Annotated in this window: 52 protein-coding genes (2 of these 52 running past the window's edge); 44 read left to right on the top strand and 8 right to left on the bottom strand. The window is 40.0% G+C overall.

All coding sequences use genetic code 11. The features are described from left to right. The 8 genes from AC1TO4_RS08895 to AC1TO4_RS08860 form a co-directional block, all read left to right on the top strand. Positions 1–765, top strand: partial view of a DHH family phosphoesterase gene (locus tag AC1TO4_RS08895; RefSeq protein WP_482105028.1) — the 3' portion only. 171 nt of this gene lie to the left of the window's left edge; 765 of the gene's 936 nt are visible here — the last part of the coding sequence; the start codon falls outside the window, past its left edge; its stop codon occupies positions 763–765. A gap of 22 nt (positions 766–787) precedes the next feature. Then, on the top strand, positions 788–3,865 hold the full coding sequence (gene dnaE / locus AC1TO4_RS08890; protein ID WP_482105027.1) for a DNA polymerase III subunit alpha: 3,078 nt from the start codon (positions 788–790) through the stop codon (positions 3,863–3,865). 121 nt (positions 3,866–3,986) lie between these two features. After that, on the top strand, positions 3,987–4,643 hold the full coding sequence (locus AC1TO4_RS08885; protein ID WP_482105026.1) for a FadR/GntR family transcriptional regulator: 657 nt from the start codon (positions 3,987–3,989) through the stop codon (positions 4,641–4,643). Then, positions 4,643–5,509 (top strand): acetyl-CoA carboxylase, carboxyltransferase subunit beta, encoded by an 867-nt coding sequence (gene accD, locus AC1TO4_RS08880; RefSeq protein WP_482105025.1) that lies wholly within the window; start codon positions 4,643–4,645, stop codon positions 5,507–5,509. The genes AC1TO4_RS08885 and accD overlap by 1 nt, the downstream gene beginning before the upstream one ends. 1 nt (position 5,510) lies before the next feature. After that, positions 5,511–6,464, top strand: coding sequence for an acetyl-CoA carboxylase carboxyl transferase subunit alpha (accA, locus tag AC1TO4_RS08875; RefSeq protein WP_482105024.1), 954 nt, complete (start codon positions 5,511–5,513; stop codon positions 6,462–6,464). Between the two features lie 63 nt (positions 6,465–6,527). Further along, entirely contained in the window at positions 6,528–7,496 is a 969-nt protein-coding gene (pfkA, locus tag AC1TO4_RS08870; RefSeq protein ID WP_482105023.1) for a 6-phosphofructokinase, read from the top strand. A 36-nt stretch (positions 7,497–7,532) separates the two neighbouring features. Continuing rightward, the gene (gene pyk, locus AC1TO4_RS08865; RefSeq protein ID WP_482105022.1) at positions 7,533–9,293 is read left to right on the top strand and encodes a pyruvate kinase; all 1,761 of its coding nucleotides are present in this window, start codon (positions 7,533–7,535) and stop codon (positions 9,291–9,293) included. Positions 9,294–9,354: 61 nt separating this feature from the next. Further along, positions 9,355–9,738 carry an FxsA family protein gene (locus tag AC1TO4_RS08860; protein ID WP_482105021.1) on the top strand — a complete coding sequence of 128 codons (384 nt, stop codon included), beginning with the start codon at positions 9,355–9,357 and terminating at the stop codon, positions 9,736–9,738. Here the strand turns inward: AC1TO4_RS08860 and AC1TO4_RS08855 are convergent. After that, complete coding sequence (locus tag AC1TO4_RS08855; protein ID WP_482105020.1) at positions 9,728–10,702, bottom strand: AI-2E family transporter; 975 nt, start codon at positions 10,700–10,702, stop codon at positions 9,728–9,730. The two genes, AC1TO4_RS08860 and AC1TO4_RS08855, sit on opposite strands and share 11 nt — an antisense overlap. Before the next feature lie 188 nt (positions 10,703–10,890). Here AC1TO4_RS08855 and citZ point away from each other — a divergent pair, with 188 nt between their 5' ends. From citZ to dnaI, 15 genes are all read left to right on the top strand, one after another. Continuing rightward, positions 10,891–12,006 carry a citrate synthase gene (gene citZ, locus AC1TO4_RS08850; protein ID WP_482105019.1) on the top strand — a complete coding sequence of 372 codons (1,116 nt, stop codon included), beginning with the start codon at positions 10,891–10,893 and terminating at the stop codon, positions 12,004–12,006. A 78-nt stretch (positions 12,007–12,084) separates the two neighbouring features. Then, complete coding sequence (icd, locus tag AC1TO4_RS08845) at positions 12,085–13,356, top strand: NADP-dependent isocitrate dehydrogenase (protein ID WP_482105018.1); 1,272 nt, start codon at positions 12,085–12,087, stop codon at positions 13,354–13,356. Positions 13,357–13,464: 108 nt separating this feature from the next. After that, positions 13,465–14,403 carry a malate dehydrogenase gene (gene mdh, locus AC1TO4_RS08840; protein WP_482105017.1) on the top strand — a complete coding sequence of 313 codons (939 nt, stop codon included), beginning with the start codon at positions 13,465–13,467 and terminating at the stop codon, positions 14,401–14,403. Between the two features lie 93 nt (positions 14,404–14,496). Next, a complete protein-coding gene (locus AC1TO4_RS08835; protein WP_482099767.1) occupies positions 14,497–14,973 on the top strand; it encodes a MaoC/PaaZ C-terminal domain-containing protein in 477 nt (158 codons plus the stop codon). A gap of 17 nt (positions 14,974–14,990) precedes the next feature. Then, the gene (locus AC1TO4_RS08830) at positions 14,991–15,701 is read left to right on the top strand and encodes a response regulator transcription factor (protein WP_482099766.1); all 711 of its coding nucleotides are present in this window, start codon (positions 14,991–14,993) and stop codon (positions 15,699–15,701) included. Then, positions 15,701–17,116 carry a two-component system histidine kinase PnpS gene (gene pnpS, locus AC1TO4_RS08825; RefSeq protein ID WP_482105166.1) on the top strand — a complete coding sequence of 472 codons (1,416 nt, stop codon included), beginning with the start codon at positions 15,701–15,703 and terminating at the stop codon, positions 17,114–17,116. Before AC1TO4_RS08830 ends, pnpS begins: the two co-directional genes overlap by 1 nt. A 134-nt stretch (positions 17,117–17,250) precedes the next feature. After that, positions 17,251–18,219 (top strand): FtsH protease activity modulator HflK, encoded by a 969-nt coding sequence (gene hflK / locus AC1TO4_RS08820; protein ID WP_482105016.1) that lies wholly within the window; start codon positions 17,251–17,253, stop codon positions 18,217–18,219. Further along, positions 18,219–19,238 (top strand): protease modulator HflC, encoded by a 1,020-nt coding sequence (gene hflC / locus AC1TO4_RS08815; protein ID WP_482105015.1) that lies wholly within the window; start codon positions 18,219–18,221, stop codon positions 19,236–19,238. Before hflK ends, hflC begins: the two co-directional genes overlap by 1 nt. Positions 19,239–19,387: 149 nt before the next feature. Continuing rightward, a complete protein-coding gene (polA, locus tag AC1TO4_RS08810) occupies positions 19,388–22,012 on the top strand; it encodes a DNA polymerase I (RefSeq protein ID WP_482105014.1) in 2,625 nt (874 codons plus the stop codon). Between the two features lie 9 nt (positions 22,013–22,021). Further along, positions 22,022–22,894, top strand: coding sequence for a bifunctional DNA-formamidopyrimidine glycosylase/DNA-(apurinic or apyrimidinic site) lyase (gene mutM, locus AC1TO4_RS08805; protein WP_482105013.1), 873 nt, complete (start codon positions 22,022–22,024; stop codon positions 22,892–22,894). Positions 22,895–22,916: 22 nt separating this feature from the next. Beyond that, positions 22,917–23,513, top strand: coding sequence for a dephospho-CoA kinase (gene coaE / locus AC1TO4_RS08800; protein WP_482105012.1), 597 nt, complete (start codon positions 22,917–22,919; stop codon positions 23,511–23,513). A 123-nt stretch (positions 23,514–23,636) separates the two neighbouring features. After that, positions 23,637–24,659 carry a glyceraldehyde-3-phosphate dehydrogenase gene (locus AC1TO4_RS08795; RefSeq protein ID WP_482105011.1) on the top strand — a complete coding sequence of 341 codons (1,023 nt, stop codon included), beginning with the start codon at positions 23,637–23,639 and terminating at the stop codon, positions 24,657–24,659. A 153-nt stretch (positions 24,660–24,812) separates the two neighbouring features. After that, a complete protein-coding gene (gene nrdR / locus AC1TO4_RS08790) occupies positions 24,813–25,274 on the top strand; it encodes a transcriptional regulator NrdR (protein WP_482099759.1) in 462 nt (153 codons plus the stop codon). 32 nt (positions 25,275–25,306) lie between these two features. Beyond that, entirely contained in the window at positions 25,307–26,686 is a 1,380-nt protein-coding gene (locus tag AC1TO4_RS08785; RefSeq protein ID WP_482099758.1) for a replication initiation and membrane attachment family protein, read from the top strand. Position 26,687: 1 nt separating this feature from the next. Further along, a complete protein-coding gene (gene dnaI / locus AC1TO4_RS08780; RefSeq protein WP_482105010.1) occupies positions 26,688–27,632 on the top strand; it encodes a primosomal protein DnaI in 945 nt (314 codons plus the stop codon). 43 nt (positions 27,633–27,675) lie between these two features. Here the strand turns inward: dnaI and AC1TO4_RS08775 are convergent, their stop codons facing one another. Beyond that, on the bottom strand, positions 27,676–27,867 hold the full coding sequence (locus AC1TO4_RS08775; RefSeq protein ID WP_482099756.1) for a hypothetical protein: 192 nt from the start codon (positions 27,865–27,867) through the stop codon (positions 27,676–27,678). A 110-nt stretch (positions 27,868–27,977) separates the two neighbouring features. Then, the gene (locus AC1TO4_RS08770) at positions 27,978–28,949 is read right to left on the bottom strand and encodes a polysaccharide deacetylase family protein (RefSeq protein WP_482099755.1); all 972 of its coding nucleotides are present in this window, start codon (positions 28,947–28,949) and stop codon (positions 27,978–27,980) included. 711 nt (positions 28,950–29,660) lie between these two features. Here AC1TO4_RS08770 and thrS point away from each other — a divergent pair. From thrS to AC1TO4_RS08745, 5 genes are all read left to right on the top strand, one after another. After that, the gene (thrS, locus tag AC1TO4_RS08765) at positions 29,661–31,595 is read left to right on the top strand and encodes a threonine--tRNA ligase (RefSeq protein WP_482105009.1); all 1,935 of its coding nucleotides are present in this window, start codon (positions 29,661–29,663) and stop codon (positions 31,593–31,595) included. Positions 31,596–31,883: 288 nt separating this feature from the next. Continuing rightward, entirely contained in the window at positions 31,884–32,402 is a 519-nt protein-coding gene (gene infC, locus AC1TO4_RS08760) for a translation initiation factor IF-3 (RefSeq protein ID WP_482100106.1), read from the top strand. A 27-nt stretch (positions 32,403–32,429) separates the two neighbouring features. Beyond that, positions 32,430–32,630, top strand: coding sequence for a 50S ribosomal protein L35 (rpmI, locus tag AC1TO4_RS08755; protein WP_482099753.1), 201 nt, complete (start codon positions 32,430–32,432; stop codon positions 32,628–32,630). 41 nt (positions 32,631–32,671) lie between these two features. Continuing rightward, on the top strand, positions 32,672–33,031 hold the full coding sequence (gene rplT / locus AC1TO4_RS08750; protein WP_482099752.1) for a 50S ribosomal protein L20: 360 nt from the start codon (positions 32,672–32,674) through the stop codon (positions 33,029–33,031). A gap of 153 nt (positions 33,032–33,184) precedes the next feature. Continuing rightward, positions 33,185–33,475, top strand: coding sequence for a DUF1294 domain-containing protein (locus tag AC1TO4_RS08745; RefSeq protein WP_482105008.1), 291 nt, complete (start codon positions 33,185–33,187; stop codon positions 33,473–33,475). Positions 33,476–33,502: 27 nt separating this feature from the next. Here AC1TO4_RS08745 and AC1TO4_RS08740 read toward each other — a convergent pair whose 3' ends face one another. Continuing rightward, entirely contained in the window at positions 33,503–33,886 is a 384-nt protein-coding gene (locus AC1TO4_RS08740) for a sigma-w pathway protein ysdB (protein WP_482105007.1), read from the bottom strand. A 93-nt stretch (positions 33,887–33,979) separates the two neighbouring features. Between AC1TO4_RS08740 and AC1TO4_RS08735 the strand changes: the two genes are divergently transcribed. The 5 genes from AC1TO4_RS08735 (at position 33,980) to AC1TO4_RS08715 (ending at position 38,840) form a co-directional block, all read left to right on the top strand. Further along, positions 33,980–34,465 carry a dUTP diphosphatase gene (locus AC1TO4_RS08735; protein ID WP_482099749.1) on the top strand — a complete coding sequence of 162 codons (486 nt, stop codon included), beginning with the start codon at positions 33,980–33,982 and terminating at the stop codon, positions 34,463–34,465. A gap of 106 nt (positions 34,466–34,571) precedes the next feature. After that, on the top strand, positions 34,572–35,075 hold the full coding sequence (locus tag AC1TO4_RS08730; protein ID WP_482099748.1) for a helix-turn-helix domain-containing protein: 504 nt from the start codon (positions 34,572–34,574) through the stop codon (positions 35,073–35,075). Further along, the gene (locus tag AC1TO4_RS08725; protein WP_482105006.1) at positions 35,075–35,947 is read left to right on the top strand and encodes a metallophosphoesterase; all 873 of its coding nucleotides are present in this window, start codon (positions 35,075–35,077) and stop codon (positions 35,945–35,947) included. Before AC1TO4_RS08730 ends, AC1TO4_RS08725 begins: the two co-directional genes overlap by 1 nt. A 124-nt stretch (positions 35,948–36,071) precedes the next feature. Beyond that, a complete protein-coding gene (locus tag AC1TO4_RS08720; RefSeq protein WP_482105005.1) occupies positions 36,072–37,055 on the top strand; it encodes a zinc-binding dehydrogenase in 984 nt (327 codons plus the stop codon). Between the two features lie 105 nt (positions 37,056–37,160). Then, positions 37,161–38,840 carry a formate--tetrahydrofolate ligase gene (locus AC1TO4_RS08715; protein WP_482105004.1) on the top strand — a complete coding sequence of 560 codons (1,680 nt, stop codon included), beginning with the start codon at positions 37,161–37,163 and terminating at the stop codon, positions 38,838–38,840. A gap of 69 nt (positions 38,841–38,909) precedes the next feature. Here the strand turns inward: AC1TO4_RS08715 and AC1TO4_RS08710 are convergent, their stop codons facing one another. Continuing rightward, positions 38,910–40,568, bottom strand: coding sequence for a M3 family oligoendopeptidase (locus AC1TO4_RS08710; RefSeq protein WP_482105165.1), 1,659 nt, complete (start codon positions 40,566–40,568; stop codon positions 38,910–38,912). Between the two features lie 214 nt (positions 40,569–40,782). Between AC1TO4_RS08710 and AC1TO4_RS08705 the strand changes: the two genes are divergently transcribed. The 6 genes from AC1TO4_RS08705 to AC1TO4_RS08680 all read left to right on the top strand — a co-directional run bounded on the left by AC1TO4_RS08705 (position 40,783) and on the right by AC1TO4_RS08680 (position 46,966). Continuing rightward, positions 40,783–43,419, top strand: coding sequence for a cation-translocating P-type ATPase (locus AC1TO4_RS08705; protein ID WP_482105003.1), 2,637 nt, complete (start codon positions 40,783–40,785; stop codon positions 43,417–43,419). 97 nt (positions 43,420–43,516) lie between these two features. Further along, complete coding sequence (locus AC1TO4_RS08700) at positions 43,517–43,798, top strand: DUF6509 family protein (protein WP_482099742.1); 282 nt, start codon at positions 43,517–43,519, stop codon at positions 43,796–43,798. 260 nt (positions 43,799–44,058) lie between these two features. Continuing rightward, the gene (locus AC1TO4_RS08695; RefSeq protein WP_482105002.1) at positions 44,059–45,042 is read left to right on the top strand and encodes an NAD(P)/FAD-dependent oxidoreductase; all 984 of its coding nucleotides are present in this window, start codon (positions 44,059–44,061) and stop codon (positions 45,040–45,042) included. 186 nt (positions 45,043–45,228) lie between these two features. Beyond that, positions 45,229–45,777, top strand: coding sequence for a cysteine hydrolase family protein (locus tag AC1TO4_RS08690; protein WP_482105001.1), 549 nt, complete (start codon positions 45,229–45,231; stop codon positions 45,775–45,777). A 64-nt stretch (positions 45,778–45,841) separates the two neighbouring features. Next, on the top strand, positions 45,842–46,459 hold the full coding sequence (nadD, locus tag AC1TO4_RS08685; protein ID WP_482105000.1) for a nicotinate (nicotinamide) nucleotide adenylyltransferase: 618 nt from the start codon (positions 45,842–45,844) through the stop codon (positions 46,457–46,459). Positions 46,460–46,540: 81 nt separating this feature from the next. After that, entirely contained in the window at positions 46,541–46,966 is a 426-nt protein-coding gene (locus AC1TO4_RS08680; RefSeq protein WP_482104999.1) for an SRPBCC family protein, read from the top strand. A gap of 186 nt (positions 46,967–47,152) precedes the next feature. On the opposite strand, the gene AC1TO4_RS08675 is transcribed toward AC1TO4_RS08680, so the two are convergent. From AC1TO4_RS08675 to AC1TO4_RS08665, 3 genes are all read right to left on the bottom strand, one after another. Beyond that, entirely contained in the window at positions 47,153–48,259 is a 1,107-nt protein-coding gene (locus AC1TO4_RS08675) for a DUF1648 domain-containing protein (protein WP_482104998.1), read from the bottom strand. A gap of 2 nt (positions 48,260–48,261) precedes the next feature. Next, positions 48,262–48,645, bottom strand: coding sequence for a GntR family transcriptional regulator (locus AC1TO4_RS08670; protein ID WP_482104997.1), 384 nt, complete (start codon positions 48,643–48,645; stop codon positions 48,262–48,264). 119 nt (positions 48,646–48,764) lie between these two features. Then, complete coding sequence (locus AC1TO4_RS08665; protein WP_482104996.1) at positions 48,765–49,694, bottom strand: polysaccharide deacetylase family protein; 930 nt, start codon at positions 49,692–49,694, stop codon at positions 48,765–48,767. A gap of 1,269 nt (positions 49,695–50,963) precedes the next feature. On the opposite strand from AC1TO4_RS08665, the gene trhO reads away from it, so the two are divergent. The 5 genes from trhO to AC1TO4_RS08640 form a co-directional block, all read left to right on the top strand. Continuing rightward, positions 50,964–51,938: an oxygen-dependent tRNA uridine(34) hydroxylase TrhO gene (trhO, locus tag AC1TO4_RS08660; protein ID WP_482104995.1), complete on the top strand. Its 975-nt coding sequence runs from the start codon at positions 50,964–50,966 to the stop codon at positions 51,936–51,938. 263 nt (positions 51,939–52,201) lie between these two features. Further along, positions 52,202–53,056: a DUF368 domain-containing protein gene (locus tag AC1TO4_RS08655; RefSeq protein ID WP_482104994.1), complete on the top strand. Its 855-nt coding sequence runs from the start codon at positions 52,202–52,204 to the stop codon at positions 53,054–53,056. 97 nt (positions 53,057–53,153) lie between these two features. After that, entirely contained in the window at positions 53,154–55,049 is a 1,896-nt protein-coding gene (locus AC1TO4_RS08650; protein WP_482099733.1) for a PrkA family serine protein kinase, read from the top strand. 93 nt (positions 55,050–55,142) lie between these two features. Further along, a complete protein-coding gene (gene yhbH / locus AC1TO4_RS08645; protein WP_482105164.1) occupies positions 55,143–56,309 on the top strand; it encodes a sporulation protein YhbH in 1,167 nt (388 codons plus the stop codon). Next, a protein-coding gene (locus AC1TO4_RS08640) for a SpoVR family protein (RefSeq protein ID WP_482104993.1) crosses the window boundary here: on the top strand, positions 56,306–57,671 show its 5' portion. Its footprint extends 38 nt past the window's final position; the window shows 1,366 of its 1,404 coding nt (coding positions 1–1,366); it begins with the start codon at positions 56,306–56,308; its stop codon lies beyond the right edge, outside the window. Before yhbH ends, AC1TO4_RS08640 begins: the two co-directional genes overlap by 4 nt.

Below are 57,671 nucleotides of genomic sequence, written 5' to 3'. Positions count from 1 at the left end.
ACATATTTGACTTTGCAGGATCATGTCGAACAATCGTTTTATGAAGGGGCTCTAGTGATTATCACCGATACAGGAAATATAGAGCGAATTGACGGCGAGTTCTATACTGAAGGTGCTTTACTCATGAAGATTGATCATCATCCTGATGCGGATCCTTATGGTGATGTAAAATGGGTTAATACTGATTCAAGTTCAACATCGGAAATGATTTACTCCTTATACGAAGTAGGAAAAGAACATTATGGTTGGAAAATGACCACTGATGCCGCCCGACTTTTATTTGCAGGAATTGTAGGAGATACAGGACGTTTCCTATTCCCCAGCACGACTGTAAATACATTTGAAGTAGTAAGTGATTTGATCAAATTTGATTTTGATAGAACTGAACTGTTTGCAGGAATGTATGAGATGAAGCGGGAATTACTACATCTTAAAGGATATATTTATCAAAACTTCACAATTGACGAAAATGGTGCAGCTTTTGTGAAACTGGATAAGGCACTACTCGAAAGATTTGGGGTATCAGTTTCGGATACTTCCCAATTGGTAGGTGCACTAGGGGATGTACAGGGAATTAAAGCCTGGATTATCTTTATTGAGGAAGCCGATCAGATTCGGGTTAGGTTTCGTTCAAAAGGACCGGTTATTAATTCGTTGGCTGCACAATATGGAGGCGGTGGTCATCCACTCGCAGCTGGCGCATCTGTCTATTCTTGGGAAAAAACAGATGAAGTCATTGGAAAGTTAAAAGAACTTTGCATGTAGGAAAACGAGCGGAGGAATTACATTGACACTTGTCTATCCGCAAGTAGTGACGGGTGCAGATCTTCTGCGCGGAATCATAAAAATTGAGGATTTAGCCCCACTTCTGAAAAGGAGAGGGGCTACATCTGTTGCGATTGTCAATTCTAAATTATATGGCATCCGTCCTTTTTATAAAATGATGATTAAATTTGGAATCCGCCCAGTAATTGGTTTGTCTGTGTACTTGGAAACTGGAGAAAAGGAAGCCGTCCTTCTTTACGTTTATGCAAAAGATGATGAAGGATATCGAAACCTTCTGAAGATGAGCAGTGCGGTTTCTGTGAGAGAGTCTGAAACACTACCCATTCAATGGCTGAAGGCTTATAGCTCGGGATGTATAATCTTTTGTCCGATGACAGATGATTCATGGAACACTTCTCGTACCGAAGATGATTTTACTCGCATGATAAAGGGGTGTGACACATCTTCGGTTATTATAGGCATCGATAGATCAGGAGGCATAAAACATCCTGATGAAGCTGCAATTGAAATGATTGCAGCTTCAACAAACATACCTATTGCCGCTGTCTATGAAAGTAGGTATATCCATAAAGAAGATGCTTTTGCGTATGAAGTCGCCGAAGCAATCCGTACGGGTTATAAACTTAATGACCCAGCAAGGCCTCATAATCTTACAAAGACAGCATATCTCCCTGAAGAAAGCGAACTTGTTGATTGGTTTTCAGACAGACTTCAATGGCTTTCAAATATGTCAGATATCCTTTTATCGTGCGACGCAACATTACCGCCAACTCAATCGCTGATGCCGGTATTTCCAGTTCCGCTGGAGGAGACTTCAACATCCCTCTTAGCTAAAAACAGTGCTGCAGGTTTAAAACGGCGGCTCGGTGAGGTGGAAGAAGTGTATGATTTGCGCCTACGGTATGAAATGGGAATTATTAGTGAAATGGGATTCGCAGACTACTTCCTAATTGTCGAGGACTTTATGCGTTATGCCAAAGAACAAGGAATACTTACGGGTCCCGGACGGGGCTCTTCGGCAGGGTCGCTTGTTGCTTATGCCCTTGATATAACTGATGTAGATCCTATAAAATATGGACTAATTTTTGAACGGTTTCTTAATCCGGGTCGAGTGACGATGCCGGATATCGATATCGATTTTGCAGACAACCGTCGTTCTGAAGTGATTGACTATGTTGCAAAGAAATATGGGAAAATGCATGTCGCACAAATTATTACATTTGGTACGCTTTCCACTAGATCAGTTGTCCGTAATGTGGCTCGAGTTTTCGATTTTTCAAATGAAGAGATGGCTTATTTATCAAAAGAAATTCCTAATAGACACAGAATTACAATCGAGCAGGCAGTTGCAGAATCAAAAGCGCTTCGTGATTGGATTGCAATTGATCCAGTACGAAATGACTGGTTAGAAGCTGCAATTAAGCTAGAGGGGCTACCGCGCAATGCATCAACACATGCAGCGGGACTTATTTTATCACCAGTCCCGCTAGTTGATGTAGTACCACTTCAAAGCGGTTCGGATGACATCTACCTGACCCAGTGGCCAATGGGAGACGTTGAAGAACAGGGATTATTGAAAATGGATTTTCTAGGGTTGCGTAATTTAACTCTACTGGACCGCATTAGGTCAATGATCTCTTACGATAAAGGAATCAGAATCGATTTTGAAGATATTGCACTTAATGATGAAAAAACATTTGAGCTATTTAGAACTGGGGATATGACGGGGATATTTCAATTTGAATCAGATGGAATGAGAGATGCCCTCCGATTAATCCGTCCAAATAAGTTTGAAGATATTTTTGCTATCACTGCTTTGTATCGACCGGGACCGATGGAGAATATCCCTCTTTATAGCCGACGCAAAAATGATAACGAACAAATTACCTATATTCACCCACAGCTCGAAGCGGTGTTAAAAGAAACATACGGTGTTATCGTTTATCAAGAACAAATCATGGAGATTGCAGTTCGCTTTGCTGGATTCACTATGGGAGAAGCCGACCTGTTAAGACGTGCGGTCAGCAAGAAGAATCGGGAGAACTTAGAGAAAGAACGAATTCATTTCACACAAAAAGCCGTCAGTAACGGTTATCCTGAAAATTCAGCTGTTGCAATCTATGACCTCATTGTGAAGTTTGCGGATTACGGCTTTCCAAAAAGCCATGCAGTCGCATATTCACTTATTTCTTACAGACTAGCTTATTTGAAAGCGAATGAACCAGCTTATTTTTACGCAGCGCTTCTTTCCTCAACAACTGGAAACAACGAGAAGTCAATTGAACTGATGCGTGAATCTGAAGCGAGGGATGTTAAAGTTCTTCCTCCTTCTATTAACCGCAGTAAGTATATGTACACTGTTGAAAACGGTTCAATAAGAATTGGTCTTGGAGCTATCAAAGGCGTAACACCCACTTTTTATAATGCAGTTAAGCGAGCTAGGAAGTCTGGCGGTAATTGGAAAACGCTGTTTGAAATGGCAGCATCTCTCGGGGGGGAGGTATTCACTGAGAAATCGATTAAACCGCTTGTTAAGGCTGGGGCACTGGATGTATTTGGTGAAACGCGTGCAGTCCTGTTAACGTCGATTGATGCAGCAATATCCCATGCGTTATTCATCCGTCCTGATGATGGCGACGATTTTCTCAGCGAAGTGATGCGATCAGTCGCAAGTCCGAAATACTCTCCTGGTGGCACAATGCCAAGGATGATGTTGCTAGAATACGAAAGAGAAGTCCTGGGTTTTTATCTATCAGAACATCCTGCAGCTGAGGTTAAGAAAGCAGCTGGGGGTAATTATAATACCATCATCTCAATCGATTCTTTAGCGGATAGAACATATGTGAAAATTGCTGGCCTTATAACTGAAATCAAACGAATACGAACGAAAAAAGGGGAATCGATGGCATTTGTCACGATTCAAGATGAAACGGGCTCAATTTCTTGTACGCTTTTTCCACAAAAATACGCGCTCTCGAATCCGCTTCTTATCGAGATGGCAATCATTCATATTGAGGGGACTGTCGAACGTCGAAATGGGAAACCGCAGATAATTATTCAACAAACAAAGGATTTATGAAAAATGCTGTAGGTTTTTCCTTAATTGGATTTCACTTTACGTTCGGCAGCGTTTTCTGTATGCTAAAGACAGAAGTGGTCTGACCACTTTTCATTATGTATATTTTCGAAGGGGTCCGTGAATGCAAAATACAAAACCGACTTCAAAAATGTTTCTTGATATTGTAGAAGAACTTAAATCGATAATTCGAGAAGAAGGTATTGAAACAGGTGGAAAGTTACCCTCAGAACGTGAGCTTGCGGAGCGCTTGCAAGCGGGCAGGTCTACGATTCGTGAAGCGCTGCGAAGTCTAGAGTTACTAGGGATTATTGAAACCAGGCGCGGTGAAGGGACCTTTCTTGTGGATTACAAAAAGCATAAGCTCGTTGAGGTTCTTGCTGCATTCGTCATGCAACAGACAGACTCAGTGAATGATGTTCAGGAAACAAGAAGAATCCATGAAAAAGCGGCGATTATGGCTGTGTGTAATGATGCTACGTTAAGGGTTTTGCCAGTATGGGGTAGTTTATTGAAGAAAGTTGATAAAGACGGGGAAATCTTACGGGAAGATCTTATCCGGGAGATGATTGTCGCAACCGGTAACAGATTATCTTTGAAAATTTGGTTTCTACTAAAACAATACAGCAAAGTACCATTCGAGAGCATGACCGAAACGACTGAAAACGATATTATAAAAAAAATGCTTCACAATTTGTGTGAAGGAAATACTACTATAACACTGGAAGCTTATTCGGAATGGATTGAATTAGTTGAAAGTGAAAGAGGGGAAAGCCAGTAATGATTCGAGATCTATTTAGTAAGAATAGAAATAAACATAAAAATACAACTACAATTCCTTCCGTCGACGCTAAAAACGACGTTCCTGAAGGGATAATGACTAAATGTCCGGAATGTAAACATATTGTTTTAACAAAAGATTTAATTAAGACATTGAAAGTCTGTCCAAAATGCGATCATCACTTTAAAATGACTGCAACTGAACGAGTTGCTTGTCTTTTCGATGACGAGACGTTTGAATCGATTGATAATCACTTGAAGACGGAAAACCCGCTTAGTTTTCCCGCTTATACTGAAAAAGTTGAGTCGGATTCTAAGAAAACAGGGTTAAACGAAGCTGTACTCACTGGAACAGGAAAGATTGATGGACTAGAAGTAGCTGTTGCAATAATGGATTCCCATTTCCGAATGGGCTCAATGGGATCAGTTGTCGGGGAAAAGATTACTCGCGCAATTGAAAAAGCAACAGCACATGGCATACCGGTAATCATATTTTCAGCTAGTGGTGGTGCACGCATGCAAGAAGGAGTGTTATCACTCATGCAAATGGCTAAAACGAGTGTCGCGCTTAATCGGCATGCGAGCGAAGGGTTACTTTATGTATCTGTGATGACATACCCAACGACGGGTGGTGTGTCGGCAAGTTTTGCCTCGGTAGGTGATATTAATATAGCAGAACCAAAAGCACTAATCGGATTCGCGGGTAGACGTGTCATTGAACAAACTGTCAGAGAAAAATTACCGGAGGATTTTCAGACTGCAGAATTTTTGCTGGATCATGGCCAATTGGATGCTGTCGTACACCGCGCTGAAATGAAAGAAACACTTTCTAAAATTTTGCGACTTCATGTAAGGGGGATGAACTGAAATGGGTAAAACGTTGAAATTTGAAGAACCAATCGTCAAGCTACGTGAAAAAATCATCGAGCTTGAAGAGTATACAACGACCAACTCAGTTGATCTTTCTGATGAAATCGAGACGTTAAAAATGCGATTGAAAAAGTTGGAAAGAGAAATTTATGAAAATATGGAACCTTGGGATCGGGTTCAAGTGGCAAGACATCCCGAACGTCCGACAACAATGGATTATATAAATATGCTCTTTAAAGATTTCATGCAATTGCACGGTGATAGAGCTTACGGTGACGATGCTGCTATTGTAGGTGGAATTGCTTCATTCGAATCGAGACCCATTACAGTAATTGGCCATCAACGCGGAAAAGATACAAAAGAGAACGTCAAGCGGAATTTTGGAATGCCGCATCCTGAAGGGTACCGAAAAGCTCTGCGCCTAATGAAACAGGCGGAGAAATTCGGAAGACCAATTGTGTGTTTCATCGATACAAAGGGGGCTTTCCCTGGCAAGGCGGCTGAAGAGCGGGGGCAAAGTGAGGCAATTGCCCGTAATCTTGTTGAAATGGCTGGCTTGACTGTTCCGGTTATCTCCATAGTTATCGGAGAAGGCGGAAGCGGTGGTGCACTAGCACTTGGCGTTGCAAACCATATCCACATGCTTGAAAACTCTACATACTCTGTCATTTCGCCCGAAGGGGCAGCGACTATACTTTGGAAAGACTCTAGTCTAGCCAAACAAGCGGCGGAGGCAATGAAAATCACTGCTCCACATTTAAAAGAAATGGGAATTATCGAGGAAATTATTCCGGAAGTGCGCGGTGGTGCACATCGTGACCTAGAAGCGCAAGCTATTCATTTAGGAGATGCAATCCGCTTATCATTAGAAAAACTAAACACATTGAATGGTCATGAACTCGTTAATCATCGATATGATAAGTTTCGTCAGATTGGTGTATTTTCTGAATAAATATAGGATGCGGGTAACCGCATCTATTCGTGTTTAGAAAATAATATTTAATCCTGGATTGGAGTGATTTCTACGAAAAAGATAGCTGTTTTGACAAGTGGCGGAGACGCACCAGGCATGAATGCTGCAGTTCGTGCTGTTGTTCGGAAAGCGATTTATGAAGGTCTTGAAGTGGCTGGTGTTTTTAATGGATATCAAGGATTGATTGAAGGGAAAATTGAACTTCTGCAACTTGGTTCCGTAGGAGATATTATTCAGCGAGGAGGCACGATGTTGCGTTCTGCCCGAAGCGCTGAATTTCGAACTCTTGAAGGGCGAGAAAAGGCACTTCAACAATTGAAGAAACACAATATCGATGGACTTGTTGTAATAGGTGGAGACGGTTCATTCAAAGGCGCATTTGAATTAACGGCTCTTGGATTGCCATGTGTTTGTGTTCCGGCCACAATCGACAATGATATAAACGGAACAGAATTAACAATAGGTTTCGATACAGCATTGAATACAGTCATTGATGCAATTGATAAGATACGTGATACTGCAACGTCTCACGAGCGGACATTCATCGTCGAAGTGATGGGGAGAGATGCCGGTGATCTTGCTTTATGGGCTGGACTAGCGGGTGGAGCGGAAACGATACTTATCCCCGAAGAGAAGTACGAAGTGCCTGATATTATCGAACGACTAAAAAGTGGTACAGGTCGCGGTAAGAAGCACAGTATTATCATTGTTGCAGAAGGGGTGATGTCTGCAGCAGAACTCGCTGAAATATTGAAGCGGGAAGCCGGTATTGAAACACGGATTTCTGTTCTGGGTCATGTCCAGCGTGGTGGATCCCCTTCTGCAAGAGATCGTGTTATTGCGAGTCAGTATGGAGCAAAAGCAGTTGAAGTTTTAAAAGAGGGTCGCGGAGGCATTGCTATTGGCATGCAAAATCATGTGGTGGTAGACTATGACTTAACGGACGTTTTCGAACAATCAGCTGGTTTTGATAAGAAAATGTACAAGATGTCCCAGGAATTGTCCATATAATTGGTTGTTCAAAAAACTTAAAAGAGGCGATAGTTGATGAGGAAAACGAAAATAGTATGTACAATTGGTCCCGCAAGTGAGTCCCCAGAATTATTGGAACAACTTATAGATGCGGGCATGAACGTAGCCAGGTTGAATTTTTCCCATGGTAATCATCAAGAGCATAAAGCACGTATTGACACTATCAAAAAAGTTGCACGTGAAAAAGGGAAAGTTGTAGGAATCTTGCTTGATACGAAAGGTCCTGAAATTCGGACACATTCGATGGAGAATGGAAAAGTGGAACTCGTAGCAGCCGAAAAAATAGATATTTCCATGACACAAGTTGTAGGAAATAATGATGTATTTTCAGTCAGTTACGATAAATTGATTGAAGATGTAAGTGAAGGATCTATCATATTATTAGACGATGGACTAATTCAGTTAGAAGTTACAGGCACAGATGAAAGTCAGGGATTAATTCATACATTGGTCGTTAATTCAGGTACATTGAGTAATAACAAAGGTGTTAACGTACCTGGTGTTTCGGTCCAGCTACCAGGAATGACAGAGAAAGACGCGGAGGATATCTTGTTCGGCATTAAAGAGGGCGTTGACTTCATAGCGGCATCGTTCGTTAGGCGTGCTTCGGACGTGATGGAAATACGGTCACTTCTTGAGAAAAATGGCGGCTCTAACTTACAGATTATCCCTAAAATCGAGAATCAGGAAGGCGTCGACAACATCGATGAAATTTTGGCTGTCTCGGATGGCCTAATGGTTGCCCGTGGAGATCTAGGTGTTGAAATTCCTCCTGAAGCAGTTCCGCTCGTTCAGAAGAATTTGATTGAAAAGTGTAATCAGGCTGGAAAACCGGTAATCACTGCAACGCAAATGCTTGATTCGATGCAAAGAAATCCCCGTCCAACCCGCGCAGAAGCAAGTGATGTCGCAAACGCGATTTTTGACGGTTCTGACGCAATCATGCTCTCAGGAGAAACGGCTGCTGGAATTTATCCAGTTGAATCTGTACGTACAATGGATCGAATTGCATGTGCCACAGAAGAGGCTATCGATTACCGTTCAGTAGTTTCAACAAGAAGACGTGAAAAACATGGTAATATGACAGAAGCCATTGGACAAGCGGCTGCATACACAGCCATTAACTTGAAAGTAAAGGCCGTTCTTGCACCGACAGAGAGCGGACATACGGCTAAAATGATAGCCAAATACCGACCGGGTTGTCCTGTTATCGCGGTTACATCATCAGAAGCTTGTTCGAGAAAGCTGTCACTTGTTTGGGGAGTCTATCCAATTGTTGGTAAAAAAGTGAGTTCAATTGATGAAATCCTCCAGGAGTCTGTAGAAGAAAGTGTTAAACATCAGTATGTTGGACATGGTGACGTAGTAATCATTACTGCTGGAGTTCCAGTCGGAAAGGCTGGCACTACGAATTTGATGAAAATCCATGTCATCGGTGATTTACTTGCGCGTGGACAAGGAATCGGGAAAGATGTCGCTTTCGGGCGTACCATAGTTGCTAAAAATGCTGATGAAGCACTGACATATGATACAACAGGAGCGATTCTTGTTACGAACGGTTCCGATCGCGATATGATGCCTGCAATTGAAAAATGCGCAGGGCTAATAACAGAAGAAGGCGGGCTAACTAGCCATGGTGCTATTGTGGGTCTAAGTCTTGGTATTCCTGTAATTGTCGGAGTCAAAGATGCTACAAAACTGATTCGCCATGGCAATGAGGTTACAATGGATGCTGAATCAGGTGTTATCTATAATGGACGCGCCAGCGTACTCTAAATAAATGGAGGCTGCTTCCGAAATAATCGGTGAGCAGCCTTTTTAGGAGATGAAATTAATTGTGAAATGGCTAGTACTCCTTTTCATTGCTGTCCCGACAGCTGAACTCGCGTTGTTAATCTATTCGGGGAAAACACTTGGTCTGTTACCAACAATTTCAATTATTTTAATAACGGCAATAGGTGGAGCCTATCTCGCCAAACGCCAAGGGATGAAAGCTTGGACTGAGCTTAGGGCACGTATGACAGTTATGGAGACTCCTGGCGATGCAATGATTGATGCAGTCTGTATTCTTTTTGGAGGAATCTTGTTAATCATGCCTGGGTTTTTAACGGATCTAACAGGATTATTATTACTATTTAAGGGACCAAGGAATATAATCAGACCATTTATCCAAAAATGGATTTATAATAAGATGAAAAATGGACAATTCGTCATCCGCTAAACAAGGGGTGCCGTCTGACTCTTAGTGCTGCAAATAGGAGGAATGGGGTCAATAACATACCGGGTAACCCGAATAGATAAAAGGAAGTCGCCGTAATGAAAAAAGCATGGATAGGCTTCAAATGGAAGGTAGATGCCCACATATACGATTCAGCCATTTGTCGTGTCGTCATTGCGAATAAATAGAGTAATATGAGCGAAATTCCAATGAATAGGTTATTCGTATATATGAAGAAAGCGGCCATCGGTAAGAGAAAAAGACCGATTCCGATAAACGGCAGGCTATCTGCAAGGGAGATTAGAAAAGCATTACCAATTGGTGACTCGAATTGAAGAAATATGAATCCTATTGTTAAGATTAAGAAGGTAAGGAAAAATAATCGGGCTTCCACTGAAACAAAAGTTCCAATTAATTTACCGGACTCCGTAAATATTCTTTTTGCAGGCTTACGTATTTGGATAGGGAAATAGACTAAAAACCAGTAACGATTTTTTCCGGATTCCCGCAAAGCGAAAAAATATGCAACTAGGAAAATGAACAGACTAAAAAGTCGTTGAAATACAGTGGAAATAATTGTTACCGTGTATTCCAATAATGCATGTCCATACTCCACAACTTTATCTTCAAGGAATGATAATAATTTACTGGCAAGATCCGTATTCTGTGTAAAAGGTGCAATATGCTTTTCGACGGCGGGCACCGTATCAATAAGACCATGAAGTGCAATGTATGTGAAAGCACTTATTAAAAAAAGCATAAGTGTCATTACAAAAAGGGTTGCAATCGTAAGCGGCAACTTTGTAATTGTGCGGATGGCGTGCAAAGTAGGTGCTGTAAAATAAGCGAAAATGACAGCGATTGCTGCTGGAGGGACTGTAAACAGAATAATTCCCGTCAAAATAACAGGCAGCCACTTTATTAGGATTAAGCGAAAAGCTTGTTGTTTGCTGTGATTGTCGGACATTCTACAACTCCTTCATTACAAGTTAAAAAAACAAAAGCAAGCGTATCCATTCACAAAGATGACAAAATTGATTATAATGGTTGTTGTAAGCGTTTTTAAGTAGATTAATTATAATTATTAGCAGATCAGTTGACATTCTGCTTTTTTTTGCGGAGTGGACGAATGAACTGAAAGAAGGAGCGTTTTATATGACATCAACCAAAGGGTTGGAAGGAGTCGTAGCGACACAGTCAGCAATTAGTTCAATTATTGATGACACACTTACATACGTCGGCTATGATATTGACGATCTTGCAGAAAACGCCAGCTTTGAAGAAGTAATTCATCTTCTATGGCATCAGCGTTTGCCAAAAGAGGACGAGCTTGCAGAGCTGAAAAAACAACTTGCGGCTAACATGTCTCTTCCTAAAGAAGTACTTAATCATTTTAAAATGTATCCAATCGGGGAAGTACACCCGATGGCGGCACTGCGCACTGCAGTATCCCTTTTAGGATTATACGACGACAAAGCGGAAGATATGTCTGAAGAGGCTAATTACGAAAAAGCAATTAAGCTACAAGCAAAAATAGCGACAATCGTTACTACATTTTCTCGTATTCGCAAAGGTCTTGAGCCGGTTGCTCCGAAGGAAGAATTGGGCTATGCAGAAAACTTCCTATACATGTTGACTGGTGAAATGCCTGCTGAAATTGCGATTGAAGCATTCGACAAAGCTCTAGTACTTCATGCGGACCATGAGCTAAATGCATCGACATTCACTGCACGCGTATGTGTTGCGACACTTTCTGATATTTATTCAGGTGTTACGGCTGCTATCGGTGCACTCAAAGGACCGCTTCACGGCGGTGCAAACGAGCAAGTAATGAAAATGCTGATGGAGATTGGTTCAGAAGACAAAGTTGAATCTTATATCAGAGAAAAACTGGATAACAAAGAAAAAATCATGGGCTTCGGACATCGTGTTTATCGTAAAGGTGATCCGCGTGCAAAACACCTTCGTGAAATGTCTAAACGTTTGACTGAACTTCGCGGAGAAGAAAAGTACTACAATATGTCCAGTAAAATAGAAGAAATCGTTACAGGCGAAAAGAACTTACCGCCAAACGTCGATTTCTATTCTGCTTCTGTTTACCATTCGCTGGAAATAGATCACGATCTATTTACGCCGATTTTTGCAGTGTCTCGTATTTCGGGATGGATTGCACATATTCGTGAACAATATGCGAATAATAGGCTGATTCGCCCTCGTGCTGATTACACAGGACCGGGCTTGCAGAAATACGTACCGATTAAAGAACGATAAGCACTATAAATAAAAAATAACTAGGGGCGGAATTTACAATAGCCAGCCCTCTGATTTGAAATTGGGAGGAAATTAATTATGACTAACGGTGGAAAAATTACAGTAACAGACGGTGTTTTAAATGTACCTGATCACGCAACAATTCCATTTATAATCGGTGACGGTACTGGTCCGGATATTTGGCATGCAGCATCACGCGTTCTAGAGTCAGCTGTCGATAAAGCTTACGGTGGCAAGAAAAAACTTATCTGGAAAGAAGTTCTTGCTGGGGAGAAAGCATTCAATGAAACTGGCGAATGGCTACCACAAGCAACACTTGATACAATTGATGAGTATTTAATTGCTATTAAAGGTCCACTTACTACACCAATCGGCGGCGGTTTCCGTTCATTGAACGTTGCACTTCGCCAAGAATTGGATCTTTACACTTGCCTACGTCCAGTACGTTACTTTGAAGGTGTTCCTTCACCTGTTAAACGTCCTGAAGATTGCGATATGGTTATTTTCCGCGAAAACACGGAAGATATCTATGCAGGTATTGAATACAAAGAAGGTACACCTGAAGCGAAAAAAGTAATCGAATTCCTACAAAACGAAATGGGAGTTAAAAATATCCGCTTCCCAGAAACTTCTGGAATCGGTATTAAACCTATTTCTGAAGAAGGTACAAAACGTCTAGTACGTGCTGCTCTTACTTATATTATTAAAGAAGGCCGCAAGTCATTGACGCTTGTCCATAAAGGAAATATCATGAAGTTTACAGAAGGCGCATTCAAAAACTGGGGCTATGAAGTTGCTGAACAAGAGTTCGGCGATAAAGTCTTCACATGGAACCAATATGATGCAATCAAAGATGCTGATGGAACTGATGCTGCAAACAAAGCACAAGCTGAAGCTGAAGCAGCAGGCAAAATCATCGTTAAAGATGCAATTGCTGATATCTTCTTGCAACAAATCTTGACACGTCCAAAAGAGTTTGATGTTGTAGCGACAATGAACTTGAATGGCGACTATATTTCTGATGCTCTTGCTGCACAAGTTGGCGGAATCGGAATCGCTCCTGGAGCAAACATTAACTACATTTCAGGTCATGCAATTTTTGAAGCAACTCATGGTACTGCACCGAAATATGCAGGACTTGATAAAGTTAACCCTTCTTCACTTCTACTTTCAGGCGTCTTGATGCTTGAGCACCTTGGATGGAATGAAGCGGCAGCTATGATCACTGCTTCAATTGAAGAAACAATTGTTTCTAAAGTTGTAACTTATGACTTTGCTCGTCTTATGGACGGTGCAACAGAAGTTAAAACATCTGAATTCGCAGATGAATTGATCAAAAACCTTAAATAATAAATCTATTAGCGGTGGAAGAGCCCAACTTTCTGTTCGTTGAAAATTTAAATCATTTATATGAGGGGTCTGTCCCCTCATATAAACGATTAAAAGGAGAGGCAACTCATGACAATGAAACGTAAAAAAGTCTCGGTTATCGGTTCTGGTTTCACAGGCGCAACGACAGCATTTCTTCTGGCTCAAAAAGAGCTTTGTGATGTAGTTATCGTAGATATTCCGCAAATGGAAAACCCAACAAAAGGGAAAGCGCTTGATATGATGGAAGCCGGACCTGTACAAGGTTATGATGCGAATATTATAGGAACTTCAGATTACACGGATACAAAAGACTCTGACATTGTCATAATCACAGCTGGTATTGCGCGCAAGCCCGGTATGAGTCGTGATGATCTTGTTCAGACGAATCAAAAAGTCATGAAAATCGTTACTGCTGAAATAGTAAAACATTCTCCAGATACAACAATTATCGTATTAACTAACCCGGTAGATGCAATGACATACACAGTCTATAAAGAATCCGGATTACCGAAAGAACGTGTTATCGGGCAATCAGGAGTCCTTGACACTGCGCGCTTCCGGACGTTTGTAGCACAAGAATTGAACTTATCTGTAAAAGACGTAACCGGATTCGTACTTGGTGGACACGGCGACGATATGGTTCCGCTTATCCGTTACTCATACGCGGGTGGTATTCCACTCGAAACGTTGATTTCGGCTGAACGACTAGAAGTAATTGTAGACCGTACACGTAAGGGTGGAGCTGAAATCGTAAACCTACTAGGTAATGGTTCAGCTTACTACGCTCCTGCGGCATCACTCGTTGAAATGGCTGAAGCAATCCTGAAAGATCAGAAACGTGTACTTCCTTCGATTGCATACTTAGAAGGCGAATATGGTCTAGATGGAATTTATATCGGCGTTCCGACAGTACTCGGTGCTGGCGGTATTGAGAAGATTATTGAGCTTGATTTGACTAAAGCTGAAAAAGAGGCATTGTCAAATTCTGCTGAATCGGTTAAAGCAGTTATGAAAGTTCTTGTATAATATTCTAATTAGTCAATCGAGTAGCCTATGCTACTCGATTTTTTTTCTGATTATTGGTAAACTTACTGTATTACATATTGAGGGGGATATAAGTTGATATTAGGGAAGAAAAGGCGTCTCGGAAGAAAAATCGAAGAGATTACTGTCGGTGAAAAGTTGAAGTTAACCGAGAAAATCGAGGATAAAGATTTGCTGCTTTATCTAGGGTTAACAAACGATAGTAACCCACTATATATTCAACATGATTACGCTTCGCAGACAGCCTATGAAAAGCCTATTGTACCGACTATTATGCTAACAGGAATTGTTACATCTGCCGTCTCAAAGTATTTGCCAGGACCAGGTTCACATATTGTACAACAACAGTTATCATTTCCAAAAGCGGTCTATCACTATTCAATAATTAACATCTTACTAGAAGTCATTCATGTTGATAGAGAAATGAATGCGATAGAAATTTCAATCGAAGCACATGATGATGAGGAAGAAATTGTTATTTCAGGGACAGTGACAGTTATTCCGCCGAAAGTGGAAGAGCGTCTAACATCGCAAGCGATGGAAAACTTTTGACGGGAGATTGATGGAAGATGAGTTCAAGTGGAAAGAAAATATTGATTGTTGATGACGAACAGCCGATTCGGACGCTTCTAGAGTATAATTTGAAGCAAGCGCAATATGAAATAATCACCGCAGTGGATGGAGAAGAAGCTATACTGAAATCAGAAACAGAAAAGCCTGATTTAATATTGCTAGACTTAATGCTTCCGAAAATGGATGGAATAGATGTCTGTAAAATCTTAAGGCAGAAGGGACTCGATATTCCAATAATTATGCTAACGGCAAAAGGAGACGAGTTCGACAAAGTGCTTGGTCTTGAAATGGGTGCCGATGATTATATGACAAAACCATTCAGTCCCAGGGAAGTTGTTGCGCGCGTAAAAGCCGTACTGAGACGTACCGGTGAGAGGTCAGACCGTAACGATGAAAATGGCACATTGAGCTCTGGAAAGTTAATTGTTCATGCTGAGCAATATGAAGCTTTTCTAGATAAAGTAGAGTTGGAGTTTACCCCGAAGGAATTTGAACTACTTGTTCACTTTATGCAGAATAAAAATAGAGTCCTTTCTAGAGATCAGCTTTTAAGCGCGGTATGGAATTATGACTTTGCCGGTGATACCCGAATCGTTGACGTTCATGTAAGTCATTTACGGGAAAAAATCGAAGAAAATACAAAGAAACCTCTCTTCATCAAGACGGTAAGAGGAATTGGCTATAAATTTGAGGAGCCTAAACTTTGATGAAAGGTTTGTATTCCCGCTTAGTCATTGCTTGTGCAGTCCTTCTATCAGTACTACTAACTGGCCTCGGAATTGTTCTCGGTCAGTTTTTTCCTTTATTCGCGAATGACATTGCTGCCGAAGTACAGCAGAAATACTGGGGTTTTCTATTATTGACTTTACTCATTGCATTTATAATATCTCTTTTAATCGCAAAGCGAATGATGTTGCAATATGCCCGTCCAGTAGATGATGTTACAAGAGTAGCAATTCAAATTGCTAGGGGAGATCATCTCGCGAGAACACAGACGGACGAATCCGAATATGCTAATGAACTCGCAATTGCCATTAACAAAATAGCAAGTAATATGCAGGAAATATCGACACTACGAATGATGGAAAAAGAGCGTTTAAAAACACTTATAGAGAGTATGGGCAGTGGACTTCTAATGTTTGGTCGTGAAGGTTCAGTCAATCTTGTAAATGGTGTCTTTGAGAAGGCCTTTGGTTTTTCGAAGGAGGAACTGATCGGAAAGACATTAAAAACAATTGGATTGCCGGTGGATATTGAGAGTCTGATTGAAGATGTCTTTATGACTGAACAAGTTCGTGAAAAACAGGTCAGACTTGAGGGAAACGGAGACTTCTCCCATATGAGCGTTTATGGTGCACCGGTAATCGGGCGTCACGGTAATTGGCTAGGTATTGTCGTTGTCATGCATGATATTACGAAACTTGTAAAACTTGAAGAGGTTCGAAAAGATTTTGTTGCAAATGTCTCCCATGAACTCCGTACACCGATTACATCCATAAAAGGATTTACGGAAACGTTATTGGATGGCGCAATGAATGAGCCTGTAATTATGAAAGAGTTTCTTGAAATCATTCAGAAAGAAAGTGATAGATTACATCTATTGATTGATGACCTGCTTGAATTGTCGGCAATGGAACGGGAAAACTTCACTCTTCAGTTTGCGCGTGTCAGTCTGAATGATGTTATCAATGATGCCTTGACAATTGTTTCATTAAGTTTGGAGCGCAAAAAGATGGATATTGACCTAGACATAACAGAGCAGATTGTCATTGATGGAGATGCAGGTCGTTTAATACAAGTCATGGTTAATCTGCTATCGAACGCAATTAACTACTCCAAAGAACAAAAGAAAATTATTATTTCCATTAAACAAGTATCAGGAAATGCAATCATAGAAGTGCAAGATGAAGGAATCGGCATTAAACAAACAGAACTTGTTAGGCTGTTTGAACGTTTCTACCGTGTTGACCGAGCTAGAAGCCGAGAATCCGGGGGCACAGGACTTGGATTAGCTATCGTCAAACACCTTGTGGAAGCCCATGGAGGAACAGTTGAAGTGGAAAGCACAATTAACGTGGGTACGTTAATTCGTATTCAAATGCCTTTGCGCCAGGAAGAGTGAACGATCCATTTACTTTGGATCGTTTTTTATATTTATTGAGGCAATGTTTGTAAAGAACAAATTGGAGAAAATATGAAACTTTCAACTATTTAGAACGTATAACAGGTTATACATAAGAGAAGGGGGGCTTACAAATGAGTACACGACGTATTTTAATGACAGTCGGAATGGTTTTCGCTGGACTACTACTGTTAATCGTTGCTTTCACAACATGGTATACTGTCGACGAATCTGAACAGGCTGTCGTTATCACATTTGGTAAAGCGGATACAACAGTGACAGATTCGGGACTTCATTTCAAATTACCATGGCCAATTCAAAGGGCTGAATTACTATCGAAAGAGACATTTAGTCTGCAATTCGGATATAAACAAGATGCCGGGGGGGAGCTTGTTTCGTTCGATAAAGAAACCAAGATGATCACGGGGGATGAATACATTGTGCTTACTGATCTGGTTGTTCAATGGAAAATCACTGAACCGCAGAAGTATTTATTCAATGCGCAAGATCCGAAGGCAATTCTCCATGACGCAACTTCAGCATCTATCCGTTCCATCATAGGTAATTCGACGATAGATGCCGCACTGACGGATGGGAAAGCGGAAATTGAAGCACAGACACGTGAACTGCTTGCGACACTCATCGATAAGTATGATATCGGCATTGCCATACAAGGCGTCAAGCTGCAAGATGTCGAACTTCCGAATGCCGAAGTCCGTGCCGCCTTCACAGCGGTGACGGATGCACGCGAAACGAAAAACACGAAGACGAACGAAGCTGAAAAATATGAAAACCAAAAGAAAAATGAAGCAATCGGGGAAGTCGATGCCATCAAGTCGAATGCAATCGGGCAAAAGAAGGCGCGTACCGAGCTAGCCCTTGGTGATGTGGCTCTCTTCAATGATTTACTTGTAGAATACTCGAAGAATAAAGCAATCACGCGGCAGCGACTTGTCATTGAAACACTCGAACAAGTATTGCCGAAAGCAAAAATCTATATTATGAACGATTCAGGCGAAACGGTGAAATATCTTCCATTACAGCAAATGGAGAATACAACACCTCCACCAGCTGAACCGAAAACGGAAGGGGGTGGAAACTGATGGCGAATGACGATAATCCATTTAAATCCATCGAGGAAAAATTCCTGGAAAGACAGCGTGCAAAACAGAAAGCGTCTAAAGCAACCAAAGCAACCAAAGCAACAGGTACACCTGTTACACCTAAAGCACCGCTTGAAATAAAAAAATATGCGAAACTGACGCTTATCCTCACTGCACTATTTGCATTAATGGTCATAGTAATCGCCAATATATTCGTCGTTAAAGAAGATGAATACCGAGTCGTCCGCCAATTTGGGGAAATTAAGCGCATTGTACATGAACCGGGGATGAACATGAAAATACCGTTCATACAAAGTGTCACAACTCTTCCTAAGAGTTTGATGAGTTATAGCGTATCTGAAGAGGAAATCAATACAAAGGATAAGAAACGTATTATCATTGACAACTATTCAGTTTGGAGAATCACAGATCCTGGAAAAATGATTTCAAACGCGAGGAATATTGTAAATGCCGAATCGCGGTTGGGGGAATTCATTTACTCTGTTGTTCGGACTGAACTTGGTCAGTTGAACTATGTAGATGTCGTAAATGATGAAAACTCTTCCCGAGGTAGTATGAATGATCGTGTGACGAAGCGGGTAAATGAGTTTTTGGCTGAAGGGAACTACGGTATCGAAGTTGTGGATGTCCGTATGAAGCGTATCGACTTACCTGAAGAAAATGAACAGTCGATTTATACACGGATGATTTCCGAACGTCAGTCGACTGCACAATCCTATTTATCACAAGGGGATGCAGATAAACGTCGGATTGAAGCGGAGACAGACCGTGAAGTTCAGGAAATGTTGGCAACTGCGAAAAAGGAAGCTGCAATCATCCATGCGGAAGGGGAATCCGAAGCGGCAAAAATTTATAATAATGCATTTTCAAAAGACCCAGAGTTTTATAATTTGTATCGCACACTTCAATCGTATAAGACAACAATTGGTGAGGACACAATGATCATCATCCCTGCTGATTCCCCATACGCCAAAGTATTGACAGGCTATCTAGATTAAGTAAGAACGAATAACCTGCAACAAGCTCCATATGACTTGTCATATGGAGAGAGAGCCGAGGTTTACTAAAAAACACGTCATTTTCAATTCTTCTTGCCCTCGTGTAAGATGAATGAAGATGACGTGTTTTGAATAGGAGTGGAGCGTACGTGACGACTAAGAAAATTGTATTACTTGACGGAAACAGTCTTGCATACCGGGCATTTTTTGCATTGCCTTTATTGACAAATGATAACGGAATCCATACGAACGCAGTATATGGTTTTACAATGATGTTACAAAATATCTTAGAGGAAGAAAAACCTACGCATATATTAGTTGCATGGGATGCTGGAAAAACAACGTTCAGGCATAAAACATTCGGAGAATATAAAGGCGGACGACAAAAAACACCACCCGAGTTGTCCGAGCAATTTCCCTATTTGCGCAAGCTTCTTGATGCGTACAAAATTCCACAGTACGAACTTGATCAGTATGAAGCAGATGATATTATCGGAACACTAAGTAAAAAAGGCGATGCGGATGGTTCTGAAATTGTAGTCATTTCGGGGGATAAGGATTTAACGCAACTAGCAAGCAACCATACAACGGTGTTCATTACCCGAAAAGGGATGACGGATATTGAAAAATATACGCCTGATCACGTGATGGAGAAGTATGGGATTGAGCCACATCAGATTATCGACATGAAAGGACTAATGGGTGATGCATCAGATAACATTCCCGGTGTTCCGGGAGTTGGCGAAAAAACAGCGCTTAAATTATTGATTGAATATGGCTCCATCGAAAATGTATACAAATCACTGGGAAATATTACTGCAAAAAAACTGAATCAGAATTTAACTGAAAATCAAGAGCAGGCATTTATGAGTAAAGACCTCGCGACAATCGAAGTCAATGCTCCCATTACAGTCTCAATAAATGATCTTGCATATGACGGCCCTGATATGGAAGAAGTAATTAGTATTTACAGCGAATTGAAATTCAAAACGCTCCTCGATAAAATCACACCACAAGCGGCAGAGGAGCCGAAAAAAGCTATTGAGGTTACAATCGTTTCCGAGCTGTTCGAAAAAGATTTGTCAAATGAGATGGCAATCCATGTCGAAATGATGGACGACAATTATCTGACTGCGCAGATTCTAGGCATAAGTTTGGCAGATGAAAAAAACATTCTATTCGTGCCAGTTGAAGTTGCACAGAACAGTGAAGCGTTCAAGCAGTGGCTACAAAAGACGGACAAGTTAAAATACACATCTGATTCCAAAGCGGCATTCGCCTCACTCTCGGGTCTTGGTTTGGATGCAGAAGGTTTCCAGTTCGATCTATTACTTGCCACATACATCGTCAACCCTTCAACAAATTACACTGACGTGGCCTCTGTTACCCGTGAATTCGGTTATACAGAAGTCGAACAGGATGATGTGATTTATGGAAAGGGTGCTAAGAAAGCGGTTCCTGCAACAGAAGTGATTGCTGATCATGCTGGCAGAAAAGCACAAGCGATTTGGAAACTGCATGCAGAGATTGAAGAAAAACTAAAAGAAAACAACCAATATGATCTTTACCATGAACTTGAACTGCCGCTTGCAGCCATTCTAGGGAAAATGGAAACTACGGGCGTTATGGTCGACAGGAAGACACTCCTTACTATAGGAACTGAGTTATCGGCGAAACTTGCTACACTTGAAACAAATATTTATGAAATTGCAGGAGAGAAATTTAATATTAATTCACCTAAACAGCTAGGCGTCATTCTCTTCGAAAAAATTGGGCTTACGCCGATTAAAAAGACGAAGACTGGCTATTCAACAGCAGCTGATGTGCTCGAGAAACTCGAAAGTGAACATGAGATAATCAGCCATATTTTAAATTACCGTCAACTTGGTAAATTGAATTCAACGTATATTGAAGGGTTATTGAAAGAGATTCATGAAGATGGAAAAATTCATACCCGATTCCAACAAGCACTCACAACAACAGGACGTCTAAGTTCCATCAATCCCAATTTGCAAAACATTCCTGTACGACTTGAGGAAGGAAGGAAAATACGTGCTGCGTTCGTTCCATCTGAACCGGGCTGGTACTTATTTGCTGCCGACTATTCCCAAATTGAACTTCGTGTACTCGCACATATGTCGCAGGATGAAAAAATGATTGAAGCTTTTCACGAAGGTGCAGATATTCATACAAAAACAGCAATGGATGTATTCGGCGTTGAAAAAGACCTCGTGACTTCAGATATGCGTCGGGCAGCCAAAGCCGTCAACTTTGGGATTGTATATGGTATTAGTGATTACGGACTTTCACAAAACCTCGACATTACGAGAAAAGATGCTGCTAAATTTATTGATACCTATCTCAGTAGTTTTCCAGGTGTCAAACAGTATATGAATGATATCGTTGCAGAAGCGAAAAGAAAAGGCTATGTGACGACGCTCATGAACCGCAGGCGTTATTTACCGGAAATCACAAGTTCGAATTTCAATTTAAGAAGTTTTGCAGAACGAACAGCCATGAATACACCAATTCAAGGAAGTGCGGCAGATATCATTAAGAAAGCTATGATTGAAATGGCTAAACGCCTTGAAGTGGAAGGCATGCAGACACGTATGCTCTTGCAAGTGCACGATGAACTTATCTTTGAAGCACCGGAAAATGAAATTGAAAAATTAAAAGAAATCGTACCTGAAGTGATGGAATCCGCAATTGCACTTGACGTACCATTAAAAGTGGACTGGGCGTTTGGATTATCCTGGTACGAAACGAAGTGAGGTAAGAAAATGCCTGAACTGCCAGAAGTAGAAGGGGTCGTCCGGGCACTTGCACCTATTGCGAGAGGAAGGACAATCCAAGAAGTGATTATTTCAGAGACGGTCATTAAATCCAAACAACTAGGTAAAGAAGCTGTGATAAAGGGAATTACAACTGAAGATTTCATTTTAGAAATGGCTGGAATGACCATTTTAGATGTTACGCGTCGAAGTAAATATATATATTTTCATTTAACGAAAAACAATAACACTTGTCTCCTGGTCAGTCATCTGGGTATGACAGGAGCCTGGTTCACTGTCAACACGGTAGAAGAGATAACGGAAGCGAAATTTCGCAAACATGTGCACGTTATCTTCAAACTGGTAGATGGAGGATTGCTTGTCTATTCAGACATTCGTCGTTTTGGAGAATTACGGCTTCTCGGATGTGAAGCGGATCATCCGCCTCTATTGAAAATGGCGCCTGAACCTTTCGCTTCCGAAGCGCGCCTTCACTTTCTTGAGTGTGCTTCAACTCCGAAATATGCTTGTAAACCAATTAAAGAAGTCATCATGGATGGTCAAGTGTTATCAGGATGTGGAAATATTTATGCAACAGAAGCGCTGTTTAAGATGCACATTCATCCTGGTAGAACAGCGGAACGGATAAGCTTAAGACGGAAAAACGAATTGTTTGATGAAATCGTAGCCATTTTACAGGAAAGTATCGATGCAGGCGGGAGTTCCATTTCAGATTACCGTAATATTAATGGTGAAGCAGGAACAATGCAGGATCGGCTTAAAATGTATGGTAGGAAAGTTTGCCCTGTTTGTGGCACAGCTACTAAGAGTATGAAAATTGCTAGCAGGACATCCGTTTATTGTCCAAAATGCCAGAAATGATTGATAGGAGGCCTTCTAAGCTATGATTATCGGATTAACTGGCAGTATTGCAAGTGGAAAGAGCACTGTTTCCGCTATGCTGAAGAAAAAAGGTTACCCTATAGTGGATGCGGATGAAATAGCACGACTGGTAGTGGAGCCGGGGAGTCCGGTCCTTATGGAGATTGTCCGCGTATTCGGACAAGATGTAGTACATGAGGATGGATCTCTAAATCGAGAAAAACTGGGCGCGCGTATTTTTGGACATGAAGAAGAGCGCAGAATATTAAATGGAATCATGCACCCTGCTATTAGAAAAGAGATGCTAAGACAAAAAGAGCATTGGGTCTTAGCAGGCTCAAATACAGTCATACTGGATATCCCGCTTTTGTTTGAAAGTAAACTACAATCCTTTGTGGATAGAATCATAGTCGTGTCCGTAACTCCAGAAATCCAGAAACAAAGGCTTATTGCGCGTAATGTGTTATCGGAAGAAGAAGCGGATGCACGAATCAAATCTCAGCTTTCAATGGAAGAAAAGGAACTGGGTGCAGATGCGGTATTACACAATAATGAGACAGTAGAGCACACGGGGCGACAGCTTGATGCGATACTATTAGATTGGAATGCGCAACCATAATCATTATCTGAATAGATGAAAAACGTAATAAATAGTTAATATGCTTTTTTCTGAATTAATATGTGTTATACTAATGAGCGAATAAACACGTATTGTATAACATACATATTGGAGGATCTATATATGACTACTTCTATTGCGATTAACGGGTTCGGAAGAATTGGACGGATGGTTTTCCGTCAAATGATTAGAGAAGAAGATGTGGAAATTGTTGCGATAAATGCAACGTATCCATCAGAAACACTTGCTCATCTTATAAAATACGATACGAATCATGGTACATTTGATGGTGAAGTGATTGCAGAAGAAAATGCAATTGTCGTCAATGGAAAACGAGTGAAAATCGTTTCTGACCGCGATCCGCTTAACTTGCCTTGGAGGGAACTCGGTATTGATATTGTCATCGAAGCGACTGGTAAATTCAATTCCCGAGACAAAGCTGCACTTCACCTTGAAGCTGGAGCAAAAAAAGTCATTATCTCTGCTCCAGGTAAAAATGAAGATGTGACAATTGTAATGGGAGTCAACGAAGATAAATTCGATATTAAAAAACATGATATCATTTCAAATGCTAGCTGCACGACAAACTGTTTAGCTCCTGTAGCTAAAGTACTCAACGATACATTCGGCATCGAAAATGGGTTAATGACGACTGTACACGCATACACGAACGATCAAAAAAACTTGGATAATCCGCACAAGGATCTTCGTCGCGCACGTGCATGTGGGCAATCTATCATTCCTACGTCAACTGGGGCTGCAAAAGCATTAGCGCTTGTACTTCCTGAATTGGAAGGGAAAATTCACGGGATGTCTCTACGGATACCGACGCCTAATGTTTCACTAGTTGACCTAGTTGTGGATTTAAAGCAAGATGTTACAGTAGAAATGGTTAATGACGCGTTTATAAAGGCGTCAACTGGGGCTATGGCAGGTATCCTTCATCTTACGACAGAGCCACTTGTATCCATCGATTTCAATACAACAACGGACTCAGCTATCATTGACGGCCTCTCAACAATGGTTATGGCTAATCGTAAAGTGAAAGTGCTTGCCTGGTATGATAATGAGTGGGGTTACTCTGCTCGTGTTGTTGATTTAACGAAAAAAGTAGCTGCTGCATTAAAAAAAGATGCGCTGGTTTAATCATAAATAGCAAGCGTCCTCCTAATCAATATAATATGATTAGGAGGACGCTTTTTTGGTTTGTCCAATGATATTTCCCCTCCATTCTGATTTTTTGGGACATGTTCTGTTATAATTAAGTTATTATCTAAGAAAAATCGGAGGAACCAACTTATGAAATGTCCAGCTTGCCAATACAATGGCACCCGGGTCGTCGATTCCAGACCTGCCGAGGAGAATAAATCTATCCGACGTCGCAGGGAATGTGAACAATGCGCGTTCCGATTCACGACATTTGAAAAAGTTGAGGAAACACCACTGATTGTCGTGAAAAAGGATGAGTCACGTGAAGAATTTAGTGGGGAAAAAGTACTCAGAGGACTAATCCGTGCTTGTGAAAAACGTCCGGTCCAACTTGAAGACTTGAAAAACATTGTTACTTCGATTGAAAAAGAATTGAGAAGTGCAGGTGTCGTAGAGATTAATTCCGATGATGTAGGAGAAATGGTTATGGAACGACTTTCTGAAGTTGATGAAGTCGCATATGTCAGATTTGCTTCGGTCTATCGCCAATATAAAGACATCACGGTTTTCATAGAAGAATTGCAAAACTTACAAAAGCGAACTAAAAAATAACGTATCCCATTTAGATAGGAAGTAGAGTTGCAATGGCACCACTTTATAAAGAGCTACAACCAGTTGATGCATACAAGATTCGGTTAACGCAGCCATTTTCGGATTATGATCGCCAACTCCTCACCTTATTTTATCAGCCACTGATTGGTCCTGGAGCAATGAGTCTGTTTATGACATTGTGGGCGGATGCGGAGCGGGAGGATGATCGTGAATATAATCATTACCATCTAATGAACATTTTGACGATGCCGCTAGGACCTGTTTTCGAGGCCAGGATTTCTCTTGAAGCAATTGGTTTGCTGCGTACGTACAAGAAGAAAGATGGGGATGCAAGATTATTTGTTTACGAACTGCTTCCTCCACTGGATGCCAAAGCTTTTTTTCTAGATCCATTATTGTCGACATTCTTGTTTAGCAAAATTGGGGAACAGGCATACCGAAATCTACGTAGTCGTTTTGCGATAGAAAGTGTTAATGAATTCGGATTTGAAGATGTTTCACGTACATTTTTGGATGTGTATACACCCGTACAACAGGGTCATAGCTTGGATGTGGGCGAGGACCAGCAGTTTATCGGACGGAATGAATCGGAAGGTGTTCCATTCTTGCATTCCGACTTTGATTTCGACCTGCTTCGTTCGGGGTTATCTGAACAAATGGTCCCTAAAGCTTCATTATCTTCTGTTTCAAAGGAATCAATTGCAAAACTCGCATTCCTTTATTCGCTGACGCCATTAGATATGCAAAAAGTTATTATGATGGCACTTGATGAAGATCTTATGTTGCCAGAGGACAGATTACGTAAATCAGCTGCTGAATTTTATAAAATGAACGTTTCAAAAGAAGCACCAGTCTTACATAAAGTGTATGCGAAAGAACCACCTAAGCCTGAAACAGGAGTATTGTCGCAAGAAGAAGAATTGGTACATTATCTTGAAAATACGGCACCAATTGAAATGCTGCGTGATTTTATAGGAAAAGAGCCGGTATCGGTAGATGTGAAGCTTGCCGAAAAACTAATCAATACTCATGGATTGTCCGTTGGTGTCGTCAATGTCCTCTTGCAATACGTACTTTACCGTAATGATGGGAAAATAACGACCAGTTATGCTGAGCGGATAGCTTCCCATTGGATGAGCAAAAAGGTGGAAACTGTGAAAACCGCAATGGAAATTTCACGGAGTGAGCATGATCAGTATGTGAAGTGGAAAAATGAAGGTCAGAATACAGGACAGAAATCATGGCCAAGACGAAAATCTGTACGTGAAGAAAAAGTACCGGAATGGTTTTATAAAAAAGATGAAGAGAAAACAAAAACAGATGTACCTGTTAAGTCTTCTTCAGCTATTGATGAAGAACGTCGTAAATTACTTAAGGAATTAGGCGTAACAGGGGACGGGATGGTGAACTGAAATGGAACATATTGGCGATACGCTGAAACGGGTTGTGAAATCACCGGCATTTGCTGCAAGGTATGATGAGTTGCGAAAAGAAGTGATGGAGAGTCCAGGAGTACAACAATTTTTAACGGATCATTCCACTGAAGTTAATGGTGAAGTTGTTGAGCGGAGCTTAGGCAAGTTATACGAATATGCCACCGCTTCCCACAGTTGTGGAAAGTGTCCCGATCTTGAGGGGTGTGTCAATATCATGAAAGGCTTCGAACCCAAATTGTTACTCTCTCGCGAGCTAATTGATGTAGAATATATGAAATGCCCCAACAAGTTAATGGATGACAATCAGCGTAATATTACAAAGATGATTGATAGTATGTATATGCCTAAAGACGTTATGGAAGCAAAATTACAAAATATTGATATGTTTTTTGATGACAGTAGAGTAAAGGCGGTACGTGCTGCGAAAGACTTTTTAAATGTTATCGATGAAACTGGGAAATTACCTGAACGCGGTTTGTACATCTATGGCCCGTTTGGAATTGGAAAATCGTTCGTGCTTGGAGCATTGGCCAATGAATTGGCCAATCGTAGAATACGGACAGTTGCTGTTTACGTTCCGGAATTTCTGAGGGAAATGAAGCAATCAATTCAAGATCAAACGCTCAATGAAAAAATTGATTTTGTGAAAGGTGCACAAGTGCTAATGCTTGATGATATTGGTGCGGAAACGATGTCAGCATGGACACGTGATGAAGTATTAGGAACAATACTCCAATTCAGAATGGCAGAAAAGTTGCCCACTTTTTTCACTTCCAATTTTAATTACGCTGAACTTGAAGATCACCTGACGTATACACAGCGCGGAGAAAAAGAAGCAGTCAAAGCGGCTCGGATCATGGAAAGGATTCGAATGATTAGTAGCCCGGTACGGCTCCAAGGGGAAAATAGACGAGAAAAATAAAGAACTGGCACATGAGTAAATTCATGTGCCAGTTCTTTATAATTTATTTATTATTTCTGTCATTACGATTTGTACGTTTCTCATTTTGGTTGTTGTTATTGTTGTTGTTTTGATCTCTCAGCTTATCCACATCAAATGCAGCTCCAAACTCTTCACGCATGTCGTTTGGATTTTGGTTATTGTTGCGGTTTTGATTAGCATTTCGGTTGTTGTTATTGTTGTTATTATTCGTCAAGATTATCACCTCCATGCACATATCATGTGTTCAAATGAGTTTATTATTCATTGGAAAACACTATAATGTGAAAAGCATTAAAATGTTTCTATCTTATTTTTTGATGAAATTTATTGAGTAATACGTTTTTCGCTCATCAAATCACTTACCGTACCTAGTTGATATCCTTTTTCTTTGATCTCGTTTATCATGGTTTCTAGGCCTTCAAAAACAGGTTTTGTAGGGTGCATTAATACCATGGAACCATTCGCTACGCCCGATACAATGCGATTAACCATTTCAGAGGTTTCTGGCTTTTTCCAGTCGACTGTATCAATCGTCCATAAAATGGTTTTCATGTCCAGCTCACTGGCGACTAAAATCGTTTCTTGATTGAAACTTCCACTCGGTGGTGCAAACCAAATTGGTTTTATACCCAAGGTCTCCTCAATGATATCGTTTGTTTTTTTTAATTCATCCAATGTATCAGCTCTGGAACGTTGTTTTAGGTCGGGATGACTATAAGCATGGTTTCCAATTTCATGACCTTCGAGATTGATCATTACAGCAAGATCGGGATTATTCTTAACCCAACTTCCGTCAAAAAAGAATGTTGCTTTTACTTTGGACGTTTTTAGAGTTTTAAGAATACCCGGAATGTACTCATTACCCCAAGCGACATTGATTAACAAAGCTACCATTGGCTTTTCGGAGTTTCCTCTGTAAATTGGAGATGGATCTAAATCGTTCAAGTGGATTTTTGGCGATGTTTCTCTGTAAACAATTTTACTTTTATCAATTTCTTCATCGAGTTTCATGTTTTTATAACTGTTTTCAACATCTACTTCCAAGCCATTGTACCCTGGTATTGCTTTCCATACTCTGTCGATTTTTGCATCAATCGGTTCAATAATGTTTTGGTCGCGGTAAGCAACAATCTTTTTATAAAGATCATTCTCCGTGCCTTCTGAGAAAGTTGGGATAGGATTCTCAGTGTCTATCCTTGGGGAGCCAGCTGTCAGTACATTAGAAAGGATTCTTGGGACCGAAAGTAGTACGACGATAACTAACAAAATGTAAATAACATATTTTGCTTTATCCATATATATATTTTTTTGGAATCATAGAAATTCCTCCGTTCATATTAGTTAGTATTAGTAGGTTTCCCGTTCAACATTAGACTATGCGTGCTCTTTTTTATCTTTGCACGGAAAAAACACAAAAATGATATAGCTTACACAACCTAGGCGGCAAATTGTCTTACCCAGGAAATAATCACCATAAAACGGGTTAGAAAAGTCAAATTCTTCTAAGCCACAGATGTATTTGGAGATTGCTTAAGTATTCAATAAAATAGACTTGCATTTATTGCGCATTCAACGTATACTCAATTTTAATTAATAATCTGAAATGCATGGAAGAGGACAACAATCCTATCGTCTACCTATAGAGAACGGGGTCAATGGCTGGAAGCCCCTAAGGTTGGACGGATGATTTACCCCCTCAGAGCAGCATCGGTGAACTATACAGTAATCGATGACGGAATCCGGTCCGTTACCCGACGTCAAGCTTCATCATTTTAGTGTCTATTTGTTTGGCATCAACGGACAGATGTTTCAGTCATAAGCCATTCTAAGCAGTGCGAAAAAGCACAGCCTGGACTGAAGTATGCTGGTACATTTCTACTGGCCACGTATGCAATTCATGGGACTGAATTGAAGGAAGAAGGGTGGAACCGCGAGCTAAAGCTTCGTCCCTTTCCAGGGATGGGGCTTTTTTTGTTGTTCAATAATAAATTAGAGGAGTGCTTAATTATGACAAAAATGTTGAATTTGAAATTTCCGGATGGTGCAGTAAAAGAATATCCACAAGGTACAACTACTGAAGACGTGGCAGCATCTATTAGCCCAGGATTGCGAAAAAGTGCATTAGCCGGTAAATTGGGAGATACATTAATCGATTTAAAAACACCTATAACTGAAGACGGGGACATTGCGATTATTACACCCCAATCATCGGAAGCGCTTGAAATATTACGCCACAGTACAGCGCATCTACTAGCACAAGCAGTAAAACGTAAGTATCCAGATGCGAAATTAGGCATCGGACCGGTTATCGAAAGTGGTTTTTATTATGACATTGATTCGCCAGAACCGATAACAGCAGAAGATTTACCTGAACTCGAAAAAGAAATGAGAAGAATTATTGCTGAAAACTTCGAAGTGATTCGCCATGATGTTTCCCGCGAAGAAGCCGGGAAACGTTTCAAAGAGATTGACGACGAATATAAACTAGAACTTCTTGAAGCAATTCCTGAGGGCGAGCAAGTATCCATTTACGAACAAGGTGACTTTATCGATCTATGCCGTGGGGTGCATGTTCCTTCTACGGGGAAACTAAAGGAATTCAAACTGCTTAGTATTGCAGGCGCTTATTGGCGCGGCGATTCAAATAACAAAATGCTACAACGGATTTATGGAACAGCATTCTTCAAAAAAGATGAGTTGAAAGAGCATCTTCGTTTACTAGAAGAAGCGAAAGAGCGGGATCATCGTAAAATAGGTAAAGAACTCAATTTGTTTATGAACTCTCAAAAGGTCGGTCAGGGATTACCAATGTGGCTACCTAAAGGTGCAACAATTCGCCGAATAATTGAAAGATATATTGTGGATAAAGAAGAGAAATTGGGTTACGATCACGTCTATACACCTGTTTTAGGGAGTGTAGAGTTGTACAAAACTTCAGGTCACTGGGATCATTACCAAGACGGCATGTTCCCAGTAATGAGTATGGACAATGAAGACCTTGTCCTGCGTCCAATGAACTGCCCGCATCATATGATGATATACAAAAATAGTATTCACTCTTATAGAAACTTGCCGCTCCGAATTGCTGAACTTGGTACGATGCACCGTTATGAAATGTCAGGTGCATTATCCGGATTACAAAGGGTTCGAGGAATGACCCTAAACGACGCACATATTTTTGTACGTCCCGATCAGATTAAAGACGAGTTCAAAAAAGTAGTTCAACTTGTTATTGACGTTTATAAAGATTTCAATATCGAGGATTACTCTTTCCGTGTTTCATACCGCGATCCAGCAGATAAGGAAAAGTATTTTGACGACGACGCCATGTGGAATCGTGCCCAAACAATGCTAAAAGAAGCGATGGATGAACTTGGACTTGATTATGTTGAAGCAGAAGGGGAAGCTGCATTCTACGGTCCAAAACTAGATGTGCAAGTAAAAACAGCAATTGGTATGGAAGAGACATTGTCAACAGTTCAACTCGACTTCCTGCTTCCTGAGCGTTTTGACCTGACATATGTAGGTGAAGATGGAAAACAACATCGTCCGGTAGTTATTCATCGTGGTGTCGTTTCCACAATGGAACGTTTTGTTGCATTCCTGATTGAAGAATATAAAGGCGCTTTCCCAACTTGGCTGGCACCTGTTCAAGTTGAAGTAATTCCAGTTTCCCCTGACGCGCATTTCGATTATGCGGATGGCGTTCGTGAAAAATTGGTTGCAGCTGGATTCCGAGTTGATATTGATAGCCGTGAAGAGAAAATCGGTTATAAAATTCGTGAAGCTCAAATGCAAAAAGTACCTTATATGCTGGTTCTAGGCGATAAGGAAGTTGAATCGGGAGAAGTGAATGTTCGTAAATACGGAGAACAGAACTCGGAAAGTATTCCGTTTGACGATTTTCTTGCAAAACTTCAAAGCGAAGTAAGTAAAGTATAAGTAAAGTAGTTGACACTCTAATCATCTCGTGATAAAGTAAATAAGGTTAGTAATGACTGAATACAGTTTGTGGTATAAGAAGAGGCTACCCGCTTCTCACCTGTTCGACGCAAAAACGTTGTTGACAGGTTAAAACATGAGTGAAGTGCCGTGCATTAGCACGTACACATACGCGGGTAGACAAATCCAATTTGTCTACCTTTTTTTATTGGATGGATCTGTGGGGCCGCCCGAACCGGACGGTATACCCAAACCATGTATTCGTGAAATATCCGGAGGTGGATTACTATTAGCAAAGACATGTACGTTAATGAGGGCATCCGTGCCCGCGAGCTGCGCATTATTGATCACAACGGCGATCAGCTCGGAATCAAAACACGCACTGAGGCACTAGAAATTGCTGCACTTGCGAATTTGGATCTTGTCCTTGTAGCTCCAACAGCGAAACCCCCAGTGGCTCGTATCATGGACCACGGAAAGTTCAAGTTTGAGCAACAGAAGAAGGATCGCGAAGTCCGTAAGAATCAGAAAATCATTCTTCTTAAAGAAGTTCGGTTAAGTCCAACGATTGATGAACATGATTTTCAAACAAAATTACGGAATGCTATTAAATTCCTTGAAAAAGGCGATAAAGTAAAAGCTTCCATCCGTTTCCGCGGACGTGCGATTACGCACAAGGAAATCGGACAGCGTGTCCTTGACCGTTTCGCAGAAGCGTGCAAAGATGTATCTACGGTTGAACAACGACCGAAGATGGAAGGTCGAAGCATGTTCCTAGTGCTTGCACCGACTGCTGAAAAAGAGTAACAATGAAAGATTTAGGAGGAACAGAACATGCCAAAAATGAAAACTCACCGCGGTTCAGCGAAACGTTTCAAAAAAACCGGTTCTGGTAAACTGAAACGTGGCCGTGCTTACACAAGTCACTTATTTGCAAACAAACCGACGAAAGCAAAACGCCATCTGCGTAAAGCTGCACTCGTTTCTTCAGGCGATTTCAAGCGTATTCGTCAAATGATCACTTACATGAAATAAATCAAAACACAATCGGACAGAAAAGCAGGAGGTAATGAACTATGCCACGCGTAAAAGGTGGAACAGTGACGCGCAAGCGTCGTAATCGAGTATTGAAATTAGCAAAAGGTTACTTTGGTTCAAAACATAGACTTTACAAGGTAGCAAACCAACAGGTAATGAAATCATTCAACTATGCATACCGTGACCGTCGTCAGAAGAAACGTGAATTCCGTAAACTTTGGATTACACGTATCAATGCGGCTGCACGTATCAACGGTCTTTCTTACAGCACTCTAATGCACGGCTTGAAAGTAGCTGGCATTGATGTTAACCGTAAAATGCTTGCTGATCTTGCAGTGACTGACGCTCAAGCGTTCGCGCAACTTGCAAGTGCAGCTAAAAAATCAATCGCAAAATAAGAAATATAAATAACAGCCGCCAAGTAATCCGGAGATAATTCGGATGCGAGGCGGCTATTTTTATGTTATTTATTTATTAACGTATTATTATTCCTTTACAACTGCGAAACCGTGTAAAATAGAAGGAAAGAAAGAGCAGAGGGGGAAGTGTACTTGCAAACAACAATTCTAGGCTGGATTGCAATCATGTCTATATGGGCATTCTTTGCGATGGGTTATGATAAACGACAGGCGAAAAGGAAAGGACAACGAATTCCTGAAAAGAATTTATGGACACTCGCCCTACTAGGGGGAGGTATTGGCGCTTACTTCGGAATGCAGGCGTTCCGCCATAAGACAAGACATACATCATTTCGGGTAGGATTTCTCTTGCTGGCGATTATCTATGGCATCGGAATACTATATCTTCTGGGTGTTCACTTGCCGGGCATGGTGGAAGCATAAGAAAAAGCCCGTCCAAAACACGGGCTTTTAGTGCGAATTCATGAGTTTTTCTATGGGTTTTTTCCAACTGATATCGGCTTTTGGATAGTTGGAAAGGATTTCGGCAGATATGAAATGGAAATCATCTTTCGTAAAACCTTGAAGTTTTGTTTCGTCTTTCACCCAGACAAAAATAGATACAACCTCAAACGAATCATTTGTTGTCCCTAAATACTTTTCGCCTTCAAACATGGCGCCTTTATAGGTAATGAAAAAGTTCTTTCGCACATTTTTCACATCATCGTAGAAATAATATTTCTCTACCGCATATGCATCATCCAGCTTACGCTTCGGATCAGTCAAATAACGGATTCCACGATAAAATAAATAAATGATAAAAGCAATAATGATAAACCGGATCAGCAGTGGCATAACAGATCCCCCTTACTATTTAATACATACTATTATCTACGGGTGAACCCACTAAAAGGTTTCAATAATTTAAAATAAATTGGAGGTTATATTATGCAACTTACTAAACTATTTTCCATGCAGCGTGAGCTAGACTCTTATATCCAAAATAACAGAGAGAAACAGTCAGATGTTTTTCAAGAAAAAGGACTGGCACTACTGGTAGAGCTCGGTGAACTTGCAAATGAAACACGGTGTTTCAAATTCTGGAGTACGAAAGGGCCTTCAGAGAATGCTGTAATTCTGGAAGAGTATGTAGATTCCATTCACTTTCTTCTTTCGTTAGGTATTGAAAAAGACTTACAAACGCTTACTGATTGGCCGGAAGGTAAAGTGGAAGGTGAATTAACACATCTATTCCTGGAGACGACAAGAGTGATTCAGCTTTTTCTATTTGAACTGACGATGGACTCTTATAAACAAGTCTGGATTCATTACGGTGCAATTGCAAAAAAACTTGGATTTACGAATGAAGACATTATCAGTGCATACTTGGCAAAGAATGAAGAAAATTATAACCGTCAAAAAACGGGATACTAATTGCCTTATTAAATGTTTTATAGAAAAATCAAAAAATAGATTGACAGAAGCCTTCAGATAAAAAATAATAGAGATAGAATATATAAAGTATTTAGGGGGCGTCAATGTGAACGATTGGAACAAAGAGGATTTCGGAGTAAGGCTAAAAACATTGCGTGAACAACGTGGATTGTCAATGATGGCGTTTGGAACGGCTATCGGCACTTCGGCAAGCCGTATCAAAGACTGGGAAAAAGGGAAAAATGCTCCGTCCGCCGCTTGGATAGCGAAAATCTCTGAACGCTTCAATGTTTCAACCGATGAACTGATTTTAGGAAATACGAAAACATCCAAACCATTTAAAGGGTCAGGCTCTACGAATGTAGATATGCTTTATGACAAGTTAAGAGAAAATATTACCAGTGACACAGAAGCGGAAGAACTAGAAATGAAGACAAACCGTAATGACGAATTGTATGCGGAATTAGATGCCTTACACAAGGAAAGTTATAGAAGTGGTAAAGGAAGAAGGCGTGCTGAACTTGAAATGCTCGCGATTCTAACGGAATTACCGAAAAAAGAAGTCCTTGAATTGTTGGAACTTGCTAAAATTAAAAAACGCTGGCTTTAATGAAAGCGAAACTAAAAAAAAGAACGATTTCTTTACGGCGTAAATGGGTTGTTTTCCTGATATTAATTACTCTAATTAGCTTTTTTATATACAAAGGGAATACAACAGTCGGTGTCACTTATTATGATATCTATTCGGATAAGATTCCGAATGCTTTTGACAATTATACCATCGTCCAATTATCTGATTTGCACGATGCCGAATTCGGTGAGAATCACTTAGTGGTTGTTGATAAAGTGAAACGAATATCGCCTCAAGCAATTTTCATAACAGGTGATTTTATTGACAGTAACCGCTACAATCTCGAACGAAGTCTCATTCTGATTGAAAAACTTCAATTCGTTGCACCAATCTATTACGTTACAGGTAATCATGAAATAGCCACTAAGGATTCGAAGAGGATAAAAGCATCTTTAGTGGAACGGGGTGTTCGGGTATTAGCGAATGAAGCTGATATAGTAAAAATCGATTCCCATAGTTCGATTGCAATTGGAGGAATAGAAGACCCTTTGGCGAGTGCAATGGAAGAAGAGGAAACCGTTAAAAATACTATAACCGAGGCCTTTGCGGATACTCCCAAATCAATGTTTAAAATTTTACTCGCACATAGACCTGAACAATTTAACGTTTATGCAGAAGAAGGAATCAATCTGACATTTAGTGGTCATGCCCACGGAGGACAATTTCGAATTCCTGGAATAGGCGGTTTGGTTTCACCTGGGGAAGGCTGGTTCCCAACATACACATCGGGCACGCACAAGAAGAATGGAAGCCAATTGATCATCAGTCGTGGCTTAGGCAATAGTCTGGTTCCTGTGCGGCTCTTCAATCAACCGGAAATAGTAGTTGTATCGTTACAAATAGTTGAATGACAAAGACCTCCTTTCAATTAATGAATGGAGGTCTTTGTCAAGCGCTCCATTTGGAATAGTGTGAAGGTTAGGATATATTCAGGTATGATAAGAAGGATAACTATTTAAGAGGGGATGAGTAAATATGAAGGCGTATATTCATGAATTTGGGGAGTTAAAAATAGGTGAGATGAGTGATCCGGTTGCAAGTCTTGGTGAAGTTGTCGTTTCGATTCGAACAGCGGGACTGAATCGTAGGGACTTATATATAGCTGGGCGCAGAGGTGAGCAAACAGCAGCGCTGACATTAGGATCGGATGGGGCAGGAGTCGTCGATTCAATAGGTGAAGGAGTAACGCAATTTACAGTCGGGGATGAAGTAATGATTAATCCTTCACTTCGATGGTATAAGAATAGCGATGCGCCCCCTGCGAGTTTTGATATTTTAGGCATGCCTGATAACGGAACGTTTGCGGAGAAAATTGTAATTTCAGCTGAACAACTAGAGAGGAAACCATCTCATTTATCATGGAAAGAAGCTGCAGTGCTTTCATTAGCTGGATTAACTGGCTACCGTGCGTTATTTACAAAAGGACAGGTGAAAGTGGGGGATACGGTTTTCATTCCGGGTGCGGGCAGTGGAGTGGCGACTTATCTGATTCAATTTGCTAAAAACATAGGTGCACGTGTAATTGTAACTTCACGCAGTGAGAAGAAACGCAAGTTAGCGCTTGAGCTTGGTGCGGATATGGCGCTCGACACAAACAGTGATTGGAACAAAGAGCTGCAGGGTGAAACAATTGACCTCGTTATTGAGAGTGTAGGGCGAGCGACATTTAATCGTTCGTTGGGTGTTTTAAAAAAAGGAGGGCGCATCGTTGTGTTCGGAGCAACGACTGACGATACGGTCGATTTGGATTTACGGGCATTTTTCTATGGGCAATACCAGCTATTTGGTTCAACACTTGGGAGCCGAGAAGAATTGCGCGACATGATTGCGCATGTTGAAAAATACGGGACACATCCCGTTGTCGATAGAGTGTTCAATTTGGATGCTACTGCAGAGGCCTTTGATTATATTGAAAACAGTAATCAGTTTGGAAAAGTGGTAATTCAAGTATCAGAATAACAATTAATAGAGAATGGTTATTAATGTTTACAGGGTATCATAAAGTACAATCTATCTAAAATCATAATTGGTATATAATTAAGGCAAAGGAAGGATGTAGCATATATGACTGAAAAAGTATTACCGCTTACGGATTTAGAAATTGCATCACAAGCTACAATGCAGCAAATTTGGACTATAGCTGAAAAGGCGGGTATCCCGGAAGAAGCTGTAGAACCTTATGGAAGATATAAGGCTAAAATTGATGGAAATAAATTAAATAAAGAAAGTTTGAATGGGAAAGTTGTTTTGGTTACTGCAATCAGCCCAACTCCAGCTGGTGAAGGGAAATCTACTGTGACGGTAGGACTCGCTGACGCTCTTTCGAAGCTTGGGGAGAAGGCGATGATTGCTTTGCGTGAACCATCCCTTGGACCTGTTATGGGGATGAAAGGTGGTGCTACAGGCGGTGGTTATGCACAAGTATTGCCGATGGAAGAGATTAACCTGCATTTTAACGGTGATATTCATGCAATTACGACTGCAAATAATGCACTAAGCGCTTTGATTGATAATCACCTTCACCAAGGAAATGTGCTCCGTATTGACCCGCGAAGAATTACTTGGAAGCGTGTCCTGGATATGAATGATCGCGCTTTGCGTAACGTGACAATCGGACTGGGTGGCCCTACACAGGGAGTGCCTAGAGAAGAGGGTTTCGATATTACTGTGGCATCTGAAATAATGGCCGTATTCTGTCTGGCGACAAACTTGGAAGATTTGAAAGATAGGATTGCACGGATTGTAATCGGTTATACGTACGACAATGAAGCAGTTACAGTGCGTGATCTTGGAGTTCATGGTGCACTCACACTTCTATTAAAAGAGGCATTCAAACCAAATCTCGTTCAGACGATTGAAGGGACGCCGGCACTTATCCATGGAGGTCCTTTTGCTAACATTGCACACGGTTGTAACTCGTTAATTGCAACCAATATGGCACGTAAACTTGCCGAAATCGTTGTTACGGAAGCTGGTTTTGGAGCCGATTTAGGCGCTGAGAAATTCATGAATATAAAAGCGCGTCAAGGTGGTTTTGCTCCTGATGCGGTCGTTATCGTTGCAACGGTTCGTGCGCTGAAAATGCATGGAGGTGTGCCGAAAGGCGAACTAGCGGGAGAAAATGTTCAGGCAGTCACTGATGGAATGATGAACCTGGCAAAACATATAGATACAATTCGTGCATTCGGTGTCCAGCCAGTCGTCGCTCTGAATAAATTCATTACTGATACGGACTCTGAACTGGAAACAATCTTCGAATGGTGTGAAAATAATGATGTAAGGGTAGCACTCACCGAAGTCTGGGAACATGGCGGAGATGGGGGTATTGCATTAGCACAAGAAGTGTTAAAGCTATTAGCTGAGCCAAACAACTTTGCCCCGATCTATCATGTTGAACAATCTGTAAACGATAAAATAACTGAAATTGTTCAAAAAGTTTATGGAGGATTGGGTGTCACTTTTACTGACCAGGCATTAAAAGATCTGGAGCTAATTGAGAAAAATGGATGGGATATATTGCCGATATGCATGGCTAAAACGCAATACTCATTTGCAGATGACCCTAAATTACTTGGAAGCCCTGAAGGCTTTACGATTACTGTAAGGAAAATTATTCCGAAACTTGGAGCCGGATTCCTAGTTTGTTTGGCTGGGGACATTATGACGATGCCGGGCTTGCCTAAAGTTCCGGCAGCACTCAAAATGGATATCGATGAAAAAGGCAATGCAGTTGGTTTAATATAATTATTGAAAACGTATCTGTATTAAATACGGGGCTGACCTAAAATGCTAGGACAGCCGCGTGGTTTATTATCAAAGTGCTTTATCATCAATCGAATCTAGCCAAGATTCAATTGTTCCGATAACAGATTCAACACAGCCATCTTCAAATGGTGAAATTAAATTTGCTTCGGAAACAAGTTTAGTAAATGATTTTGATCCGCCAAGGGTGCAAAGATGTAAATAATCATTCCATGCTGATTCATGATTTTCGAGCGAGCGTTTCCAAAATTGGAACGCACAAATTTGTGCAAGTGTATAATCGATATAATAAAATGGACTTTCGTAAATATGACCTTGACGTTGCCAGATGGAGCCGGATTCCAAATATTCAAAGCCATCATAGTCACGCATTGGAAGATATATTTTTTCTATTCTTTTCCAAGCTACTTTTCGTTCTTCGGCTGTCATTTCAGGATTTTCGTAAACTGCATGTTGGAATTCATCCACTGCGACGCCGTAGGGTAAAAAGAGTAGCGCACTACTTAAGTGTGCAAATTTATATTTATCCGTTTGGTCTTTGAAAAACAGTTCCATCCAGGGCCATGTAAAGAATTCCATACTCATTGAATGGATTTCGGCGCCTTCATATGTTGGCCACATATATTCAGGTATTCCAATGTCTCGGCTAGAAAAAACTTGGAATGCGTGTCCGGCTTCATGCGTTAATACGTCAATATCACCAGATGTCCCATTAAAATTGGAAAAGATGAATGGTGAATCGTAGTTATCGATAAAAGTACAATAACCGCCGGCTTCTTTTCCAGTTTTAGCTTCAATGTCAAGTAGGTTTTTATCTGTCATGAACTTGAAAAAGGTGTCTGTCTCAGGTGAAAGCTCAGCATACATCTTTTTACCATTTTCAAGAATCCAATCAGGTGAACCTTGAGGTGTTGCGTTACCTGTTAAGAAGTCTAAGGATTGATCATAAAATTTTAACTTATCCACACCAATGCGCTCTGCTTGGCGCTCGTATAGACGACTGGCTAGTGGGACGATATGATCACGAACTTGATCACGGAATTTTTTCACCATTTGGGCATCATAGTCAATACGATTCATGCGCACATAGCCGAGTTCAACAAAGTTTTTATAGCCAAGAGTGGTAGCAATTTCATGACGTAGTTTGACAAGTTCATCATAAATTTCATCGAACTTCACACCGTTATCCGAATAAAAAGTGTACGTAGCTTTCATAGCGGCTTTACGAACGGAACGATCCGTTGACTCCGCATATGGACCCATTTGAGCAAGAGTCAGAGTCTTGTCGTCAAATTCGATTTGCGCGGATGCAACCAGTTTAGAATAATCGGAAGCCAGCTTATTTTCCTTTTGAAGCATACTGACGATTTTCGGTGAAAATGATTTAATGGAGTTATCAGCCAGTGCGAATAGTTGGCTACCCCATTTTTTTTCAAGATCCGCCCTAAAAGAAGTGGTGACAAGTTCTTTATAGTAAGCAGTTTCAAGTTCTTGATACTCAGGTCCGATTTCATCGAAATAATCGCGTTCTTTTTGATAGAATTCATCGTTTGTATCGATGGAAGCACGGATATAGACAAGATTGGCCATCGTTGAGTAGTCTTTTCCGATTGCGTTAATTTTTTCAATGGCTTCATTTTGTAATTCATATGAACTTGCAGAACGAAAATCCTCAAGAAGTCTAAAAAAATCTTCTTTTACACTTTCCATTTCAGGTCTAGCGTATTGATAGTCATCAAATTTTATCAAGATAATTCCCCCTGATTTATACTAGTGAAATATTCCACTGATTCTATTGTTCACGATGTTCCGGAATATTGCAAAGAAATATATATTATTACACTAGATTATATGAGAAAAGCAATGAAAGGAATTCCGTATGACAAGTGTTTGAAATTAAAACTATAAAAGATGGGGTAAAAAATTGCAAAAGCAAACTGATCAATTCATTGATACAAATATTGAAATTGGCTTAAGTGAAGCAGAAGCGAAGAGAAGACTTGTTGAATTCGGTGCGAATAAACTAACAGGAACAAAGAGCCGTTCGCTGCTTCAACGTATTTTTGCACAAATTAATAATGTCTTAATTTACGTGCTGATTGTTGCAGCTGTTATTTCTGGCATTCTTGGAGAATTGGCGGATTCCTTAATAATTGGACTTGTTGTCCTTATCAATACGGTTGTAGGAGTTATCCAGGAATCAAAGGCAGAAGATGCACTGCAGGCGTTAAAAAACATGGCAGTTCCCAAAGCGCTAGTTAGAAGGGACGGTGTACAGAAAGAAATACCGTCTGAAGAAGTTGTCCAAGGTGATGTAATTCTTCTTGATGCCGGAAGGTACGTGCCATGTGATATCCGTCTAATTGAGTCAGTGAATTTGAAAATTGAAGAGGCGGCGTTGACAGGTGAATCCGTATCAGTAGAAAAAGATTCACAATTCGAAGGTAACAGCTCAATGCCCATCGGAGATAGAAAAGACATTGCATTCATGTCGACATTAGCTACATATGGACGTGCAACTGGCGTGGCAATTGCAACAGGTATGAAAACCGAGATAGGAAAAGTTGCATCTATGCTTGATAGTGAAGTGGATGAAGAGACACCTTTACAGAAAAGTCTCGCACAATTGGGAAAATACCTGGGGATGACAGCTGTTGTCATTTGCGTCATCATATTTGGAATAGGTGTGTTGCAAGGCCGCGGGTATTTGGAAATGTTCATGTTAGCTGTCAGTCTAGCGGTTGCGGCTATCCCTGAAGGAATGCCTGCAATCGTTTCAATCGTTCTCGCAATCGGTGTGCAAAGGATGATTAAACAAAACATCATAATTCGAAAGCTTCCTGCTGTGGAAGCGCTGGGTTCAGTTGACGTAATCTGTTCAGATAAAACCGGTACATTGACTCAGAATCGAATGACAGTTACAACGTTTTATACTGAAGGAACATTAAGCAAATTAGATGAAGCAGATCTTAAAAAGCCTGTACAGAAACGATTATTTGAAAATATCGCATTGTGTAATGATGCAACATATACAAAAAATGAAGAAACCGGGGATCCAACAGAAATCGCGCTTATTGCAGCAGCGGTGGAAACTGGGTTGGAAAAAGGACAACTGGAAGCAAGTTATCCCAGAATTGCTGAGATTCCATTCGATTCAAATCGTAAACGGATGACTACGGTACATCAAGCGGCGGAGTCCATTATTTCACATACTAAAGGTGCCGTTGATGGGATTTTGCCGAAATGTACACATATCGAAACAGCTGAAGGACCCAAAATTATTGATGAGCTAGACCGTGAAGCAATTCTTAATGCTGCAAAATCCATGTCTTCGAAAGCATTGCGTGTATTGGGTTCTGCCTATAAATTCATGGCAGCTATAAATACCGACGAACTTAACAATGCAGAAGAACAATTGGTGTTTCTTGGTCTTGTCGGAATGATTGACCCCCCTCGTGAAGAAGTGAAGAATGCGATTAAAGTTACGAAATCGGCAGGCATACGTACCGTTATGATTACGGGTGATCACCAGGACACAGCATTTGCGATTGCAAAAGAACTTGGAATCGCAACTCAACAATCGGAAGTAATCGAGGGAAAAACAATTGATGCTTTGTCAGAACGGGAATTAATTGAAAAAACCGGGAAAATTAATGTATATGCTCGCGTTTCGCCGGAACACAAAGTTAAAATTGTGCAAGCACTTAAAGCGAAGGACCATACCGTGTCAATGACAGGTGACGGTGTTAACGATGCACCTTCATTAAAGGCCGCGGATATAGGCGTAGCAATGGGGATAACAGGTACAGATGTAGCAAAAGGTGCTGCAGATATGGTATTAACGGATGACAATTTTTCATCAATCGTCAAAGCAGTCGAAGAAGGGCGTACCATCTATCGTAATATAAAGAAGTCCATTATTTTTCTGCTATCGTGTAATTTAGGAGAAATAATTGCGCTTTTCGCTGCAATATTACTAGGGTGGCCGTTGCTCTTGCGCCCAATTCATATCTTATGGATCAATCTGGTGACGGATACATTTCCTGCGCTGTCGCTGGGGGTCGATCCTGAAGAAACTGGTGTAATGAAAGAAAAACCGAGGCACCGGAAAGAGAGTATATTCAGTGGTTCCATATCGTTTCTAGTTTTAAATGGTATTTTGATTGGGGCAATTACACTCGTCGCTTTTATGATGGGCATCTATATGTCAGGCGAGTACACGGGCAGTTTTATCTCTATGTTTTCAGCCACCATTCCGGAAAGTGCTCTCGTACATGGACAGACAATGGCTTTCATCGGCCTGAGTTTTTCTCAGCTGGTGCATTCACTCAACTTTAGATCGATGAACAAGTCTGTATTCAAAGCTGGTATTTTTAAGAATAAGTTTTTAATATACTCAATTTTGCTAGGGGTTGTGTTACAGGTAATTATCGTTACGTTCGGTCCAATTGCGAAAGTCTTTAGTGTGCAATCACTTGGACTAAAGGAATGGATAATTATTGGTGTACTTAGCCTAATACCGCTTCTAGTAAATGAACTGGTTAAATTATTCAAAAAGTAATTTAAGCGCCAAAGTTCCCCTTTTAGTGCTCTATGATGTATTATGGGGGGTAATGGCATTGTAGCCGTGAATTTGTAAGTGAGAGGTTGATACTGCTATGGAAATTACTGAGTACATTATCAAAAAAATTAACGATCCTACTGGGATCATTGCTGGAGAACGTTTTGAGTACCGATTGTACATTGATTTGGACGAGGAAGACGAGCTTTATTCTGAAGGTGGAACAGGGCTTCGCGTGATTTTTGCAGTTGACGAGGATGAAGGACGGATAGCATCTTATCACTTTTTTGAACGTACAAGTGAAAAAGTTCTTGATTTTGAATTGGAAGACGACGAAAAAGCAATTGTTCTTGAATATTGCAGAACACACCGCGAATAATACAACTAAAAAGCCTGTACACATGATTATTATGTGTGCAGGCTTTTCTTTGGTATATGGAGGTTTAAAGCTGAAAGTGGATCTACTACAGTGGAAGTTTTAGCACTAATGTACGAACACAGTATGTGAAGATTTCTGCACATATAATAAATCAGCAGACTCAATTCGAATTATGTGTGTTTTGTGGTAATATGTTAGATAATATGGAAAGTGGATAGAAACGAAAATATCCAAGACTAATCTAATTGGAGTGTTTGAATATGGATAATGAAATAGTTGATATTACGATTATTGGGGGAGGGCCGACGGGGCTTTTTGCATCATTCTATGCAGGTATGCGGGAAATGTCGGTGAAAATCATAGATAGTTTGCCACAGCTTGGTGGTCAGTTGATTGAATTGTATCCTGATAAAGATATATATGATGTGGGCGGATTTCCAAAAATTCTTGCAAAGGACTTTGTCGCTAATCTTGTTACACAAGCACATTATGCGAAACCTGAAATCCTTCTTGGCGAAACTGCTTTATCAGCGACGCGTGAAAGAGATCACTTCATCCTGAAAACGGATAAAGGTGTTCACTTAACACGTACCATCCTATTGACAGCAGGAATCGGGGCTTTCCAACCCCGCAAAATCGGTCTTCCCGAAGAAGTCCATTTTGAGGGGAATACCCTTCATTACAGTATTAAAGATTTAACGATTTTTAAGGATAAAAATGTTCTTGTTTGCGGAGGCGGGGATTCAGCAGTCGATTGGTCACTTATGTTGGAAGACATTGCATCCACTGTGACACTCGTCCATCGCCGTGAACGCTTTACAGCACACGAAACGAGTGTTAATCAGTTAATGGAATCCAAAGTGACTGTGAAGACGTCTCGAGCGGTAAAATTGATTGATGGTGAAGATGGTAAAGTTCAAAAAGTAGTCTTAGCAGAAAAAGATGGCACTGAAGAACATCTTGACATCGATCATTTAATTGTTAACTACGGAAATATATCATCTCTTGGACCATTGAAGGATTGGGGTCTTGAAATGGACCGTAACTCAATTATGGTTAATTCTCGTATGGAGACCAACATCGAAGGGATTTACGCGGCAGGGGATGTTACAAACTATGATGGCAAAGTGAAATTGATTGCTGTCGGACTAGGTGAAGCTCCAATCGCTGTGAATCATGCAAAAGCTTACGTCGATCCGAAAGCGAGATTACAACCGCTTCATAGTACAAGTATCTTTAGTTGAATAGAACTTGACACCAAATTATAAAAACCGCCTTGTGCGGTTTTTTTATTGACTAGTAATAGAAAAATTAGTAACATTCCGTTAATACTGAATTCATTTTCAATCATAGATGACAACGCTTAATGTTAAATACATCAAAAATTAAATTTTACTATTGACTTTGTTAATATAGAGGAGGATTTATTTGTGAAAAGAGCATTACTGAACATTGATTATACTAACGATTTTGTTGCACCCGATGGCAAATTAACTTGCGGTGAATCGGGTCAAAAGTTATTACCATATATTTGTAGTTTAACAAGGCAATTCATCAATTCTGGAGAGCTGGTGGTTTTTCCAATCGATTTACACAAAGAAAACGACCCGTATCATCCAGAAACGAAACAATTTCCACCAAATAACATCATAAGTACAGGGGGACGTGAACTATACAGTGAATTAAATGATATTTATCAAGAATTTAAAGACAAAGATCATGTTTTATGGATTGACAAAACCAGGTTCTCTGCTTTTACAGGGACAGATTTGGAAATTAAATTACGTGAACGTGGCATCAATGAGGTTCACCTCGTGGGCGTTTGTACCGATATCTGTATTCTTCACACAGCGATCGATGCATACAACAAAGGGTTTAAAATCATTGTTCATGAACAGGGAGTTGCAAGTTTTAATGCAGCAGGGCATGACTGGGCACTAGGGCATTTTCAAAACACTTTAGGTATAGAGGTTATTTAACAAACAACTGCTTGGCTGCAACATATTGGGAAGGCTAAATGAGTGAATTGAGGAGATGAATGATATGGCTAGAATAGGTATTTATGGTTCGTCTTTCGATCCAATTACGAATGTACATTTGTGGACGGCAAGTACAGTTGCTCACCGTTGTAAATTGGATAAAGTTATATTCCTTCCTTCATCGAATAAAAGAAAAGACAAAGAAATGAAAACAGCTGATGAACACCGGTGGAATATGATTAAACTGGCAATTCGAAACAATGATAAATTCATTGCCGATGATTATGAAATGAAACAAGAGGGCTGGAAAATTACAACATATGAAACACTTATTTATTTCAAGGAACTCTATAAAAATGATGAAATTTATTTCGTTATGGGAGCGGATTTACTAGTCGATATCGGTGCTGGTAGATGGGGGCATTCTGAATCACTTGTGAATGAAAATAAATTCATTGTAATGGCACGTGAAGGAGTAAATATGCTACAGGCAATCAGTAAATCAGCCATCTTAAGAAATAATGACGACGGACAGACTTTTCACTTGCTTGATAAAGGTCTATCTATGGAAATTAGCTCTACTTACATTCGGGATGAATTTTCTATGAACGGAGAACCCCGTTATCTGTTACCTGATTCTTGCTATCATTATATTAAAGAGCACGATCTCTATAAGAATTAATTCTAAACTTGCGACTATTAGGTTTTATATAGTTAAATATAGAACCTAATGGTTGTACTTATTATTCAGGAGGTTTTTAGTATGTCAATTAACATTAATGATCGGTTCTCTGAAATAAGAAAGAGCATAACTATCGATGCTCCTATTGAAAAAGCTTGGAAATACGTCGCAACATCCGAAGGAATAGGTGCCTGGTTTATGCCGAATGATATGGAACCGATTGAAGGCAAAGAGTTTATCCTACAAGCGGGTCCATGGGGAAATTCAATATGTAAAGTAACTGAAGTGAATTCACCCAACCGTTTATCTTTTAAGTGGAGTGAGGAGTGGGTTATCACGTTTGAATTGATAGAAAAAGACGGTCAAACAGAAGTAACTCTAGTCCATGCGGGATGGGAAGAAAGCAAACAGACAGAGTTTGGCGAGGAACATGCAGAGGTACGCTCACGTATGTCAGGTGGATGGGATGGCCTTATTCTGAAACTGAAAAGTGCGATTGAGCTTTAATGGATTGAAATCTTTAGAAATTGTTCTTCAAGTGATCTCACATTCGACACGTCGAAATCTATGAACAGCTTAGGCCATTTACTGCTGGTTGTTGTGCTGGAACAATATAAAAAACGCTGAAAGTAGTTTTTCAGCGTTTTTTGTTTGCAATAATTAATAGTAATCGAAAAAAATAAGGAATTTAAATCACAAAAGAAAGGAGATAGCTAAAATGAGCAGTAGGGGAACGAATATGATTACATATCCGATTGGATTCCCAAAGTTAATCGACCATCCGATACCGAATCTTTTCTCTACAAAAACGGAAGGGTCATTTCGATTCACATAAAAGATTCCGAATTTCCAATGCTCATCATCATCGACATCTGTAATACCGGTAATCGTTTCGTCCTCTAATTCTACTTCAATCCGGGAGCCGCTCTGTCCAACTTTAAATGCATAGATGGCTGTCGCTAGAAGGGTAATTAAGAGAAAGCCGAGTGGTAACGCAAGCATTAGTGCAGCATCACCAAGACCATCATGAATCGTAGCAAGTTGAATGAATCCGAAAAGAATAGTCATGAGAATAGTCATCATGTATATAAACCAACTGGTATATTTTCGAAATGATAATTGTTGAACTTTTGATTTTTTCCTTTTTACTGCACTTAATCTGATTCCTGATTGTTTTGTAAATGTATTAATACCAGCCATCATTGCTTGCATTATTAGTAATATAAGAAGTAAAGCAATTACTGAAAAAGGTGTTTTTTCACTAAAAGTATCGGCTTGACCGTTCGCTCCCCAATGTGTAGGAATCAGGTCGGGCATATTGTTGTATTGTGTGGCAGTGTAGGCGATTAGCCCAACTGTAATTAACATTGGTACTGCATATACGTAAGAAGGAAGCATCTCGACTTTCGTCCGAATTGCTAATTCAGCGATTCGAATTTGTTTCAAATCTGCGCCCCATTGATTTCTTTGTTTAAGTCGCGTTGTTTGTGCGTGAAAGTAAAAGTAGAGACCCATACTCAAAAAGAGGAGTCCAAATTGAACTGCTAATCCTGTTAAGACAATTGTTACTTCTGATAGATTACTGTTACTTACCCAATAGTAATAAGTGAATAGTGAAGCGAAACCTGTAATGAAAATAACAACTGCATATATTCTTTTATAGGATATAATCGTTGAATCGTCTGTAAAACCTTCTGGAACTGTTACGCCAAACACAACAGTGGCTTTTAATAAAAACGGAGTAGCAGACTGCATTATAGTAATAAAGCTAATAATGATTAGAAATAAAGGTAGTACCATACTTATACCTCCTGAATATTTAAAATGATAGATGAAATAAGGTTGCTAATGTCCTTTGGTTTCATCCCGAGCACGATTGCTTCAGCAACAATCGGTTTGAATTCCTCAGTAATTCTCTCAAGGTTTAACTTATTAATATCGTTCGTCAAGAGTTCATTGACAATAGCTCCAGATTTCGGAACGATACGGATTATCCCCTTTTTTTCGAGTTCGTGGTATGCCTTATTGACAGTATGCATATTCATGCCTAGGTCGGCGGCTAATGTCCGTACAGAGGGGAGTGTTTCTCCACCTATAAGTGTTCCGCGTGCAATTGCTTCGATAAGCTGAGAAGCTAATTGTGCATATATCGGTTTATCCGCATCCGCTTCGATTTGGATGAACATATGGTACCCTCCTTATAACTAATTTAATTTAATTATAGCCTCTTTGTTCTATTTAGTATAGAACAAAGAGGTAGATAAATAAAAATCCCTGAACAAAAGTTCAGGGGAATCCTTCCTAATTATAATTCTGAAGTTTTAACGAATATATATCCTTCGCTCTTCAAATAAGCTAGAACGGCATCAAGTCCATCAGCAGTTGATTGGTGAATATCGTGCATAAGGATTATACTTCTATTTCTGGTTTGACCTTTGATATGTGTGAGCAGTAAATTCGAATTTCGATGTTTCCAGTCCAGTGTATCAATATCCCATAGAATTACAGGTAAATCTGTTTGGTTGCGGACTGATTTATTAATCGCACCATAAGGAGGGCGGAATACAGTCGCTTTTTGTCCAGTGACATCCTCAATGATAGAAGAAGTACGACTGATTTCATTTCGTGCTTTTTCGACTCCCGTTTTCGTCAAGTCAGGATGTTTCCACGTATGGTTACCGAGTTCATGACCTGCTTCTTGCACTTTTTTTGCGATTTCAGGATAGCATTCAACCTGGCTCCCGAGCATGAAGAAAGTTGCTTTGGCATTGTATTTATCCAATGTATCTAGAATTTGAATTGTCACTTTTGGATCAGGTCCATCATCAAAGGTGAGGGCAACCCGTTTACTCTCAGAATCTGATTCGATTGTCACTAGCTCTTGATCTAAACTTTCTAACTCATCTGTAGTCAAATAGTTTTGTTTAGCTTTTTTTATGTATTGTGAAATATCATTGTTGAATGTGCTATGAAAGCTTTGTGGATACTGGATCGCATACGGCTTATATAGATCATTCGACGTTTCAGTACTTATTTTAATACCTGCATAGTGAGAATCAATTGTATCGATAATAACCTCAGTTGGTTTTGCAGCAAGTTTGTTTTCAGGAAGAGTGGCAGCTTCATTTTTAGTAGTCAAGGAAAATAAATAGATGGCAGACACAGTCAATGTAACGATGATAATTGAAAATGTAACATTGATCCAGGAACGGAGTTTTTGGTACTTTCTTTTCATGGAAAAGACTCCTTTACTATGTATAGAAAGTTAGACGGATGAAACTCTTTAATAGTTTCGGGAAAAGTAGATGTTTTGTCAGATTTTATCATTTAATATACTATTCTAGTATACATGATTGAAATGGAAGCATCTAGGGGATTTATAAATTGTATATGGTATGAAATAAAGAATTCCTTCTACTGCGCTGCGGCGCTCTGGGAATGCCTTTGCCGCACCTGTGACGGAGTGTTTACTATTGAGAGAGTAAGCCGGTCTGAGTGTGGATTGTATAACGCTTCGCGCTTTGGGAATGCCTTTGAAGCCACTGAAAAAGTCCGATTTCCTTCAATGCCGTTGATCTCCGTTCCGAGCGGACGCTTTCCGCGGGCACGGCTTCAGCCAATCGAACAGCGAAGGGTTCGATTGGCCGTATTTCTGCTTTCTTTGCAGAAATTAAGGCATCCTTCCCTCGTGCTCCCAACGCTAGCGCTGGAGTCGCCGCTCTTCACTACAATCAACTAGTTCTTACTATAAAAAAGAACTTTTTCAGTACCCTCGATGCCTTTCGCCGTGAGCCAGGATTAGTGCTTCGCATCCAGTCTCACGGCTTCGGCGACCCCTTTGCCGCGCTTTCGCTGGTGTGTGCATTATCGGGAAAGTTTTTATTTTGAGATGTAAAGACTGAAATTATAATGTGATTACTATATGATACTAATTTCATTGAAGAAAGACGCACTACAGGCTACAGGTCTTATCCCCGATAACAAAATGTGCTTTCCTACATAGATTTATCCAGCGCAGGCGCGACTTCGTGGTAGCCGGAGCGATAAGACTGATGGAGAGATATAGTTCAATCCCTCCCTGAACTTCTATCCGGCTTATCGCGGGAGGCATCCACAAAGCGGCGAAGCGGTATTAGGAGGAAATCTATTTCATTCCTTGTACAGGGATATTTTTTTGATCACATTTTCTCATTTTATGGCACTCTAAATTACATATTTAATCCTCGATAACGAAATGCGATATCTAACATTGACTATCGCGGGAGGCATCCGCAAAGCGCAGAAGCAGTATTAATGGGCTTTCTAATCATTTCCATTATTTATCATATATAGGTAACTTGTTTACATTAAAAATACTTTTTTTACGTGTTAACTTGTGATATAATATCTCAGTCCCTTATTTTGCAAATACGGGTGCGCTTTTGTATGTTTACAATTATTTGTGAATTATTCGAGCCGGTTGTTGCTATAACATGCAATTATAAAAACAAGGTGGTTGGAAAAAATGGAAAAAGGTACATTCCGGGTTCTTCTATATTATAAATATGTAACGATTGAAGATCCTGAAACATTTGTTATTGAGCATTTGAAAGCTTGTAATGAAATCGGCTTGAAAGGTCGAATTCTTGCAGGAAATGAAGGAATTAATGGTACATGCTCTGGAACCGTTGAACAAACAGACAGGTATATGGAAATGATGCAGAATGATAAACGATTCAAAGACATTGCTTTCAAAATTGACATTGCAGACGAACATGCATTTAAAAAAATGCACGTCCGCGAGCGTTCAGAACTTGTCAATATGAGTTTGGAAGATGATATTGATCCAAATGAATTGACGGGTAACTATTTAAGTCCTGAAGAGTTCTTTAAACAGATGCAAGATGAAGATACAGTTGTTATCGATGCACGTAATGACTATGAGTTTGACCTAGGACACTTCCGTGGTGCGGTTCGTCCTGAAATCGAAAATTTCCGAGACTTGCCAAATTGGATTCGTACTAATAAAGAACAGTTCGAAGGGAAAAAAATTCTAACGTATTGCACAGGTGGTATTCGTTGTGAGAAGTTTTCCGGTTGGCTTGTACGAGAAGGATTCGAGGATGTTGGACAATTGCATGGCGGGATTGTCACTTACGGAAAAGACCCTGTTGCCCAAGGTCAACTATGGGACGGACAATGTTATGTATTTGACGAACGTATCGCTGTTCCAATCAATCAGGTAGAGCATGTAATCGTAGGCCGTGATCATTTCGATGGTACACCGTGTGAGCGATATGTAAATTGTGCGAACCCTGTATGTAACGCGAAAATCATTTGTTCCGAAGAAAACGAGCATTTGTATATGCGTAGTTGTACGGATGAATGTCGTACACATCCGCGCAACCGTTACTTCGTTGAACATAACTTGACCGTAGAAGAATATGACATGCGCATGGAAGCTATCGAATTACACCGAAATAAAACTCACGCGCTATAAAATAAAATCGCCTAAACAATTGTAATTCTGTTTAGGCGATTTTTTGTTATGATGAAGAATGGTGTACTTATTTATCCAAGCAGCTGAAATCAATGCAAGAAATAAGGAGCGGTTATTCCTCTAAACGGAATGGATTCAATGGCAATAGAGGGAATAAGTACTAAACATTGTATAGTGCTTACTTTGCCATTTCTGTCCATACTTTTTAAAAGAACATAATGTTATAATGAGAGCATTCAATTGATATTGGAGGATCATTATTTATGCAATGGAGAAATTTGTATCGTGGATTCTTTTTGGGAATCAGCGATTTAATACCGGGAGTGAGCGGGGGAACGATTTCGTTCATCTTAGGGATTTATGATGAATTATTAATGTCAATCAGTGGCCTTTTTAGCCGCCATTGGAAAAAATATATTGGTTTCTTATTGCCTTTAGGCATCGGTATTGGAGTAACCCTTTTACTGTTCAGCAGAGTGATTGAATATTTATTAGTAAATTACTCTGCACCCACACACTTTTTCTTTATGGGACTGGTTTTTGGTGTACTTCCCTTCATTACAAAAAAAGCAGGTGTCAAAAAGAATTTCACCTGGAAACACTTCTTGCTCATTCTACTTGTCGGTGTTGCACTAGCTTCACTTGCCTTTATGAAACCGCAAGATACGACAGCCATTACAAACTTGACAGCTTCAAATACTATTGGGCTTTTTTTAGCCGGTTGGGCGGGGAGTATTGCGATGTTGTTGCCTGGTATTAGCGGTTCGCTCATCTTACTAATTTTAGGTGTCTACTCGACAGCAATTGGAGCATTATCGAATTTGAATTTCCCTATTATCGCCGTACTCGGTGCAGGTGTAATGGTTGGATTCATCGTCAGTAGTAAAGCTGTTAGCTATTTGTTGGAGCATTTTAAGTATCTTTCATTCGCAGTAATTATAGGGCTTATTATTGGTTCGTTATTCGTCATCTATCCAGGTATCCCTGAAAGTGGAACACCGTTTGTCTTGAGTATTATTGCTCTTTATACAGGTCTGATGGTTACGAATATGTTCAGTTCACTTACTAAAGTTCCTAACGTCAATTACAAGAAAAGTGCCGCATCTGAAACGGATTGAATCGTTTCTGGATGCGGCACTTTTCGCTTTGTTCGGCATTATAATTCCCTTCTTTGCATACTATGGATAAAACCATGCCCTGACTGGAGGGAAATTGATGGATATCTTAAACAAAGTGAGAAGCTTCCGAGAAGAAGAAAACAAGCTTAAGTGGGAAGGCACATTCGCAGATTACTTGGCCATTGTGAAAGAAAGAAAAGAAGTCGCACAAACAGCACATTCACGGGTTTATAATATGATTAAAAGCTCAGGATTGATTGAAAAAGATGGTAATAGACTTTATCAGTTTTTTGGGAAAGAGATTTTTGGACTTGAAGAGTCCATAGAAAGACTGGTGGAAGAATACTTTCATCCAGCTGCAAAAAGATTAGAGGTTCGTAAACGGATATTATTGTTAATGGGCCCCGTTAGTGGGGGGAAATCTACAATCGTTACATTATTAAAACGGGGTTTGGAGAGTTATTCCAAAACAGATGCGGGTGCGGTTTATGCCATAAAAGGCTGTCCAATGCATGAAGATCCACTACATTTGATACCACAATATTTGCGTAAAGATTTCTTCGAAAGCTATGGTGTTCGCATTGAAGGCAGTTTATCACCATTGAATGCGATGCGGTTAGAACAAGAATACGATGGAGAAATCGAAAATGTCCTGGTGGAACGCATTTTCTTCTCGGAAGACAAACGAGTAGGAATTGGAACCTTTACACCTTCAGATCCTAAATCACAGGATATCGCCGATTTAACTGGGAGTATCGACTTCTCGACAATTGCTGAGTTTGGTTCCGAATCGGATCCACGTGCCTATCGTTTTGATGGAGAGCTGAATAAAGCGAACAGAGGAATGATGGAATTCCAAGAAATGTTGAAGCTGGACGAAAAGTTTCTATGGCATTTATTGTCGTTAACACAGGAAGGGAATTTTAAAGCAGGTAGATTTGCTTTAATAAGTGCTGACGAACTGATTGTCGCGCATACAAACGAAACAGAGTACCGTTCCTTTATTTCCAATAAAAAGAATGAAGCACTTCACTCACGAATTATTGTCATGCCGATTCCCTATAATTTGAAAGTGAGTCAAGAAGAATGCATTTATGAAAAAATGATTAAGGAGAGTGATATGACACATGTTCATATTGCTCCGCATGCATTAAGAGTGGCTGCTATATTTTCAGTTTTGACGCGACTAGAGGATTCCAAAAAGCAGGGAATTGACGTTGTAAAAAAAATGCGTCTCTACGACGGAGAAAACGTAGAAGGGTTTAATGAGATTGACGTGGAAGAACTGAAAAAAGAATTCCCGAACGAAGGAATGAACGGTATAGATCCGCGCTATGTTATTAACCGTATATCCTCGGCAATCATCCGTAAAGAAGTAACATCGATTAATGCACTCGACGTTTTAAGGTCATTGAAAGATGGTTTAGATCAGCACGCCTCAATTTCAAGGGAAGACCGAGATAAATATATGAATTATATTTCTATCGCCCGGAAAGAATTCGATGAAATCGCTAAGAAAGAAGTCCAAAAGGCTTTTGTTTATTCTTATGAAGAGTCCGCGATATCGTTAATGGATAACTATCTTGATAATGTGGAGGCTTTCTGCAATAAAAATAAGCTAAGAGACTTTTTAACAGGAGAAGAAATGAATCCTGACGAAAAACTGATGCGTTCCATTGAAGAACAAATTGGGATATCGGAAAATGCTAAAAAAGCATTTAGAGAAGAAATTCTAATTCGACTATCTGCCTATGCGAGAAGTGGAAAACGTTTTGACTATAATTCCCATGAACGTTTACGGGAAGCCATTCAAAAGAAATTATTTGCCGATTTAAAGGATGTCGTCAAAATCACGACTTCATCTAAAACACCTGATGAATCGCATCTGAAAAAAGTGAATGAAGTAATTGCCAGGCTTATTGATGAATATGGATATAATTCTATATCTGCAAATGAATTATTACGCTATGTTGGTAGTCTGCTTAATCGGTAATCTTAGGGAGAAGAACAAGACTGATGCAGCATTAGTCTTGTTCTTTTCTAAAATCAGCAGCAAACATTGTATAAAAGATGGGTGTGGATGAAGATGAATGAAAAAGACAATGAACATTTTGCTGTCTCGCAGGAAAACTGGTCTCTCCACCGAAAAGGGCATCAAGATCAGAAACGTCATTTGGATAAAGTAAAGGAAGCCATTCAAAATAATTTACCAGATTTAATCAGTGAAGAAAGTATTATCATGTCAAAAGGAAAAGATGTTATTAAAATACCAATTCGCTCGCTAGATGAATACAAAATCCGTTACAATCATGAAAAATCAAAACATGTTGGCCAAGGTAACGGAGATAGTCAAGTAGGCGATGTAATTGCGAAAGATGGATCAAAAGGGAAAAGCGATGCGGGGTCGGGGAAACAAGCAGGTGACCAGGCAGGCCAAGATTATTATGAAGCTGAAGTATCAATTGCTGAATTAGAGGATGCTTTATTTAGTGAAATGGAATTACCAAATCTAGAACAAAAAGAACAAGCTGAAAATACAGCAGAAAAAATTGAGTTTAATGATATTCGTAAAAAGGGACTTATCGGGAACATTGATAAGAAAAGAACGATATTAACCGCCATCAAAAGGAATGCGATTAAGGGGAAAGCAGAAATAGCTCCTTTTCATAATGATGATTTACGTTTTAAGACTTGGGATGATGTCAAAAAACCTGAGTCCAAAGCAGTTGTACTTGCAATGATGGATACAAGTGCATCAATGGGTAACTTTGAAAAAACAATGGCAAGAAGTTTCTTCTTTTGGATGGCCAATTTTTTAAGATCGAAATATGAAACTGTTGAATTTGAATTCATTGCGCATCATACAGAGGCGAAAGTGGTTACAGAAGAAGACTTTTTTTCAAAAGGGGAGAGTGGGGGAACCATCTGTTCTTCCGCGTATATAAAAGCGCTTGAGTTAATTGAACAAAAATATAATCCAGCACGTTATAATATTTTTCCTTTTCATTTTTCTGACGGAGAGAATATGTCATCTGACAATGATAAATGCATAAAACTCGTTCAAGAACTGATGGCTGTATCCAATATGTTTGGGTACGGTGAAGTGAATGCTTATAACCGTTTTTCAACAATGATGTCTTCTTTTAAAAAAATCGATGATCCGAAATTCCGTCATTATATTTTGAAAGAAAAACGGGATGTCTACTTTGCACTAAAAAGTTTCTTCCATAAAAACTTGGAGGGATTCGATTGACGGAAATAAAAGCGCTTCATCGGGCAATTGACGAAATTACGGAAATTGCAACTGGTTTTGGCCTTGATTTTTACCCCATGCGTTATGAAATATGTCCTGCTGATATTATTTACACATTTGGTGCATATGGAATGCCTACGCGTTTTACCCATTGGAGTTTTGGAAAGCAATTTCATAAGATGAAACTGCAATATGACCTTGGCTTAAGTCAAATTTATGAATTAGTCATTAATTCAAATCCATGTTATGCGTTTCTACTTGATACGAACAGCCTGATACAGAATAAGTTAATTGTTGCTCATGTACTTGCCCATTGTGATTTTTTCAAAAACAATGTCCGTTTTTCAAATACGAGAAGAGATATGGTAGAGAGTATGACAGCAACAGCAGAACGAATTGCAAATTATGAAATGGTTTATGGTAAAGAAGAAGTTGAACGCTTTTTAGATGCAGTCCTGGCTATTCAAGAACATATTGATCCATCTATCTTAAGACCTCAACGTCGGGATGATGAACAAAACTTGGATGATGATGAAGAAATCATTCGCAAAACACCATATGATGATTTATGGAATATAGATCAAAAACCAATTGTCAAAAAAGCAGCTAAAGTAGGGGAGAAAACACCTATAAATCAAGAAAAGGATCTCTTGCTTTTTATTTTGCAATATAGCCGTGAACTAGAGGAATGGCAACGCGATATATTAACAATGATGCGAGAAGAAATGCTCTATTTTTGGCCGCAACTTGAAACTAAAATTATGAACGAAGGATGGGCATCATTTTGGCATCAGAAGATTCTAAGGGAAATGGATTTATCGACAGATGAGACAATTGAGTTTGCTACACTAAACGCCAATGTTATTCAACCCTCTAAAACAACAATCAATCCCTACTATCTGGGATTGAAGATATATGAAGACATTGAAAAAAGATATAATCATCCAACAGAAAAAATGAGGAGTTTCGGCGTTCGACCAAACTCCGGTAGAGAGAAAATCTTTGAAGTAAGGGAAGTCGAATCTGATATATCATTTATCCGGAATTATGTCACAAAAGAGTTGGTACAGAAGGAAGACTTATATCTCTTTGAAAAAAAAGGAAGCAATTATGAAATTACAAACAAGGATTATGAAGATGTCAGAAACCAATTAGTCTCTATGCGGGTAAATGGTGGGTTTCCATTCATTGTCGTCGAGAATGGTGACTACTTGCGAAACGGTGAGTTGTATTTAGTGCATAAATACGAAGGTACAGAACTAGATTTAAAGTATTTGGAAAACGTACTCCCTTATATTTATCAATTGTGGGGACGGATTGTTCATTTAGAAACATATGTAGAGAATTTACAAGTTGTGTATT

The organism is Sporosarcina sp. Y838 (assembly GCF_056786515.1).
The sequence above is the reverse complement of the archived record's forward strand: the minus strand, read 5'-3'. Positions and strand labels throughout refer to the sequence as shown.

Bases quoted from the DNA above. Each gene is read 5' to 3' on its own strand.
- AC1TO4_RS08885 (WP_482105026.1), top strand. From the start codon at position 3,987: ATGCAAAATACAAAACCGACTTCAAAAATGTTTCTTGATATTGTAGAA.
- accD (WP_482105025.1), top strand. From the start codon at position 4,643: ATGATTCGAGATCTATTTAGTAAGAATAGAAATAAACATAAAAATACA.
- accA (WP_482105024.1), top strand. From the start codon at position 5,511: ATGGGTAAAACGTTGAAATTTGAAGAACCAATCGTCAAGCTACGTGAA.
- pyk (WP_482105022.1), top strand. From the start codon at position 7,533: ATGAGGAAAACGAAAATAGTATGTACAATTGGTCCCGCAAGTGAGTCC.
- AC1TO4_RS08855 (WP_482105020.1), bottom strand. From the start codon at position 10,702: ATGTCCGACAATCACAGCAAACAACAAGCTTTTCGCTTAATCCTAATA.
- citZ (WP_482105019.1), top strand. From the start codon at position 10,891: ATGACATCAACCAAAGGGTTGGAAGGAGTCGTAGCGACACAGTCAGCA.
- icd (WP_482105018.1), top strand. From the start codon at position 12,085: ATGACTAACGGTGGAAAAATTACAGTAACAGACGGTGTTTTAAATGTA.
- mdh (WP_482105017.1), top strand. From the start codon at position 13,465: ATGACAATGAAACGTAAAAAAGTCTCGGTTATCGGTTCTGGTTTCACA.
- AC1TO4_RS08830 (WP_482099766.1), top strand. From the start codon at position 14,991: ATGAGTTCAAGTGGAAAGAAAATATTGATTGTTGATGACGAACAGCCG.
- pnpS (WP_482105166.1), top strand. From the start codon at position 15,701: ATGAAAGGTTTGTATTCCCGCTTAGTCATTGCTTGTGCAGTCCTTCTA.
- hflK (WP_482105016.1), top strand. From the start codon at position 17,251: ATGAGTACACGACGTATTTTAATGACAGTCGGAATGGTTTTCGCTGGA.
- hflC (WP_482105015.1), top strand. From the start codon at position 18,219: ATGGCGAATGACGATAATCCATTTAAATCCATCGAGGAAAAATTCCTG.
- mutM (WP_482105013.1), top strand. From the start codon at position 22,022: ATGCCTGAACTGCCAGAAGTAGAAGGGGTCGTCCGGGCACTTGCACCT.
- coaE (WP_482105012.1), top strand. From the start codon at position 22,917: ATGATTATCGGATTAACTGGCAGTATTGCAAGTGGAAAGAGCACTGTT.
- AC1TO4_RS08795 (WP_482105011.1), top strand. From the start codon at position 23,637: ATGACTACTTCTATTGCGATTAACGGGTTCGGAAGAATTGGACGGATG.
- nrdR (WP_482099759.1), top strand. From the start codon at position 24,813: ATGAAATGTCCAGCTTGCCAATACAATGGCACCCGGGTCGTCGATTCC.
- AC1TO4_RS08785 (WP_482099758.1), top strand. From the start codon at position 25,307: ATGGCACCACTTTATAAAGAGCTACAACCAGTTGATGCATACAAGATT.
- dnaI (WP_482105010.1), top strand. From the start codon at position 26,688: ATGGAACATATTGGCGATACGCTGAAACGGGTTGTGAAATCACCGGCA.
- AC1TO4_RS08770 (WP_482099755.1), bottom strand. From the start codon at position 28,949: ATGGATAAAGCAAAATATGTTATTTACATTTTGTTAGTTATCGTCGTA.
- thrS (WP_482105009.1), top strand. From the start codon at position 29,661: ATGACAAAAATGTTGAATTTGAAATTTCCGGATGGTGCAGTAAAAGAA.
- rpmI (WP_482099753.1), top strand. From the start codon at position 32,430: ATGCCAAAAATGAAAACTCACCGCGGTTCAGCGAAACGTTTCAAAAAA.
- rplT (WP_482099752.1), top strand. From the start codon at position 32,672: ATGCCACGCGTAAAAGGTGGAACAGTGACGCGCAAGCGTCGTAATCGA.
- AC1TO4_RS08740 (WP_482105007.1), bottom strand. From the start codon at position 33,886: ATGCCACTGCTGATCCGGTTTATCATTATTGCTTTTATCATTTATTTA.
- AC1TO4_RS08735 (WP_482099749.1), top strand. From the start codon at position 33,980: ATGCAACTTACTAAACTATTTTCCATGCAGCGTGAGCTAGACTCTTAT.
- AC1TO4_RS08725 (WP_482105006.1), top strand. From the start codon at position 35,075: ATGAAAGCGAAACTAAAAAAAAGAACGATTTCTTTACGGCGTAAATGG.
- AC1TO4_RS08720 (WP_482105005.1), top strand. From the start codon at position 36,072: ATGAAGGCGTATATTCATGAATTTGGGGAGTTAAAAATAGGTGAGATG.
- AC1TO4_RS08715 (WP_482105004.1), top strand. From the start codon at position 37,161: ATGACTGAAAAAGTATTACCGCTTACGGATTTAGAAATTGCATCACAA.
- AC1TO4_RS08710 (WP_482105165.1), bottom strand. From the start codon at position 40,568: ATGGAAAGTGTAAAAGAAGATTTTTTTAGACTTCTTGAGGATTTTCGT.
- AC1TO4_RS08700 (WP_482099742.1), top strand. From the start codon at position 43,517: ATGGAAATTACTGAGTACATTATCAAAAAAATTAACGATCCTACTGGG.
- AC1TO4_RS08695 (WP_482105002.1), top strand. From the start codon at position 44,059: ATGGATAATGAAATAGTTGATATTACGATTATTGGGGGAGGGCCGACG.
- nadD (WP_482105000.1), top strand. From the start codon at position 45,842: ATGGCTAGAATAGGTATTTATGGTTCGTCTTTCGATCCAATTACGAAT.
- AC1TO4_RS08680 (WP_482104999.1), top strand. From the start codon at position 46,541: ATGTCAATTAACATTAATGATCGGTTCTCTGAAATAAGAAAGAGCATA.
- AC1TO4_RS08675 (WP_482104998.1), bottom strand. From the start codon at position 48,259: ATGGTACTACCTTTATTTCTAATCATTATTAGCTTTATTACTATAATG.
- AC1TO4_RS08670 (WP_482104997.1), bottom strand. From the start codon at position 48,645: ATGTTCATCCAAATCGAAGCGGATGCGGATAAACCGATATATGCACAA.
- AC1TO4_RS08665 (WP_482104996.1), bottom strand. From the start codon at position 49,694: ATGAAAAGAAAGTACCAAAAACTCCGTTCCTGGATCAATGTTACATTT.
- trhO (WP_482104995.1), top strand. From the start codon at position 50,964: ATGGAAAAAGGTACATTCCGGGTTCTTCTATATTATAAATATGTAACG.
- AC1TO4_RS08655 (WP_482104994.1), top strand. From the start codon at position 52,202: ATGCAATGGAGAAATTTGTATCGTGGATTCTTTTTGGGAATCAGCGAT.
- AC1TO4_RS08650 (WP_482099733.1), top strand. From the start codon at position 53,154: ATGGATATCTTAAACAAAGTGAGAAGCTTCCGAGAAGAAGAAAACAAG.
- yhbH (WP_482105164.1), top strand. From the start codon at position 55,143: ATGAATGAAAAAGACAATGAACATTTTGCTGTCTCGCAGGAAAACTGG.